This is a genomic window from Geoanaerobacter pelophilus (genome assembly GCF_018476885.1).
Lineage (GTDB): Bacteria > Desulfobacterota > Desulfuromonadia > Geobacterales > DSM-12255 > Geoanaerobacter > Geoanaerobacter pelophilus.
In genome coordinates this window covers 230,685-288,355 of the sequence record NZ_JAHCVJ010000006.1, presented here as the reverse complement: position 1 = coordinate 288,355, position 57,671 = coordinate 230,685, and the positions used below count along the sequence as shown (strand labels likewise).

Below are 57,671 nucleotides of genomic sequence, written 5' to 3'. Positions count from 1 at the left end.
TTCGGGTCGCCGATAAAGACCAGTGGTGAACCGCTCCCCGCGAAAATCCCGGAAAAGATCGCGTACTGTACCGGGTCGGTGTCCTGGAACTCATCGATCAGCCCCCCCCTGAAGCGGGTCCTGATCCGCTCCTTGAGCAGTTGCCCGGAGCTGCCGGTAAGCGCTTCATGAAGCGCTGCCAGCAGGTCGTCATAGGAACGGAGATTGCGCTGCGCCTTCTTCCGGCGAAGTTCTGCCCCAGCCACCCTGGCGAGATCGGCCCGGATGGCGAGCAGATTGTTCCGGTAGGCATCCTCAAGCTCCATGGCCAGCTCCAGGAAACGCTCGCAGACACCGAACAACGGATCTTGCGGAGTGGCCATCCCTTTGCGGGTTGCGGCAAGCAACGAGGCATCAGTGAACTTTGCCAGTTTTTCCGGAAAATTCAGCGGGTCACTGCCGGCCAGGAAGCTATCGATCTCATCGGCCCACCCCTGAATACTGGTTTTCTTGTAGGAGGTCTGATTCAGTACCCCGGAACCGTCGGTCAACAGCTGCACCACCCGTTCCCTGGCGCCGCCCCACGCCACTTGCAGAGCAGCAAAGGCAGTCAGGCATTGCACTTTGAGTAGGGCCGGATCCACAACCACCACGTCCGGAAGGATCTCCAGGTCGAAACGGGCAACCGTCTGCTTGAGCAGCGTGAAGAAACTATCTACAGAGCAGCCGTTTCTCTGGCTATAGCAGATGAACAGCTCGTCGGCCTCATAGAACCTGCGGCGCCAGGCGTCCTCGGCGATCTCCCGAAGCAGGTGCGATTGATCGGCCAGCAGCTCGGTGTCGAACAGGGCGGAGCATTCAAAGGCATGCTCCTGCAGTACCCTGCTGCAGAAGCCGTGGATGGTGTGGATGGCGGCGCCGTCAAAGGAGGCCAGCGCCAGAGCCAACAACTGCAGCGCCTGCAGCCGGTCATGGTTTCTCCGGACCAGCTCAGCCAGGAACTCATCGGCCGGCGGCTCCCCGGAAAAGGCCTCCACTGCCCGGCAGAGCCGCTCCCTGATCCGGTCGCGCAGCTCTTCGGTAGCGGCCTCGGTAAAGGTCACCACCAGGATACCATCAACCGGGACCTCGTTTTCCACCACCAGACGCAGGAACAGCGCGGCAATAGAGTAGGTCTTGCCGGTGCCGGCCGCTGCCTCGATCACCGTGGTCCCCCCGCTGAGGGGTATGAACAGATCCAGCTCTCTCAACGGTTTTCCTTTGCCAGGGAAGCGAATAACGGCTGGTAAACCGCCTGGGCAATCTCGCGGAACCCGGGCGAGGCAAACAGATCTTCCGGCGGCAGCGCGCCAAAGAACAGGTCAAAGGCTCGCTCCCGTTCGCGCTCCCCCTTGTGTCTGATTTTGCCGCTCTGGTAGCCGTTCCATATCGACAACAGTTTCTCGCTTTTTCCCGGGTTGGTGGCAACTTCGTACGAGGTCTCGGGGAAGAACGGCAGCGGCTCGCAGAGCCCTTTCAGGTAAAGCTCGACCAGCGTTGCCAGATGCTCCCCTGCATTGGCGCAGGGAGGAAACTCCCGGTGACCGTCACTGGCCACCAGCAGGCTCCGGCGCGGATACCCTTCCGGGGCGCAAAGGTTGAGGAACAGATGGTGAACCCAACAGCTAAGCTGGTCCTTGGCCTTCAGCCTGGCGCAGCGGTAGCGCAACAGCCCGTCCCGGTTGATGCCGGTCAGCCTGCCGGTCAGGCGGCACCCGGAAATGACGCACTCTATTTCAATGGGCTCCAGAGCCGGCAGGGCAGCAAACGGGGCAACAACCGCGGCGAAATGACCGGCCCTCTCCCTGAGCGCCGCCAATGCGGCCCGCCCCGGCCCGGCAGGTGGGAGCACCCCTCTGGCCAGGAAACTGGCTATTTTATCGACAGGATCTCTTCCGGCCAGATATTCGGTCACCAGCTCTGCAGAAAGCTTGTAGCTGTCCAGTCCGTTGGCAGCAAACGGCTCCCGGTCCTCCACCGGCGGCTCTACCCCTTCGATGCGGATTCCGGCCCTCTTGAGAAAAGCACCAGCCGGGTTACCCAGGAATGCCAGTAACTGGTCGATGGTCAATTGCCGCTGGTCACCATCCGGCAGCTTAAGCGGCAGACCGGCAAGGATGGCGGTCTCCCCTCCCCCAGACAGCCGGGAACCGGCAGCAGCACAGTTTTCAGCCGAGTAGCTGAACAGCCGTTTCGCAGTTGGGGTGAAGTAATCCTTATGGAACGGCTGCAACCGATGTTTGACGACAATCCGTTCCCGGACCGCATCCCGTTGCCTGTTCTCAGGTACCCCGGCAACCATGAAGGCCCGCTCGGCGTAATCCAGCAGCTCGCTGACCACAACGGACGGGGGCATGGCTGCGTTGTCCTTGCCGCTCTGGCCGATAAAGCTGATATACAGGGCATCCCTGGCGGAGAGGAGCGACTCGAGGAACAGGTAGCGGTCCTCGTTGCGGATCGAGCGATCGCAACGTTTCGGCGCTGCGGCCATCAGGTCGAATCCGGAGGGACGGTGCTGGCGGGGGAAGAGCCCGTCGTTCATCCCGAGCAGAGCAACCACCCGGAACGGAATGCTCCTCATCGGCAGCATGGCGCAGAAGGTAACCCTGCCGGTGAGAAAACCCTCGGCAACACCGGCTGTGGAGAGCCGCTCCATCAGCCAGGTGCGGACAACCGCCAGGGTGATAGTCCCGGTAAAACCGGCATCGCCGGACTTTTTGCGGAGCTCGTCGAATGATGAGACCAGGAACAGATGCTCGGCCTGCACCTCGTCATCTGGGAGAAAAAACGTTGCCAGCAGCTCTGAGAGATAACCGGCCCATTCAGTCGGCGTACAATCTGTTCGTTGGGAACGGTGCCGGGCGAATAACGCTTCGGCAAAGGTGATCACTCCGCCGAGATGGCGCGCTTCGCCCCCCTCGATGTCCGAAAATGGGAGGATTCCGCTAAAGAGCGACGTGCCGTCGCCGGGCATGGCATATCCGAGCAGCAACCGATCCAGCCCCTCGGTCCAGGAGTTCTCGGCAAACGGAGGCAGCCCTTCCTCCTGGCGGTCTGCGGCATCGATCCCCCAGCGGATGCCGCTCTCGGTTATCCAGCGCCGGGCAGCCGCCAAACCATCGTCGTCAAGTCCGAAACGAGCCGCAACAAAGCGGTTTTCCAGGAGGTCCATGATCCGGGAGGCCTCGAACCGGCTGTCAAGAATGTCGAACAGTTCGAGAAACGCCCGCACCAGGGAACCGCCACTGGCAAGGGTCCGGTCAGCAACGGCGTACGGGATTCTCCTGGCCGAATCCTTTACTCCACCGAAAACTGCGGCAATGAACGGCGCATAGTCGTCAATCTGCGGGGTCATGACGATAACGTCGCGGGGGACAAGCCCCGGCACGGTCTCGAAAAGATCGAGCAGCCGGTCGTGCAGCACCTCCACCTCCCGCAACGGCGAATGGCAAGAGTGCACCTGAAGCGAACGGTCTGCTGCAACGATCTCCAGAGATGGTTCCCTAGGTCCAGTGCCGTCCACCAACCCGAGGATATCGCTTTGCACCTTGTGCAGCATGCCGTCCCGGTCGGGCTGGGCAAAGCGCCCACCTCTCCCCTCATCAAGCCGGTATCCTTCGTAAAGCATCTCGAAGAAATCGCGCCCCTGCCCACCCAAAGAGGCCAGCAGCGGATTGCCGACCTCCAGCAGATCGAAGAGACCGGGCTGGTTCGGGTTCTTAAAGACCTTGCGTACCTTTTCCAATGGCGAAACAATCTGGAACCAATGCTTGCTGCTCGGATTAAGCAGGAACAGGTTGACCTCGCAGCGGCTGGCCAGCGCCGCCAGGATCTCCACATGGTACGGCGGCAGCGAGGGGATGCCGAATACCGAAATCCTGGCCGGCAGTTTACCCGGCAGGTGCGCATCGCTGCGCAGCAATTTGCGAAAATTCCCCAGCAGCGCGCCGCGATGCAGAGATTTCTTCCCCTTGGCCAACCTGCGCCACAGCTCGGCCTGCCAGGAGCAGCACTCGCAGGAAACACCCCACTCCCAAGCCCTGATCATCTCAGGCCGGAAAAGGGTGTACTGATCGAACAGGTCGGCTATAGCCCCGGCCAGCTGAAACAGCTTGACTCCCAGGGGGTCTTCGGTGAGATAGGAGCAGAGAGGCGCAAAATCCGGGGTTGCAAAGCAGCGCGGAATGATCTCCATCAGCTGCCAGGTCATAGCTTCGGTGGCATATGGGTTATCTTCGGGTATTGTCGGGAACGCCAGCCGGAACATCTCCCAGGCCAGGGTATTGGGAAAAGGGTAACGGCAGTTGGACCAGACGCCGAGCTTTCCTGCCAGCTGCATGGCAAGCCACCGCTCCATGCCCCGGCTCTGCACGGCAATCACCTCCTGCTCGAACGGGTCGGCAAGCGGCGCGGCAACCACGCCCGCCAGCTGTTCCGCAAGCAGTTCCAGCCTGTTGCTGGTATATAGTCGGATGGCCCCGGTCATAGATTGATAAGTTACACTGTTCCTGCGACAAAATATGTCATTCGTGAAGAAAAGACCTGGAGAAAAGTACGGGAGATGAAAAAGGGATGCAACAAAAAAAGCCGCACGGACTTCGCGCGGCTTGATCAATAAAAATGACTGTGTAGCTTATTTCAGTGCCAGATTGTCCCCCATGGCAGCCTTTATCCCTTTCTTGTGCTTGAGCATGCTGTTCAGCACCAGTCGCGCCTGCTCATTACCCCCCTCTGCAGAAAGGAGACTGAGTTTGAGCGCTTCTTCACGATCTTGCGGCACTCCCCAGCCATTATAGTAAAGCAGTCCCAGGCTGAGTTGGGCCTCGGCATTACCCTGGTCCGCACTCCGGGAAAACCACTTGACCGCCTCCTGATAATCGCGGGCCAGACCTTCTCCCCGTACATACATGGAGCCTAGAATATACTGGGCCTTTGCCTCCCCTTGCTCGGCAGCTTTCCGGCACCAGAATGCCGCTGATTCCTTATCGGATGTTCCTCCCCAGCCGTTGTAGAAAATGCTGCCCAGGCTGTACTGGGACAAAGGGTCACCGTTTTCCGCACCCATCCGGAACCAGGCTACCGCTTCGTTATAGTCCTGAGTAACGCCGTCGCCATTGGCATACATGAACCCAAGGGTTTTTTGCGCCTCAAGGTGCCCTCTGACTGCCGCCTTCTTGAACCAGACAGCGGCACGGGCCTTGTCTACCGGCACGCCGAACCCATTGTAATGCATATATCCCAGGTTGAACTGGGCCTGGACATCGCCATGCTTGGCGGCCTTGAAGCAGGAGTTGAACTTCCTGGCCTGCTGCTCACCGGCGACAGCACCGGATTGAAGAGGTGAAGTCTGAGTGTTGTCATCATCGCTGTAGGGGGAGGTTGTGTCGGCGCGCGCAACGTAGTATTGCTCAGCAAAGCCGGATTCATACAGGTCAACATCGGCATGAACCGGTAATGAGGAAGTCAGCAACAGAAACCCTGTTGCCATAACAGTTCTGATCCTTCTCCGCATAATTCCCCTCTAACCCCGTGTTACATTTCAAAACATAACAAAGTCAATCGAGCGATATTTACGTTTACGGATTAAGGATAACAAGATTCTCTCAAGATGCAACTAAGCGAATAGTCAAGCACAAAATGTGCCGGCACTAAAAGACGCTGATATTATGTATATTTTTATTATACAGATCCTCCTTCCTGCGGTTTTTGACTTTGCCATTTAAGGTCATCCGGCGGTTTTAGGCGTCGGTTTCTTAATAATCTTCTTAACATTGCTCCGTTTTTCAGCTCTGGGAACATTCTCTCCTGTCAGGAGCCCTTGCACCTCGATGTCGGTGAGCAGGCGATACTGCCCCGGGTTCAGGCCGTTGAGATCGAGATTGCCGTACCTGGCGCGCTTAAGCCGAACAACACTGAGCGATACCGCCTCGCACATCCGCCGCACCTGGCGATAGCGACCTTCATGGATGGCAATGGAGAGCCAGGTATTGTTATCGCTTGCCTTGATAATGCTTACTTTTGCCGGAGCGGTCATGCCGTCGTCCAACTCAACTCCGTTAGCCAGCATGGCAACCTGTCCTGAAGTCACCATCCCCCTGACCCGCACATGGTACTCTTTTTCCACCTCGTGGCGCGGGTGCATCAGGCGGTTGGCCCATTCGCCGTCATTGGTGAGCAACAGCAGACCTTCGGTGTTGTAATCGAGTCGCCCCACCGGGTACACCCGCTCAGTCACCCCCTTGAGGAGATCGGTAACCACCGGCCTCCCCTCCGGGTCTTTCAGAGTGGTCATATAACCCGACGGCTTAAACAGCAGGATATAGACCTTCGATCGTTGCTTGTGCACCGGATTACCGTCAACGGTGATGGCATCTTTATCCGGGTCGGCCTTGCTCCCCAGTTCGGTTACGACCTCGCCGTTGACCTTCACCCTGCCCGATGTGATGATCTGCTCGGCAGCCCTTCGCGACGCGATCCCGGCACTGGCAAGTATTTTCTGCAGACGCTCCTGCATGCTTCCTCCAAAAAAGGAGGGGCGGTCAAGCCGCCCCTTTATCTAATAAGCTAACTCAATACGTAAATGGTTACTGCTCGATAAAGCGCGACATCTTCCTGAATTTTTCATAACGCAGGTCAACCAGTTTGTCGGCATCAATCGCCTTCAGCTCCTTCATGTTCCGGGAAAGCGCTTCGTGCAGGGACTTTGCCATACCTTCATGGTCGCGATGCGCCCCGCCCATCGGCTCAGGAATGATCTCGTCGATAACTTCCAAATCCTTGATGTCTTTTGCCGTCAGCTTCAGGGCTTCTGCAGCCTGTGCGCCTTTGGTGCCGTCGGACCAGAGGATCGCCGCGCACCCTTCAGGCGAAATAACCGCATACACGGAATTCTCCAGCATCAGCACCCGATCGCCAACCGCAATGGCCAGCGCGCCACCAGAGCCACCTTCACCGGTCACCACGACTATGATCGGCACAGTGAGCGCCGCCATCTCCCGCAGGTTACGGGCGATTGCCTCTGCCTGGCCACGCTCCTCGGCGCCGATTCCCGGATAGGCACCTGGGGTGTCAACAAAAGTGATAATGGGGAGCCTTGATTGCTGGGCCAGATACATCAAGCGTAACGCCTTGCGATAACCTTCCGGATTCGGCATGCCGAAGTTGCGGTAGACCTTCTCCTTGGTGTCGCGCCCTTTCTGGTGGCCGATAACCATCACCGGTTCGCCATCAAGCTTTGCCAGTCCTGCCACTATGGCATGATCATCACCGTAAAGCCTGTCGCCGTGAAGCTCGACGAAATCGGTGAAGATCAGATTCAGGTAGTCGAGTGTGAACGGCCGGTTTGGATGCCTGGCAACCTGTGCTGTCTGCCAACGGGACAGGTTTGCAAAAATCTCGGAGCGCACCTTATCCGACTTCTTTTCCAGTTTCGCAATTTCTGCAGCCAGATCAAGCGAATCGCCGGACATCTCCCGCAGTTCTTCGATCTTCTTATCCAGCTCTACCAGCGGCTTCTCAAACTCCATATAAAAATTCTGCAATCCCATATCGATATCCTCCTTTGAGCTTATACATTCCCGAAAATCATTGGCACAGCAAAAAGCTCCAGCTGCAAGGCTTGCGAGGCGTTAGGAGTGAGCCGTAGCCGGAGGCTACGTCGCAGCGACGAACGACGAGCGTAACGCAGCAGATGGACTTTTGGCGAAGCCATTTATTCAAACACTATGGCACGATAACCGACTAGTTTCTCCACATCCAGCGCCAGATCGTCGCTGGCAGCAACCTTGAAACGGCTTGCCAACGGTATGGTGGCGCGGCACTGATCCTGGATCTCTATATGCAACATGGCGTCACAGCTGCCGTTATGACGAGCCATGATCTCCATCAAATCAACAAGATGGTCCCGGTCTACTCCGGGAGATTTCAGGGTAAAATGGACCCGCCTGGTCCCCTTGGCCGAGACTTCAAGCAACGGCGCAATATCGGTGGCCTTGATCTTGATGCTCTTCTCTCCCACATCCACGGTGCCTGACACCAACAGCGGTTCGTCGGTCTTGAGCATCTCCACGGACCTGGCATAGGTTTCCGGAAAAACCACCACTTCCACTGTGCCGATCAGGTCCTCGATGGTGGCAAAGCCCATCCGGTCGCCCTTTTTGGTGATCATCTCCTTCAAAGCCACGACAATGCCGCAGATCCTCACCTCTTTGCCGTCGGACATATCGGCAAGCCGGGCAGTGTCAGCCGTAGCAAAGCGCTTCATGTCATGGCTATAGCGGTCCAGCGGGTGGCCGGTAATGAAGAAGCCGAGGGCCTCTTTCTCAAAGGTCAGCTTGAGCTTGTCGTCCCACTCCGGCAGGTTGGGGAGCTTGGCGCGACCGTTGCCGTTGCTCTTGACGATCTCTGCCGTACCGAACAGCGATACCTGGGAACTCTCCTTCTCCTCCTGGATCTTCTGGCCGACCGAGACGGCTTCTTCAAAAATCGCCATCAGCGAGGCCCGGTTGCTGCCGGTGGAGTCAAAGGCACCGCTCTTGATGAGCGCCTCGAACACCCGCTTGTTGACCTTGCGCAGATCGACCCGCTCGCAGAAGTCAAAGATATCGAGAAACGGCCCGTCACTCCTGGCTTCGAGGATCGATTCGATTGCCCCTTCGCCGACGTTCTTGATGGCCCCCAGCCCGAAACGGATGGAGGTGCCGGAGACCTTGAACGACAGCTCGGACGAATTGATGTCCGGAGGAAGCACTTCGATCCCCATGTCGCGGCAATCGCCGATATTCTTGACGATCTTGTCGGTCTTCTCCCGGTCTTCGGTGAGCAGCGCCGCCAGGAACTCCACCGGATAATGGGCCTTGAGATAGGCGGTCTGGTAGGCGATCAGGGCGTAGGCTGCGGAGTGCGACTTGTTGAAGCCGTACTCGGCAAACTTGGCCATCAGGTCGAAGATCGCCTCGGCCTTTTTCAGGTCCACCCCCTGGCCTTTGGCCCCTTCCAGGAACTTGTCCTTCTCCTTGGCCATGGCCGCCGGGTCTTTCTTACCCATGGCCCGGCGCAGCAGGTCGGCGCCGCCGAGGGAATAGCCCCCCAGGGTCCGGGCGATCTGCATGACCTGCTCCTGGTAGACAATGACGCCGTAGGTGTCCTTGAGGATCGGCTCCAGTTGCGGCAGGTCGTAGACCACCTTTTTCCGGCCATGCTTGCGGTCGATGAAGTCATCGACCATCCCGGAACCGAGCGGACCGGGGCGGTACAGGGCGCAGGCAGCGATGACATCCTCGAAGCAGGACGGTTTCAGCTTGACCAGCATCTCCTTCATGCCGCTCGATTCGAGCTGGAAGATGCCGGTGGTATTGCCGGCAGAGATCAGTTCGTAACTCTCGCGGTCGTCATCGCGCAGCAGCGTGATGTCGAACTCCGGGTCCCGGCCGTGACGGATCAGCTTGACCGCATTGTCGATGACCGTCAGGTTCTTGAGACCGAGGAAGTCGAACTTCACCAGGCCGATCTTCTCGACATACTTCATCGAATACTGGGTGTTGATCAGACCGGTCTTCTGGTCCTTGTACACCGGGCAGAACTCTTCGAGCCGGTCCGGCGCCACCACGACACCGGCGGCATGGGTGGAGGCATGGCGGGCCAGCCCTTCCAGACAGAGGGCAACGTCAAGCAGCTCCTTGACCTTCGGGTCAGCGGCAGCCAGTTCGTTGATCTTGGGTTCCTGCTTCAGCGCATCAGCCAAGGAGATGTTCAGCACTTCGGGAATCAGCTTGGCGATCCGGTCCACGTCGCCGTACGGCATGTCCAGGGCACGCCCTACGTCGCGGATAACGCCACGTGCTGCCATGGTACCGAAGGTGATGATCTGGCAGACCTTGTCCCTGCCGTACTTCTCGGTAACGTACTGGATGACTTCTTCGCGCCGGTCGGTGCAGAAGTCAACGTCGATATCAGGCATCGAGATTCGTTCCGGGTTCAGGAACCTCTCGAACAACAGGTTGTACGGGATCGGGTCGAGATCGGTGATCCGGATGGAATACGCCACCAGGGAACCGGCCGCCGAACCCCTGCCAGGGCCGACCGGAATCCCCTGGTCCTTGGCCCAGTTGATGAAGTCCGCCACGATCAGGAAATAGCCGGGGAACCCCATCTGCTTGATACAGTCGAGCTCGATGCGCAGCCGGTCGCGGTACTGCTGCTCGTCACCATCGGCAAAGGCCGGGTTCTTGGCCCGGATGGTCACCAGCCGCGATTCCAGCCCTTTGATCGCCTCTTCCTCAAGGTCGTCGTCCAGGCTCTTTCCTTCGGGCAGTTCGTACTTGGGGAAATGGTAGGTCTTGAAATCGAGTTCCAGGTTGCAGCGCTCAGCAATGCGAACCGTATTGGTCACTGCCTCCGGCGCATAGTGGAAGGCCGCAGCCATCTCCTCCGGCGACTTGACATAGAACTCGTCTGCCGAAAAGCGCATCCGGTGCTCGTCATTCATGGTCTTGCCGGTCTGGATGCAGAGCAGAACCTCGTGGGCCTTGGCATCCTCGCGATTAAGGTAGTGGCAATCGTTGGTCGCCACCAGCGGCAGCGACAGTTCGCTGCTGACCTCAATCAACCGTTGATTGGCAATTGTCTGCTCCGGGAGGGTGTTCTCCTGGAGTTCGATATAGTAACGGTCCGGGAAAAGCTCATTGTACCAGCGGGCCGTGGCAACCGCATCTTCCATCCGGTTGCGACTGCACAGGGTCGCGACCTCACCCTTGAGACAGGCGGAGAGCGCAATCAGCCCCTCGCAATGCTCGGCGAGCAGCTCCTTGTCGATCCTGGGCTTGTAGTAGAACCCTTCCTTGAACCCGGCAGAAACGAGATAGGAGAGGTTTCTGTACCCCTTGAGGTTTTCACAGAGCAGGATCAGGTGGTAGCTGGAGTATTCGCCCTGGCTGCTCCCCTGCTCCTTGTTGAAGCGGGAACCTGGCGCTACATAGACCTCTGCGCCGAGCAGCGGCTTGACCCCCTTGTCCAGGCACTTCTGGTAAAACTCGATTGCCCCGAACATGGCGCCGTGGTCGGTAATGGCCACGGCCGGCATGCCGTACCCCTTCACCTTGGACACAAGGTCGCCCAGCCTGATGGCGCCGTCGAGCAGAGAGTACTGGGTATGCAGATGTAAATGTACGAATTCCGCTTGCTGCATGGCTACCTATACGCTATAAGTTTAAGGGAGCAGCTGACAGCCACCCCCTTTTTAGTATCGCTAAAATGAGTGGCAGATTATGCCATGATCAAACACCGGAGTCAATTCCATACTGCCGCAGCTGATGGTAGCGGCAAACGGGGCAGATACGAGAATGGAAAACCCTACTGAACAACCGACCGTTCTGGTTATGGACGACGATGAAGATGTCCGTTTTATCGCTGCCATCATGCTCAAGCGTATTGGCTTTAATGTTGATTTTGCCGAAAACGGCAAAGATGCGGTGGTGATGTACCAGAGCAAACTGCATAGCGGCTCGCGTTACCATGCGGTGATCCTTGACCTCAACGTGCCGGGCGGCATGGGGGGCGAGGAAGCAGTCAAGCTGTTAAAAGAGATCGATCCCGCTGTTGCCGCCTATGTCTCCTGCGGCAATCCGTTTGACCCGGCGATGGACGACCCGGCGTCACACGGCTTCAGAGGCGCGATTGCCAAGCCGTTTCTTCCTGAACACCTGCAAGTCCTGCTGGGGCAATAACCTCTCCGAAATTTATTTACCCGGAATAAAAAATGAACCAAGCTATTTTCATCGACAGTCACGCTCATATTTACGGCAGTGACTTTGAAGCTGATTTCTCTGAAATGCTGGCACGCGCCGCTGCAGCAGGCCTTGCCGAGATCGTCGTGGTCGGCGCCGACCTGGAATCGAGCAAAGCTGCGCTGGCGCTGGCTGCCCAGCATCCGCACCTTTACGCCGCGGTCGGGGTCCACCCCCATGACGCTGCCGGAGTCACGCCAGAGGCCTACGACGAGCTCCGTAAACTGGCAGCAGAAAACCCGAAGGTCGTGGCCATCGGCGAGATCGGCCTCGATTTCTACCGCGACCGTTCGCCGCGACCGTTGCAGGAAGAGGTCTTCCGCCGGCAGATCAGGCTGGCCCGCGAACTGGAGCTGCCGGTGATCGTCCATGACCGCGACGCCCACGACCGGGTCATGGCGATCCTGCGTGAAGAAGAGGCGACCGAGACCGGCGGCGTGCTGCACTGCTTCTCCGGAGACCTGGAGATGGCGCAGGAGTGCATCGCCATGGGGTTCTACATCTCGATCCCCGGCACCGTTACCTACCCGAGCAACGAACAGCTGCGCGAGGTAGTACGCGGCATCAAGACCGAAAACCTTCTGATCGAGACCGACTGCCCCTATCTCTCCCCTGTGCCGCACCGCGGCAAGCGCAACGAGCCGTCCTATGTGCGGATCACTGCCGAAAAGGTGGCGGAACTGAAAGGGCTCTCCCTGGAAGATGTGGGGAGGATCACCACCTTCAACAGCCGCAGGCTGTTCCGGATCGCCCAGCCGGACCAGCAGGCCAAGATCGCCTACAAAATCCGCAACTCCCTCTACCTGAACATCACCAACCGCTGCTCCAACCGCTGCACCTTCTGCCCCAAGTTCGACGACTTCCTGGTCAAGGGGCATTTTCTCAAGCTGGAGCATGAGCCGACCAGCGCCGAAATCCTGGCAGCCGTGGGCGACCCAACTGGCTACGACGAAGTGGTGTTCTGCGGCTACGGCGAGTCGCTCATCCGGCTCGACGTGGTGAAAAAGGTGGCTGCGGAGCTGAAACGGCAAGGGGTTAAGGTGCGGATCAACAGCGACGGCCAGGCCAACCTGGTCCATGGCAGGAATATCTTGCCGGAGCTGCAAGGGCTTGTGGATAGCATATCGGTCAGCCTCAACGCCAGCGATCCGGCCACCTACAAGCGGCTATGCAATACCCCGTTCGGCGATGCCGGTTTCAATGGGATCTGCGACTTCCTCCGCGAGGCGCCGCGCTATATCCCAGAAGTGGTGGCCACCGCCGTCACCGTGCCCGGCATCGACATCGCAGCGGTCGAACGGCTTGCCGTCTCCCTCGGCGTGACCTTCCGCGTCAGGGAGTACGCGGAGGTGGGGTAACCGGATACGAGGCCCTTCATGGCTGCTCCAAGGCGATCTGCTTATACTGTTTGATCAAGCCTTCTCGTTTCATCTCTTTCAGGACTGTCGCGATTTTAGGAACAAGCGCGGCGTGCCTTTTGTGCAGATACACGTGACTATTCCCAGTATACATGATGCCTGCCTGATACACTGAGGAGGGAGCTAATCTCCGGAGTGTTTCCGTAACGACAAACTCCTGATCCACATAAATATCGGTGCGGCCCAAGATAAGCTTTTTCAACCCCTGCTCCGGCGTCGCGATGTGGGATAACTTCTCAGGCTTGACAATTGCCGACAATCCGGTTTCGGCCACTTTGGCCCCGCGTCTGTATTCAACGGTATAGTCCGTATTTTTCAGGCTCCCCCAGCCATTCAGTACGATCCCCGGCTTGACGGCATATGCGGCATACGATAATGAAAAGCTGGGTTCATTCACTTTGAGAAGATTCTTGGCGATCTTATCATAATCACCACCGCGGTGAATCTCCCCATCCACCTCACCTTTTTCAGCCATCACAGGTGCGCGCCCTCCAGGGTAGCCCTTGTATTGAAATTCATAGCCAAGGCGCCGAAAGACTTCGGAATAAATCAAGTCCAGCCATCGGCCGTAAAATGAGTCTTTAGTGTCTTGCGAACTGATCAACACGATCTTTTCCACGGCCTCGCTTGGACGTGGCAACGCAGCCACAAGCAGCATCCAGATGACACACATTCTGACTATCTGTTGTACCGAGATCCGTTTCACAGTCTCTCCGGAACACTCAATCAGTGATCACAAAAAGTAGCTGTAATGATTTATTCTTCCAATTATACAACCTTTTACCGTTAAAACAGATTTATCATAGATATTATAAATTTCTTTTCATCACAGGTACTACATATTGCCGGAAGGGCCAAAGTGGCGGCCATTGCCGTCACCCTCGCTGTGATTTTACGCGTCAGGGAGTACACGGAGGTGCCCCACCCGGCATTATCCCGACATAGCGCGCCCTGGGGCGGATAGGGCGATTCTGGGCATACTGCTCCGTGATATGTGCGACAAGGCCTGCCAACCTCCCCAGATAAAAGAGATAGGCACTCGATTTCTCCGGCAAAGTCAATTCTTTTTCCATGACAACCAGTGCAAAATCCACGGTCGGATAAGAAGGTCCAAGGAGCTTGTCCGCCGCTTCCAGAGCCTGGCTGATATAGCCGTTGCGGTCAGGCAGCCGTGGCAACAGGAAGCGGGCCCGTGGGTCCGCGTCATACAGTTTGTGACCGAAACCGGGAACAGGGTCGCCCCGTTTAACCCGCGACGCAATAACCTTATACAGGCTCCCCTGACCACGGGCCTCGTCCAGAAGTCCGAGAATCCTTTCCGTGTTCCCGCCATGCCGACGACCGAAAAAGGCATGTGTTGCAGCAGCCACCGCAGCATACGGAGAACAGCCGGCAGAGGCGGCACAACGGGCGGTAAAGGATGAAATGTTCAGCTCGTGGTCCGCTACCAGAATCAGCGCACTGTCGAGGATTAATGCAAACTTGGGATCTACCTTCCATGCCACTGCCAGATGCTCGGCAATTCCCGCGGTTGGCCATGTCCCGCTCATAATCCGCACAAAACTTTCAAGCATCAACCTGCCGGCATTCATGGTAGCTTCCCTGGCAAAGCTATAGGCAGTGACATCCTCATGATTCAACATCGCCAGAATACTCTGAAAGAGATCCAGCGGATCTATTCCCTTCCGGTTTTCGAGCAATACCTCAACTCGTTCGCGCAACAGCGGATTGACCGATACCGTCTCGTATGCAGAGACTTCCCAGAGTATCGCCAGCGCCTGCTCAAAAGGCTGCCCGGCTGCCATTGTTGGCACGCAATTGCCGCGATAATAAAAGGTTTCATCGCCGATCAGGGTGATTGCCGATTCCAAAATGGGCGCCCCCCAATCGGTTGAGTCTTGCAGCGCAGTTGCCGGTGCTTTGTAAACCTTGCTGCGGGTGGCCATGCGCTCAATATCAAGGGCGTTATACTGGCTGGTCTTTGCCGAAGGACCGGTCGGTTCGGAGCGGATCAATCCCCTGCTGACGTAGGAATAGAGCGTGTTGCGCGAGACTCCGAGGCGCTCGCTGGCCTCTTGGGCTGAATAGAATCGAGGCATGGCTGACTCCAGTTATCTTGATTGCGCTATCAAGATTGACGGTATATCAACTATATCAGATCATACAATCAATTACATTCTTTCGGAGGTGACTCATGATCGAGCGAATTGACCACATAGTGTTTACCGTAGCGGACGTAGCGGCAACCTGCAGTTTTTATGAACGAGTTTTGGGAATGAGGGTGGAGACCTTTGGCGAGGGGCGTAAGGCACTAAGTTTTGGGTTGCAAAAGATCAACCTGCATCAGTATGGCAAAGAGTTTGAACCCAAGGCGAAGGCGCCAGCGCCGGGATGCCAGGACATCTGCCTGATCACCGGTGTGCCGATTGCCGAGGTAATGAAGCATCTGGCGGCGTGCAATGTTGAGATTGAGGAAGGCCCGATCAAGAGGACCGCCGCCATGGGACCAATCAATTCCGTCTACTTTCGCGATCCGGACGGCAACCTGATTGAGGTTTCAAACTATCTTTGAACTAGAACAGTCTCGCATGGTCGGCCCTTCTTTCACTGCAAAGGTCTGCGGTCTTTTCGAAACGCGACCTAAGATTTTTCACCCAAAACCTGTCCATGCGGCCTTCGAAACGTTAAGGGAGATCACCTGATGGTTTTTTGGTCAGGTGAATCTTCTTGGTTAGCGACTGTCGAATCCGAACTCGTAGCTCAATAAGACACCAAACATCCCCTGGTTGGGCGACCCGCGCTCACTTACCAACGGCGAACTGCCGGCATCACCTGTCAGATGGTCATAACCTGCCAGAAAAGTTGCAGAGAGTTGTTTACTGATCGGCACGACAATAAAGCTGCCGACACCGTACGACAAAACGCCGCCACTTGGACTATAGCGTGGCAAACCTGAATTCACAGCTTGATCGGCATCGACGCCGAAGAATGCTTTGCTGTAGGTCGCATCTACCACTGTCAGGCGTGGTCCGAAGGAGACGACAAGCGGTAAGCCAGCCATGGGGGAGAGAGACTGGTTGGTGTGCGTATACTTGACTGAAAGATCCCCGACAAGGCCATCATGACCGTTCACCCCCTTCCGCAATCCGATTTTTGTACTTATGTTGTTCCATCGATATTCGGCGAAACCGCCTACTTCTAACGTAGTGTCAATATTGCCCAGACCGTGCAACGCCGAAGTTTTGCCGCCAGCAATTCGGAAGGGATTGTCACCGTCTTCTTTGCGGCCAAACGCAATCTTGGCATTCGGGCCGGCACGCCAGCCGTTTTGATTGATGACAGCATAACCGACACCATCCTCGACTGATGCAAAGAATGTATTTAGATATGTAACTTTCAGTGCCGGAACTAACATCAATTGATAGTCGCGGGAACCGACAAACGCTGGCGATAATATTGCGCCAGCGCCAATGCGGATCGTCCAGTCCTTACTTGCTGGTGCCACTTTGGGGTAAGTATCCTCTACTGCAGTTTGAGCAGGCAGTGGGTTTGAGTCGGAATTATTCCCGCTGGCGGCGATCCGTCTGCTGGAAACGTTACCGGCAGATGCACCACCTGCGCCGCACAACAGTTTTGTAAGCATGACAAATATCGTCAGGAGCAGGGTCAATCGGGCAGTTTGTTTACGTTTAGACATCGATTTATCCGTTATCAGTTCAGAGTGTTAGAGGTATTTATCGGGTGCAGTATTCAGTCATGGGCAACATAGATCAACTTGCTCGTGTCAAAGCCTAGTGAAGCGGCTTTTGCAACAAGGCGATTTTTTACTGCAGCTTCAATTCGAGGGGTTCTGGACAGAATCCATAAATATGTCGTGTCCGGTCCGCAGACGAGAGAATATTGGTAATTCTCCTGATCAAGGTCAAATATCACATAGGAGCCATAAAACGGCCCGAAGAATGAAACCTTCAGGTACCCTTTATCCATTTCAGTGACAAAATAGGCCTTGCCGATGGCTTCCTTCCACCTGTTTTCCTTTGCTAAATAGCCACGATTTGTTACTCGCAGGCCACCATCCTCCCGTAAGCCATATTCTGCAGTGACGCGGGTCAAGCCTCTTTCAAAGGAATGATCCAGGCGCGCAATTTCATACCATTTCCCCAAGTAGTTCTGAACTTTGAAATTATCGATCGGTTTCACCTGTTCAGGCATGCCCGCACAGCCGGTAAAGAACAATGTCAGCCATAATGACAGTTTTTTCATATCCATGTTTCCTTGCGGTGACGAGTTTAATTGTTAATTCTTCTCGCTAACTTCTTTATTGGCCAGTTCAGGCGCGCGAACTGGTGATCTAACCAACTGGAACATTTAGCCTGTGATCATTAAAAGTAGCCGGGACGACCAAACATTGCAATAGCAAAGAATCACTCTCCATTAAAGCCGTTTTATACAAAAGCTCTAAGTTGCAATCAATTGCACAGCCACTCTATCGGTGATAGCATAATGTTCTCTTGCAAACAGGCACAACAGCAACAAACTTCTTACTAACCCACTTTGGAATAATTGATGATGCTTGGAGAAACCATTGCCATCGCCTGACGACACCCCGAAGAGGATGAGCGCCGACAGCCGCTGGCTGTTGCGGCTGTGCACCGCACAGGTGTTCATCATGCTGGTGTTCATCAACTATTCGGCGGTACTGCCGCTCTTGAAGACCGAGTGGGGGATGAACAACACCATGGCCGGGTCGATCTTCTCCGTCTACCAGTTCGGCTACATCCTCTCCGGCGTGCTGCTCAGCACCCTCACCGACCGGATCAACACCCGCTACATTTTTCTCATCGCCGCTCTCTGGTCGGGCATCGCCAACCTGCTGTTCGCCCTCTTTGCCGATGACTACCTCTCGGGCATGGTGCTGCGGGCGCTCACCGGCATTGGCATGGGGGGCACCTACATGCCGGGGCTGAAGCTGGTGGCGGAGCGATTCACCCCAGCAGAACGCGGCAAGGCAGTGGGGATCTATGTCGGCGCCTTGGTGCTCGGCGCTTCCCTTTCCCTGGCGCTGACCGGCGCTGTGGCCTCGTTCGCCGGCTGGCGCATCGCTTTCGTTGCCTGTTCCGCCGGGGTCTTTATCGGTCTGCTGATAGCAAAGAAGGTCTTTGACGGCTATGTCCCGCGGGTTTTCAAAGGGGAGTCCGGCGGTTTCCGCGCCGAGGTGGTGCAAAACCGCCCTGCCCTGCTGATGATCCTCGGCTACGGTTGCCACATGTGGGAGATGTACGGCATGCGCACCTGGGTGGCCCCGTTCTTCGCGGCATCGCTCATTGCTCACGGCACAACGCCGGACAGGGCCACCGGGCTCGGCGCTGCCGCGGCCTCAGTGATCGTGGGGGTCGGGACCTTTGCCACGGCGATCACCGGCACTCTTTCCGACCGATGGGGACGCACCAAGACCATCACCGTGGTCATGCTGGCAAGCAGCCTGCTCTCCTTCAGCTTTGGCTGGCTGTTCGATGCAAGTCCGCTGCTGATCCTGATCGTCGGCATCGCCTATGGCTACCTGGTGGTCGCCGAATCGCCGGTGTTTTCTACCGGCCTGACCGAGCTGGTGGCCCCGGCCTACCTGGGGGCAGCCATGGGGATACAGTCGCTGGTGGGGTATTCCATGGCAATGATTTCGCCCACGGTCTTTGGCTGGGCGTTGGACCTGTTCAAGGGATGGGAGCCGGTACCCGGCGTGAACGGTGAATGGGGGATCGGTTTTGCCACCTGCGGCCTGGTGGGGGTGTTGGGACCGCTGTTCATGTGGCTGCTGCGGCGGAGGCCGGAAAGTGCCAGGCTGGCCGGCGGGCGAAAATAGCAGATCAACATTTACAGAGAACGGCAGCTGAACGCTCTCCGAAAAGAACGACTTTGCGCAAAGCGTCGCTGCTCTTGGCGAAATGAAGCGATAAGCAGCCGGGCTGTCTGAGCCTGAAAGGCGAGTTTCCGGCTGCCGCGCAATGAGCCTTAGAGCAGCAGCAGAAGCGCAACCGGAGTGAATGAGGGGAGCTTTCAGCTGCCGCCGCCGAAGCCGGGTTATCTAGGGTATTGCCTGCTAACCTCAGGGATCAACCGCTTGATGTTCTCGATCCTGGTGGCGTCGGCCGGGTGGGTGCTGAAGAATTCCGGCTGCGCCTTGCCCCCCTTCTGAGAGGCCATCCGCTGCCAGAAGGAGGTTGCCTGGTTCGGGTCATAGCCGGCCATGGCCATGAACACCAGCCCCAGGTGGTCGGCCTCGTTTTCCTGCAGCCGGCTGAACGGCAGAATCGCGCCATATTGGGCGCCGGCGCCGAAGGCTGTCATCCAGAGCTGCTTGGTGGCCGCTGGCTTTGCTGCCAGCGCCTCGGCCAGGGCAACGCCGCCGAGCTGGGCCAGCATCCCCTGGCTCATCCGCTCGTTGCCGTGCTCGGCAATGGCATGGGCGATCTCGTGCCCCATCACCACAGCCAGGCCGTCCTCATTCTGGGACACCGGAAGCATGCCGGTATAGACCACCACCTTGCCGCCCGGCATGCACCAGGCATTGACCTGGCTGTCTTCCACCAGGTTGAACTCCCAGCGGTAATCGGCCAGCTTGGCGGCCATGCCGCGCTCGGCGAAATACCGCTCCACCGCCCCCTGGATTCGCGTCCCTACCCGCTTCACCAGCTGCGCCTGCTCCTTGTTGGCGCTGGGCTTGTTCCCCTTGATAAAGGTGCCGTATTCCTGGGCGCTCATCGACAGCATGGTCGACGCCGGGATCAGGTTCAGTTGCGATCGCCCGGTGATCGGCACCGTGCTGCACCCGGTCACCAGCAGCAACAGAGTCAGCAACAGCAGATTCCTCATAGCCATAAAAGCAAATCCCCTTGAATTAATTTAGGTCGGATGCCAAGTCACTCGTAGGCGGGCGGGGTCCGGTAACTGACCTCGGTAATGGTCAGCGTGGTAACCCCGGCCGGACGATGCACCGTAACGTCATCGTTGATCCGTTTGCCCATCAGCGCCTTGGCAACCGGCGAGTCGATGCTGATAAAGTTCCGGGCCGGGTCGAACTCGTCCGGGCCGACCACGCGGTAGGTCGCCTCTTCGCCGTCGCCGTTCTCCACGGTCACCCAGGCGCCGAAATAGACCCGCTCCTGGTCCGTCGGCACGGTATCGACCACCTTCAGCAGATCGAGACGCTTGGTGAGGAAGCGAATCCGGCTGTCGATCTCGCGCAGCCGCTTCTTGCCGTAGATGTACTCGGCGTTCTCGGAACGGTCACCCTCTGCCGCGGCATCGGACACCCGCTGCGTGGTTATTGGCCGTTCAACCTTCCACAGGTGGTCCAGTTCGTCGCGTAGCCTCTTCACCCCTTCCGGGGTTATGTAATTTGATTTGGATGGTGCTGATTCAGTCACTCGATGATTTTCTCCACTTCATTGAATAGGTTCTATTTAACTAGTCTCTGCAGGCAACAGCATTCTTCTGAATTATCTTGATCTCGCCGGTGTGCATGTCATAAACCCAGCCATGAATATTGACCTTCTGCTCGCGCATCGCCTTCCTGATGAACGGGTACTCCTGCAGATGTTCCAGCTGCAGCCTGACATTCTCCTCGACTATCAGCTGCAGCCTTTTTTCCGGCTCAATTTCGATATGCAACCCCCGGAGCTTTTCGTCCACCCGCTCCTTGGCCTTATAGGCATTGATCAGCCACACCGGTATGTACTTGTCGTCAAGGGCGTCTTCTTCAAGGGCATTGATGCCGCCGCAACCGTAGTGGCCACAGACGACGATATCGGGAATGCTGAGGTGGTTGATGGAAAACTCCAGCACTGCCGACAGGTTCCAGTCGTTGGTGGCGACGATGTTGCCGACGTTGCGGTGGACAAAGACCTCGCCGGCCCTGGTCTGGGTAATGGTATTGACCGGCACCCGGGAATCGGAGCAGCCGATCCAGAGCACCGTCGGCTTCTGCTCCTTGGCGAGCACGGTATAGTGCTCTTTCTCCTTCTCAAAGGTCTCGGTAACAAAGCGCTTATTGCCGTCCAGGAGTGTCTTGATCATGGCGCATCCCCCTTTTGCCTTGGGCTGTGGGGTTAAATTATACCATAGAGTGGGCCGTTTTTCGTTGCCAGGGCATCAACCCGTTTTTCGACCTCGGGGTCCCCGATCAGCGGCGGGGCGTGATGCGGCTTGCTCCGGGCATCAATAATCAGCGGACCGGTGCATCCCCAGTGTTTGCAGCGGGTAAAGGCTCCAACACCGTAGATGTCAGTGGCCGGATTGGAGCGGGTAAAGGTCACCCAGAGCATGTTGTTCAGCGTCCGGCAGACAAAGTCGCTGTCATCAACGACCAGCACCAGCTGCAGGCCGGCCAGTCCCTGATTGCGGCCGAATGACTCGCAGAAGCGCAGCAGCTCCGGATCTTCGCCGGGCCGGTACTCGCTGCAGGCCGGCCCCTGAACCGCCATGATCCCCGGCAGGCAGAGGCGCGGCTCGCTGAAACCGTCTGCCAGAGTCAGCTCGGTCGGCAGTTCCCTCTGTAGCTCCCTGCGTTTCGCCCCGGCTGCGGCAATAACCACCTTGGACCCCATGTTCAGCCCTTCCCCGGAATAATCCAGGGTATCGATGGTGGTCCTGGTCTGGAAATGCAGGTCGCGGCGCCAGTCAACCCGCTCCAGCATGAAGCCCAGGAACTCGCCAATATGGTGGATGTCCGGCGGATTGTCCTCATGGCTGGCGATGAACAGGTATTTGGCCAGCGACAGCTGCCCCTGCCCCAGAATGGCATTGGCAATGGTCAGCAGTTCCTGCGGCTCCCGCTCGGCGGCATAGGGGACGTAGCGCTCGGAGCCGATTGCCAGCAGCAGCGGATGCACCCCGGCGGCATCAACGGCATGAACGCCCTTGACGCCAGGGAGCACGGTTGGGATCAGCTCGCCGGTCAGTTCGTGAATGAAGGCGCCGAAGGTGGTATCTTCCTGCGGCGGCCGGCCAACCGTGGTAAACGGCCAGATGGCGCCGTCGCGGTGCCAGACCTGTTCGACCTTGAGCACCGGGAAGTCGTGGGCCAGCGAGTAGTAGCCGAGATGGTCGCCGAACGGCCCCTCGGGCAGGGTCTTTTCCAGGTCGAGCGTCCCGGAGATGCAGAAATCGGCCTCAGCCGGGATCGGCAGCTCCCCGGCCCGGCAGGCCAGCGGCAAGCGGTGGCCGCCGAGAAGACCGGCAAAGGCCAGCTCCGGCATCCCTTCCGGGAGCGGCATCACTGCCGCCACCGTCATCGACGGCGCTCCGCCGACAAAGATATTGACCTTGAGCGGCTTGCCCAGCTCCAACGCCTCAGCATGGTGTACCCCCAGGCCGCGGTGAATCTGGTAATGCAGCCCGACCTCTTTATTGAGCTGATAATTGTTGCCGGAGAGTTGCACCCGGTACATCCCCAGGTTGGAACTCCTGATACCGGGCCGTTTCGGGCTTTCGGAATAGACCTGCGGCAGGGTGACGAACGGCCCGCCGTCGTTGGGCCAGGAGACCACCTTGGGGAGCTGGTCGATGGTGGTCCGATTGGCAAGAACCGCCCCGTTCCCGACTGCGCACGGCAGCAGGTGCAACGCGCCAGGCACGGCCTTGATCAGGGAAGCCGGATTTTTCAAGGCCTCGGCCGGATTAATCTTCAGCGCCACCAGCGCTTCAATGGTTTTCAGGGAATCGCGAAAGATCCAGCGCGCCCGGTCCAGGGTGCCGAAGAGGTTGCCGAGCAGCGGGAAGCGGCTTCCGGTGACATTGGTAAAAAGCAGCGCCGGTCCCTGGGCCTCGTAGACCCGCCGCTGGATCACTCCTGCCTCAAGGTACGAATCGACCTCGCTATCGATCCTGATCAACCGGCCGGTTTTCTCCAGATCGGCAACACACTGCTGCAGATTGCGATATCCCATGTTGTCCCCCTCCGGAACCGATATACGTTGCTTGGGGCGGTCACGTCAACGGAAAAGAAGCAGAACGCTTGCTTTCCATCAATGCTGTTTTAATCTAAACTGTAGCTTATCGACAGAATTTCTCCGGCCCACTGAAGATTCCCCGACAACTCCGGTTCTGCTTGAGCTGATTTAGCCCATTATTCCATAAAAGGTCAGGGATGCGACCGTTATCGCTTTTCAAAAAACTGTTGATTGCCCTGTTTCTGCTATCGCTGCTGCCGTTAGGATTATCTTCGGGCATCCTCTTTCTCAAACTGAAAGATACCGGTAGCAGCCTGTCCGAGCAGATTTCCACCGCTGTTGACCGCCAGGCATCGGAAAATCTGGAGATGCGGGCGCGGCAGATTGCCGCCGACATTTCGGACTTTCTGATCGAATGCGAGGCCGATGTCAGGCTGGCGGCAGCCCTCTCCGGATCGCCGCAGGGGCTCAGGGCCTTCTACGACAACCGTCAGGGGGTGGTCTGGTACCGCACCGGTACCAGGGCCAACCCCAGAGAGGTCAGAGAAGAGATCCCGCGCTATCGGTCGATTGAGCTGATTGCCGACGACGGCAGGCAACAGCTGGTTATTAAAGAAGGCAAGCTGCTGCCGCAAGCACAGCTGGCAGACGTCTCCGATCCGGCACAGACCGAGTTCCGCTCGGAGACCTATTTTCGCGACTCGGCACAGCTCAAGCCGGGCGAAATCCATGTCAGCCATCTCACCGGCTTCCATGTCAGCAAGGAGGAGCAGCTTGCCGGTGCCAAAGAACCGGAAGAGGCGGTTGGCGGCAAGGAATACCGGGGGGTGATCCGCTTCTGCGCCCCGCTTTTCGCCGCAGACGGCAGGCGCACCGGTCTGATCGTGCTCTCCCTTGACCACCGGCACCTGATGGAGTTCACCCAGCACGTACTGCCGGGAAAGGTCGGCGAGACGGTTTTCCCGTCGTACCGCAGCGGCAACTACGCCTTCATGTTTGACGACGAGGGGTGGATGATCACCCACCCGAAATTCTGGGACATCCGGGGGGTGGATCGTAATGGCATCCTGGTGCCACCATATAGCGCCACTTCATCAAAAGCCGACATCGAGACGGGGAGAATCCCCTACAACCTCGACCATGCCGGGTTCATCCACCCCAATTATCCGGTGGTTGCCTCGCTTGCCCGGCAGCAAAAAAGCGGATTCGTTGATGTCACCAATGTCGGCGGGGCGCGCAAGGTTATGGCCTTTGCCCCCATTCCGTACCGCAGCGGAGTCTATCAAAAAAGCGGTATTTTCGGCGGCGTCACCATCGGCTTCCAGACCGACCTTTTTCACGAGCCGGCCCGGACAGCAATGGGGATCATCGCCAACCGGCTTCGAGAACACCTTACCGAAAGCGCCTTCATTCTCATCACCACCTGCCTGTTCGCCGTTGCCGCGGCCTGGCTGATATCCCGCGGGGTCACTCACCCCCTGTCACTACTGACGACACAGGCACGAAGCATTGCCGAAGGCAACAGCTCCAAGCGGGTTGAGGTCAAGACCCGCGACGAGTTGGGGGAACTGGCCGAAGACTTCAACCGGATGGCCGATGAGCTGGAAAGCCGAAACAGCAGCCTCATGGATACGCTGTCACAGTTACAACACTCACGCACCGAGATCATCGAGGAGCGCGACTTCAAGGAGAGCATCCTGGAAAGTATCTCCAGTGGCATCCTGGCTTTTTCCCCTTCGGGAATCCTGATCTCGATCAATCGGAACGGTAGCAAAATGATCGGCATGAACGATGGTCCGGGTGCTCATTTCCAGGACATTTTCCGCACCATGCCGGCAATCTCCGCAAGGATCGAACAAACTCTGCACAGCAAGAGCGGCTACGGTCGCTTGCCGGTCACCATCGACACCAATGGCAGCACCAGACACCTGGACGTCGGGATCTTCCCGATCGGGCCGGAAGCCAGCCGGGGTCTAACCGTCACCATGCGCGACGAAACCGAGAAAGAGCGGATGCGTGAGGAGATGACCCGCATGGACCGGCTGGCATCCCTGGGCAAGATCTCTGCAGGTATTGCCCATGAGATCAGAAACCCGCTCACCGGAATCACCCTGCTGCTCGATGACCTGCACGACCGGCCCGGCCTTGATCCAAACACACAGCTGATGATTGGCCACGCCCTGACAGAGACCGAACGGGTCGAACGGCTTATTTCGTCACTGCTCTCCTATTCCTCGCCACCCAGGGCCAGCTTTGTCCGGTCGGATCTCAATGCGGCGGTCCAGGAGGGGTTGGTGCTGTTCAGAAAGGCGTGTGAAAAGCAGGGGGTTGAGCTCACGGCATCATGTCAACCGATCCCCCTGTTTCCGTTCGATGCCGACCAGGTCAGGCAACTGCTGCTCAACCTCCTGGGCAATGCCTTAGAGGCTGTCGCCCCAGGAGGCAGGATAACGATCGGCACCTTCTGTACTGCTGACTGCGCAGGTATTACGGTTGCCGACACCGGGCCGGGCATCCCTGAAGAGGATATCCCTCGGCTCTTTGAGCCGTTCTTCACAAGGAAAAGCGCAGGAACCGGACTCGGACTGTCGATCGTGCAGAGGATTGTCGAAGAGCACCACGGCAATATCAGGATCGAGAGCAAAGTCGGTCAGGGTACGGTGTTCACAGTAGAGCTGGCCATGGGATGGCCTGATTGCTGAGGGCTATTCCCCAAGGCATCTACTTAAGGAGTTCTTGCAGCGGGTCGAATTTTGCTTTACGGTTCCCGATCCAACAAAGAGATCTGCTATCAACGGGAAATGGAGAGTAATGGGACATCTTCACCGCGATTACAAAAACCTCAGGCCGGAGAAACGAGTAGCGCTGATCTACCTGATCATCAGCATAGTGTGGATCCTTTTTTCAGACGCAGCCGTCTTTTTGCTCCCGGATCGTGGTTTTCGGCTAGCACTGCACACGCTCAAAGGCTGGTTATTTGTCTCCACTTCGGCAGTTGTCATCTATTATCTCATGCGTCACTACGTGGCACAGATGAAAAAGGCCTGGCAAGAAGCCTTGGCCAGCGAAGAGCGACTGAACCTCGTTCTGCAAAGCGTAAACGATGGTGTCTGGGACTGGGACTTGCGCACCGGACTGGCCTACCTGAGCCCGAAGTACTACGAAATTGTCGGGTATTCCCCAGGCCAGATCACTCCCGATCGGCAATTCTTTCTCTCCCTAATCCATCCCGATGACCGCCCCCAGGTCAATGAGGTCATTGACCGGCACCTTCAGAGAGAGACGGCGGATTATCGCGCCGAATTCCGCATGATTGCCGGAGACGGTCAGGACAAATGGGTTCTTACCCGCGGCAGAGTGGTCGAGCGCGATCCGGACGGCCAACCGTTGCGGATGCTCGGCACCATCTCCGACATTTCTGAGCGGAAACGAATCGAACTGACCCTTCAGGAGAGCGAAAATCGTTATCGAACCGTTGTGGAGGACCAGACAGAAGTTATCTGCCGGTTTCTTCCAGATGGCACCTTTATCTTCGCCAATGAGGTCTATTGCCGCTTGTTCGACAAAACCCCGGAAGAGCTGATCGGCAACCGCTGGCAACCTTCTGCCCACCCCGACGATATCCCGGCGATCGAGGCGCAATTGCGGGCCATGTCTCCTGCCAATCCGATTGTTGTTATTGAAAACCGGGCTTATGTCGCTTCGGGAGAACTCCGTTGGATGCAGTTCGCCAACCGGGGGTTTTACGACGACCAGGGACAGCTGCGGGAAATTCAGTCAGTCGGGCGTGACATTACTGACCGGAAAAAAATCGAGGAAACAATCCGCCGCTACATACAGCGCCTTCTTGAACAGGAAGAGGAGATTCGGAAAAAGCTCGCATCTGAACTGCATGACCAGATCTGCCAGGACCTGACTGCCCTCGGCCTCGATATCGCCATGATCACCCGCCTGCTGCCGGATGAGGCACGCAACGGTCTGGCAGACAGGATCAAAGATACCCAGGCCTTTCTTGAAGAGATCATCCGGTCGGTCAGGGATATCATGGCCGAGCTGCGGCCGCCGGTGCTGGACTATTTCGGTCTTGCCGCGGCGCTCAACTGGCACGCGGAAATCTTTACCAAGCGCACCGGACTCGCTGTTGAACTGGATCTGGCAGACAACCTGGAAAGAATGGCCCCGGAAAAAGAGCTGGCGCTCTTGCGCATTGCTCAGGAGGCGATGAACAATGCGTCGAAATACGCCGCTGCCACCACCCTCAGACTGTCGTTGGCCAGGAAAGACGGTACGATCCGGATGTCTGTGAGCGACAACGGCATCGGTTTCGATGTCGGTCAAGAATTACAACGCCTGGGAAACTCCGGCTGGGGCCTGACCATCATGCAGGAGCGGGCGCAATCGATTAACGGCCACTTTGCAATGGACTCGGCACCGGGCAGAGGAACGACCGTCCGGGTCATGCTGAAGGAGGAGGCATAGATGGCCATCAGAATCTTGATTGCCGATGACCATGCCATCGTGCGCGATGGGCTCAAGATGATCCTTGAGACCGATATGGATATGGCTGTCGTCGGCAATGCCGCCGATGGCAATGCCGCAATCAGCCAAGCAGAGGCGCTGCAGCCGGATGTCATCCTGATGGATATCTCCATGCCGGCGCTGAACGGCATCGAGGCCTGCCGGACCATTACCCAGAAGCTGCCGGGGACGCGGGTCATCATGCTCTCGATGCACAATACCCATGAACACGTGTTCCGGTCGATCCGCGCCGGTGCCAAAGGATACCTCCTGAAAGAATCGCTCGGCAGCGAGGTGATTACCGCGATCCAGACGGTCATGAACGGCAAGAGTTTTCTCGGAGCCGGGATTGAACTCCCTTCGAGAGTCTCGATCCGTGATATCCTCACCATACCCAAAGGTCCGCTCGACAGCCTTAGCGACCGCGAACGACAGATCCTGCAACACGTGGTCGAGGGCCGGACCAGCGCGGAAATCGCCACGATTCTGGATCTGTCGGCCAAAAGCGTTGAAACCTACCGCAGCAGGCTCATGAAGAAACTCAACATTACCAATATCCCCACCCTGGTAAAATTCGCCCTGCAGCAAGGGATCACCCCCACAAGCTAACAAATTAATAAAAAAACATTCACGTCATCAAGGTTTCCCGACAGAAACCATTCCTATTGCAGTGTACAATCCCCTGGCGTAAGCAGTAAGCACAGCTAAACCGGGCCTGTCTATGAAATCAGAACCATATACGACCAGGTACATTGTGCCGGCCCTGGTACTTCCCTTCGTCACCTGCTGCCTGCAGTGGCTTTTGTGGGATACCTTCAAGCCGTTTGTCTGGTTTCTTTTCTACCCTACGGTCTATTTCAGTTCGCGCATCGGCGGAAAACAGGTCGGCATCGTCTCGACCGTGGTATCGGCCTTGCTGGTGGTTTATTTCTTCATCCCCCCACAACTCTCTTTTGCCGGCAAACCGCTCAACAATCTCTTTTCAGTCGTTGTCTTCCTGATCATGGGGTTGCTTTTCAGCTACACCCATGACCGTCTTGATCAGGCCCGGCAACGCGAGGCTCAAGCATCGGCAGCAGCACTTATTGCCGAAGAACGGCTTCAAGAAACGAAGGCACTGCTGGCGGCCGAAGCAGACCTCAGGCGGAGCGAGAGCCGTTTCCGGAGTATCTTCGACAATTCGCCGATCGCCATCGGTATCTGGGAAATTGCCAACGACCGCCTGCTGGAAGTCAACAATGCCTGGCTACAGCTCTTCGGCTTCGACCAGAACGAAGGCATCGGCAGATACCTGTCCGACCTGGACCTGTATACCCGGCATGACGTGTTTGGGGATATCCTCAAGGTAATCAGGGATCATGGTCTGGTCATCAATCGGGCCATCCAACTGCGAAAGAAGACCGGCGAACCAATGGATATTCTCTACTCCTCCGATGTGGTGAACCTGGGGACCATCCCCTGTCTCCAGGTAATGATGACCGATGTTACCGAAGAGCTTCAGGCAAAAAGGGCCTTGAAGGCTTCGGTAGAAACCCTGCACAATCTGGAGGAGCAGTTCCGCCAGGCACAGAAGATGGAGGCAATCGGCCAGCTCGCCGGCGGGGTGGCCCACGATTTCAACAATATCATGCAGGTGGTGCTGGGTAACGTCCAGTTACACCTCCTCGACAATAAGGAGCTCGGGATAACGACCTGCCATCTTGAGGAGATAGAGAAGGCCGTTGGTCGGGGAACTTCGTTGACCAGGAGTCTCCTGGTATTCAGCCGCAAGCAGCAGATCGAGTTGACCGGTTTTGATCTCAACTCCCTGACCCATGAATCATACAAGCTTGCCAACCGCCTGGTTACCGAAGATATTTCACTAAAACTGGTCCAGGGCGATCACCCCCTGCAGATCACCGGAGATGCCGGCCTGGTGCAGCAGATGATCTTCAATCTCGTCACCAATGCCCGTGACGCCATCTCTGGCCCGGGCAGCATCACCATCAGCACGGCACAGGTTACCATCGATAAAAAGGATATAGACGCCCACGGGCTTACCGCGCCAGAAGGGGAGTATGCGCTTCTTTCCATGAGCGACACAGGATGCGGCATTGCTCCCGAGATACAGGACCGCATCTTTGAGCCGTTTTTTACGACCAAAGAGGTAGGCACCGGCACCGGGCTTGGCCTGGCAATGATCTACGGCACGGTGAAACAGATGAATGGTTTCATCATGCTGGAATCAGTGCCAGGAGAAGGGACGAAGATCGGCATTTACCTGCCTCTGCAGGATAAACTTCAGGCGTCGGAAACCGAAACCGGAGCAGGCCGGGACAGTCTCGGCAACGGCGAATTGCTGCTGCTCGTCGAAGATGATGAAGCGGTTCGCCATTCCATTGCCAAGTACCTGACCCTGTGCAACTATCGGGTCATCACCGCTGCGGACACCGGCGAAGCGCTGCGACTAGCCAGGGAAAACCGGTCCACATTACGGCTTGTCATCATGGATGCTATTCTGCCCGGGATGAACGGTGTGGAAGGAAGCAGGCAACTGCGGCAAATGTGCCCCGCAACTCCGCTGCTGTTCCTTTCCGGATATAGCGACGAATTCCTCAAAAACAAAGGAATTGAAGAAGCTCATGTCAATAAGCCGATCCAACCGATCAAACTGCTCTCCAAAATCGGCCAACTTCTGGACGAAAGCCGGCAAGGATGAAAAACTACTGACCGGTTTTTTTCATCCCGACTCCGCCTTGACTTGCCGCTAAACCTCACCTAATCTCCTGTCGCTGCCTCGCATCTCCCCCAAATAGCGGTACACTCATTGCAGACACTGGCAGCAGCAGGCCTTTCCTGCCCAAAATCTCAACTCTGCACGACCTGATAAGCCGGAGATGTTATGGAAAAAATTCTCATAATCGACGACGAACCGTTCATCCGCGAAAACGTGGAGCGAATTCTGGGCGAGGACGGCTACCAGGTGCTGTCCGCCGCTGATGGGACAACCGCTCGTGAGCTGGTTTCCGCCGAAGAAATCGATCTGGTACTGCTCGACCTCAACCTTGGCAAAGAAAACGGTCTGGATGTGCTCAAGGATCTGCGTGAGATAGAGCCGGAGCTGCTGGTCATCGTCATCACCGGCTACGGCTCGGTCGAAAGCGCGGTGGCCTCGCTGAAAATGGGCGCTTTTCACTATATGAAGAAGCCGTTCAAGGCCGATGCCTTGCGGGTCATCGTCAAGCTGGCGCTGCAGACCACCAGCCTCAAGCGGGAGGTGCGCGCTATCAGGCAGGGGGCGCTGGAGCTGTTTGAAAAGGTGCCGCTGGTCGGGGTCAACTCATCGCTCAAGGAGATTATCCGCCAAGCACGGGAGGTTGCCCGCTTTGCCGAAGCTTCGGTGTTGATCACCGGCGAATCCGGCACCGGCAAGGAACTGATCGCCAAATCGATCCATCATCTCTCGGACCGTCGCGAGGCACCGTTCATCGAGATCAACTGCGCCTCGATCCCGATCAATCTGCTGGAAAGCGAGCTGTTCGGCCATGAAAAGGGGGCATTCACCGATGCTTCCGCCAGGAAAACCGGGCTGTTCGAGGCGGCCAACAAAGGGACCATCTTCCTGGACGAGATCGGCGAGATGGACCCGGTGATGCAAGCCAAGCTGCTGCGGGTCCTGGAGAGCCGCCAGATCAGGCGGGTCGGCGGCACCAGGAACATTGACGTCGATGTCAGGGTCATCTCCGCGACCAACCGCAACCTGAGCGATGCCATCAAAAGCGGGCTGTTCCGGGAGGACCTGTTCTACCGGCTTAACGTCTTTCCGATCCATATTCCGCCGCTGCGTGAGCGGCGGGAGGACATCCCGGGGCTTGCCGCTTTTTATCTCGACAAGTACAGCCGGGCATTCTCGCGCGGCTTCCAGGAGATCTCGGAAGAGGCCAAGACTCTGCTGGCAGGCTACAACTGGCCGGGCAATATCCGGGAGCTGAAAAACGTCATCGAAAAGATCTGCATCATCAACCAGGGGCCGACGCTGACAGCGCCTCACCTGCCACCCGAAATCTCCGGCGCGGCCACCAGGGCACTCCAGGCAGAACTGCCAGAGATCGGCTCGATCGGTCTTGAAGAAGCAGTTGAGGCCTTTGAACGGAAGATGATTCAAGCAGCCCTTGCCAAAAGCAGTGGTAATGTCTTAAAAACCGCTGATCTGCTGAAAATTCCCCGCGGGACCCTGCGCTACAAAATGGGAAGACTCGGCCTCTGACCCCATTAATTTCAAACGTCAGTTTAGCATTTCAATTGGCCAATTTCAGCCACTGAAATTGGCCAATTTCAGCCACACCCCCTCCCCTCCATCGCCCACTAATTCACCTGCTTTTTTGTTAAAACACACCCTTACGCGACGATTAATCAATGGCACCATGATTGCTAGAACGCTATTTAAATTCAGGTTCCAGCTTGGCGTAGACACTATTAATTATCTTTACGACAACAAAGTTAACAGCCAACCCAAAAAGGAGTCACGTATGAAACTGAAAGCTTTACTCACCTTCGCTCTGCTGATTGCATTCTCCAGCACGGCATTGGCCGCCGCCCCGATCGTCATCAAGTTCAGTCATGTGGTAGCCCAAAACACCCCCAAGGGCCAGGCCGCCGACTACTTCAAGAAGATCGCCGAGGAGCGCACCAAAGGCCGGGTCAAGATCGAAGTCTATCCGAACAGCCAGCTCTACAAGGACAAGGAAGAGATGGAGGCGCTCCAGCTCGGCGCCGTGCAGATGCTGGCCCCGTCCCTGGCCAAGTTCGCCCCGCTCGGTGTGAAAGAGTTTGAGGTGTTCGACCTCCCCTTCATCTTCGACGACTATGCTGATCTCCACAAGGTCACTCAGGGGCCGGTGGGAGCCAAGCTGCTCAAAAAGCTGGAGCCGAAAGGTATCCTTGGCCTGGCTTACTGGGACAACGGCTTCAAGGTGATGAGCGCCAACAAACCGCTCAAGACCCTGGCCGATTTCAAGGGGCAGAAGATGCGGATCCAGTCCTCCAAGGTGCTCGATTCCCAGATGCGCTCCGTGAACGCCATTCCCCAGGTCATGGCCTTCTCCGAAGTCTATCAGGCTCTACAGACCGGCGTCGTCAACGGCACCGAGAACCCACCGTCAAATCTCTATACTCAGAAGATGCATGAAGTGCAGAAATACGTGACCGTCTCCAACCACGGCTACCTTGGTTACGCTGTCATCGTCAACAAGAAGTTCTGGCAGGGGCTGCCCGCAGATATCCGTACCATTCTCGAAGGGGCCATGAAGGACGCCACCAAATTTGCCAACGACGTGGCCAAGAAGGACAACGACGAAGCCCTGGCAGGCGTGAAGAAATCTGGAAGGTCGCAGATCGTCACCCTGACCCCCCAGGAGCGCGACGCCTGGAAAAAAGCGATGGACAAGACCCATAAAGACAACATCGGCCGGATCGGCGCCGATATCGTCAAGGAAGTGTACGCGGCCACCGGCTACAAGCCGTAACTGCTGATATCCAGAGTGGGCAACCAGGGCCGCTGTGCTGGCCACAGCGGCCTTTTTAGCGACTAATTAGTAAGTCAGCAGTTGTTAAAACAACTTCGTTGACGCATTTATCCCGTTTTCGGGGCCAGGAGTAGCATCATGAAATACCTTGATCATCTGGAGGAATGGATCATCACCTTCCTCATGGGCGCGGCAACCCTCATTATCTTTGTGTCGATCATCCATCGTTATGGCGCCGGGTTGCCCATCCCGGGCGTACAGGAGTGGCTGATCCAGGTCAACCTCAGCTGGGCCCAGGAACTGTGCATCTATATGTTCGTATGGATGGCCAAGTTCGGCGCGGCCTACGGAGTTCGCTCCGGCATCCACGTCGGCGTGGATGTGTTGGTCAACCGCCTCCCCCATGAATGGCGTCCCAAAGGGGTGATGGTGGCCATCATCTGCGGCACCATTTTCACCGGCATCATCGGCACCCTGGGCGCCACCTTTGTCTGGGAGAACGGCATGCACTACGCCGTGTTCAACAAGCTGGGAATGAATGTGGCCGATCTGACTGAAGGCCCGATCACCCCGGACCTGGAATGGCCGACCTGGATCATCTACTCGGCCGTGCCCCTCGGTTCGTACCTGATGTGTTTCCGTTTCATCCAAGTCGGCTGGCGGTTCCTAAAGACCGGCCACCTTCCGCGCCACAACGAAGGTCATGTGGAGGGGATTGAAGAAGTAACGGAAGACGTGCCGGGTGCGTTGCATGATCCCATAACCCATGAAGATGCAGTTACCGAAGGAGGTACGACGAAATGAGCACAGCAGAAGCGGCATTGAATGCCATACCTCCAATGAGCAAACCCCGCGCAGCCGCCTGGCTGTTTGGGCTTTCAGCGGTCCTGATCGGTGTCAGTCTCTACTACGGCAATGTCGGCATCGTGTTCGCACTACTCCTGGCGCTGATGCTGACCGGGGTGCCGGTTTCCATCGCCCTCGGCCTGACCGTTCTCACCTTTCTCTTTCTCCTGACCAACGTGCCGATCGAAGCGGTGGCGCTCAAGCTGTTCACCGGGATCGAGAAGTTCGAGATCATGGCCATTCCGTTCTTCATCCTGGCCGGTAACTTCCTGACCCACGGCGGCGTGGCCAAGCGGATGATCGCTTTTGCCACCAGCATGATCGGCCATTTCCACGGCGGACTGGGACTGGCCGGCATCCTTGCCTGCGCCATGTTTGCCCTGGTCTGCGGTTCCAGCGTGGCAACGGTTGTGGCGATCGGTTCGATCATCCTGCCGGCCATGGTCCGACAAGGTTACCCAATGCGCTTTGGCGCCGGCATCATCGTCTGCGCCGGTTCTCTCGGCATCCTAATGCTACCCTCGATCCCCAAAGTGGTCTACGCCATCGCGACCAACACCTCGATCGGCGCCCTCTTCGTTGCTGGCCTGATACCTGGGATACTGCTTACCATAATGCTCTGCGCCGTTACCTGGTATGTCTCCAAAAAACGGGGCTATGCCCGTCTGCCCAAAGCCAGCTGGGGTGAGCGCATCTCGGCCTTCCGTCAGAGCGTCTGGGGCCTGATGCTGGTGGTAATCATCGTCGGCGGCATCTATTCCGGCGTCTTCACCGCCACTGAGGCGGCGGCCATGTCGGCGGTGTATGCCTTCTTCATCTCGGTCTTTGTCTACAAGGACATGGGGATGAAGGATGTGCCGCGGGTACTGCTCAACTCGGCCAACCTGAGCGCCATGCTGCTCTATATCATCACCAATGCGGTGCTGTTCTCGTTCCTGATGTCCCACGAAAATATCCCACAGGCCATGGCCGACTGGATTCTCGGCAAAGACCTGGGTGTCGTGACCTTCCTGATCTTTGTCAATGTGGTGCTGCTCCTGGCGGGCAACGTAATGGAACCATCCTCCATCATCCTGATCTTTGCCCCGATCCTGTTCCCGGCTGCCATGCGCCTCGGTATCGATCCGGTCCACTTCGGCATCCTGATTGACGCCAACATGGAGGTGGGCCTGTGTCATCCGCCGGTCGGCCTCAACCTGTACGTGGCCAGCGGTATTTCCAAGCTCAGTATTACCGAGCTTACGATGGCGGTCATGCCATGGCTATGTACGATGATAGTATTTCTCGTCATCGTCACCTATTGGCCGGCACTCTCCATCTGGCTGCCGAAGGCAATGGGCATGATGTAGTGTTGCCGAAAGGCACTAAACCATTTTTCGAGAGAATCTATGCCTGACCAAATACTTATTTATCTGATTGTCGCACTCAACGCGATTTGCCAGCTCATGCTTATCTGGCGGCAGAAGTTTGCCCCAGGCGTTAAATGGAGGTATTGCTGCCTGGCCATCGCAATTCCAGTCGTGATCATGGTGTCGATGCGCCTCTTTATCGCCGGCGGGCTGATCCATGGTCGCGTTGCCGATCAGACGACGTTTGAACGCTACCTTACGACCATTGCCAGCATCCTGCTTCTTGCCGGACCTTGGTTGGTGACGATCACCACTCTCTTCACCAGAAAGCGACAGAGCATGGTGACAATAGCAACTACAGAATGACACCCGCCGGGAGGCGGGAAGCAAAGACAAACATCCGGCATTTCAGATGAATGCAACGAAAGGGACGGCGATGAAATGGATCGATGCGAATGAGAAATTACCGGCAGAGTCTGAGCGGGTCCTTCTGTTTACTCCGTATCCGATATTCGGGGATGATCACGCCTGTATAGGAAATAAAGAGAGCATCACGACCTGCACTGCCAGGATAAACAGGAAAAAGGTTACTGTTTTTACTCACTGGATGCCGCTCCCGCCGCTACCAACGAAGCTGACGCAATAATTTCGTGTACATTCTCAGCAAAATGCAGTAAGAGCACACTCTGCCATGTGTGCTCCTTTCGGGCCGGAGGAGCTTTCCTCCGGCCTTTTTTGTCATGAAAACACTCAGGTCTCTTTTTGCTACGATAGGCCTTATGAAAGCACTTTGATTTAAATGCTCCGCTGATGAAGTTTTCAGGAAATCCAGGTCATGAAGCACCGTCTCAATCTTCTTCGCGAATTTTCCATCCCATTACTGGCTGGTGTCGTGGTGGCCATTGTCTGGGCCAATCTCGACCCTGCCGGTTATCGAGATTTCAACACCACCCCGTTTCTGGGCAAGCTCTCTTTTCATTTCGTTGCCAACGAGCTGTTCATGGTGCTGTTCTTTGGCATTGCCGCAGTTGAAATCACCCAAAGTTTTCTGCCGGGCGGCGACCTGAGCCCGATATCAAAGGCAGTCAATCCACTGATGGGGACCTTGGGCGGTGTGATCGGCCCGGTTGTCGTCTATTTGAGTTTGAATACAGCAATCGGCGCTCCGGAATTGCGGAACGGCTGGGGGATTCCGACCGCCACCGACATTGCCCTTGCCTGGCTGGCCGCCAGGGCGGTGTTCGGCGCTGCCAATCCTGCCGTATCCTATCTGCTCCTGCTTGCTGTGGCTGATGATGCCATCGGCTTGGGGATTATCGCTATTTTCTACCCTAACCCCAACCTGCCGACCGAACCGTTGTGGCTGCTGTTGACAGGAGCAGCAATGGCAGTTGCCTACCTGATGCGCCGCGGTAATCTGCGCAGCTACTGGCCCTACCTTCTCGTCGGCGGGACCATGAGCTGGACCGGACTGCACAATGCCCATCTGCATCCGGCACTGGCACTGGTCTTCATCATCCCTTTTCTCCCCCATGCCAAGGCCGAACATAAACACCTCTTTGAAGCAGACCCTGGCGACCACTCAACACTTGCCAGGTTCGAGCATGAATGGAAAGTGTTCGTTGATTTCGGCCTGTTCATGTTCAGCCTGTCCAATGCCGGGGTGCAGTTTTCCAGCATGGGAACCGTCACCTTTCTGGTGCTGGCATCACTGCTGGCAGGAAAAACCTGTGGCATCTTCTGTTTCGGCTGGCTTGCCGCCAGATTAGGTTTTGGCCTGCCGCGCGGTATGAAGCAACTGGACTTGCTGATCGCCGGGGTCATTGCCGGGACCGGCTTCACTGTTGCCTTGTTTGTAGCCGGAGAGGCCTTCCGTGATCCGATGATCGCCGGTGCCGCCAAAATGGGGGCCATGCTGAGTATCATCGCAGCATTGGCAGCTCTTGTGCTGGGCAAGCTTGCCGGGGTAGAAAAGAAATTTTAAATCTGCAGTGCGACCACTACAGCATGGCTTTAACCAGAGAATTACCCAATCCGTCTGCGGTGGCATTCCTGAAACATATTTTGCTTGTCAGCCATTTTTTGCTGGCTCCGATGCAGCGGCTGGTTGTCGCTTGACAGCCTGCAACCAAGCAATCTATCGCCATTGCGTTGCATGTTGCCTCGCCCCGCCTCCCGGCTAACACTCGTAACCGGCTAATTTCATTAACCATAACAACCGATTCCAGCGGCATGGAAAGTGCTCGGTAACTCTGATTAAAGACGTCAGCATACTTAATGAAAGAAACGAGCAGAACCGATTTGACTTAGTAATTTCCTCTTGTAGACTTATCCAAATATCATTTCACTCATGGAGCAACTCTATGAAGCGTCTGGCAGGTATCGCCGCCCTTCTCGCCCTTCAGTTGCCGGTTTTAGCCGTAGCTGCCGACATCGGCGCCGATGGGACAACGATCATCAGGATAGAGGAGCGGAGCGTCCCCGGCTTTTCCAAGCAGACAGTCGTCCCGGCAACCCAGTATCTTGGTTTCGATGCCGAGGATATCCGGGTCAAAGGTCTCTCCTTGCACTTTTATGGCTGGGGACGCGTCGATCTGGCCGATGACAGCAGCGAAAGCACCAAACCCCGCTCGACCGACGGCAACTTCAGCTACGGCTACCTGCAGTACCGTTTCGACAAGGCCAATGCCGGGCTCAAGGCCGGGCGGTTCTTTGTCTATGAAGGGGTAGCTGCCGAACAGGTTGACGGCGTCTATGCTAGGACCGACCTGAACAAGGGGTTCACGGTGTCCGCATTCGGCGGTATCCCGGTCAAGCTGGACCGTGCCAGTTCGTCCAAGGGCAAGTACATCGGCGGCGGCCGGCTCGGCTACCGCTACGGGGGCATCCTTGACTTGGGCCTTTCAGGGCTCCTTGAAGGGGATTCCCCAACACCGTACGGTAAAGACAAGCGTCAGCTCGCAGGAGTGGATCTCTGGCTGTCGCCGCACCGGATGGTTGAACTCTCGGGCAGGAGCAGCTACAACGGCACTACCGAAGAGGTTGCCGAGCACAGCTACCTGCTGGCGCTCCGACCGCTCTCAGGGCTGACCGCTGCCGTCAGCTACACCGATATCCGCCTGAAAGACTATTTCACCTTTACCAATACCCCATCGTCACTGTTCAACCCGAACAACGATGAAAAATACCGCTCCCACGGGCTGACCGCCACCTACCGCATCACCCAGCTACCCTTCCCTGCGGAAGTTTCGCTCGACTACAAGCATTATAAACGGGACAGCAAAGGAAACTCCGACCGCTACGGCGGCGAACTCCGCCTGACTCCGGTCGAGAAACTCAGCACCGGTCTCGCCGTCGCCCGCATCGCTGCCGCCAACGGCATCATGTCCTACAGCGAGGTCCGCGCCTACGGCCTGTACTATACCGGCCGCTATAGCGTTAATCTCGATGCCATCGCCAACATCTATGACGAGAAAGTGTACGGCAAAAAGAACGCCTACGAGGTCACCGGCGGTTGTGGTTATCAGGTAACACCGGCTTTGCGGGTTTCGGGAGAGGCGACCTACGCCGACAACCCCTGGTATGATGGTGATGTCCGCGGGTTGCTCAGAGTTACCTATTCTTACAACAACAAAAAAGGAGCCGCACAATGAACCGTGTCACCTGGATTATCCCGGCGGCGCTCGGCTTCGGGATGCTGCTCATAACTGCTTGCAGCCAAATGCTTCCCGCATCGGGCAACCTCCCGTCGAGCCACCCCGAGGCGCTGCCGCAGGGACGGCCGATCTGCAGCGAATGCCATGAAACCACGCTGAAGGATTCGCAGAAGCCGTACACCGTCTTCGACCACACCCCGTCTTTTGTCAAGGACCACCGGTTTGCGGCCCAGGCCGAGGAACGGACCTGCGCCATCTGCCACAAGCAGTCGTTCTGCACCGACTGCCACGCAAATCACAACGAGATCAAGCCGTCGTTGAAGATGGGCGACCGGCCTGACCGTGACCTGGTCCACCGCGGGGATTACATGACCCGGCACAAATTCGAAGGCAAGCTCGATCCGGCAAGCTGCTACCGTTGCCATGGCCGGGCGAACAACGAGAAATGCGTGACCTGCCACAAGTAAAACGGTTTATTCAGGAGATATCGATGAGTATCCGCCAGATATACTTCATACTCACTGCAACCCTGTTGGCCTTAAGCCTCCAGGGTTGCGGCAGCTCAAACGACAAGGCCCCGAGCATCAGCGCTGCCGGAGCACACCCTGCAGACTGGTTCACCGGCCATCGGCAGGCCTACTTTGATGCCTATGCGCTGGATAAGGCGGCACAGTGCCGCGACTGTCACGGATCAGACCTTATGGGTGGCATTACCAAGGTCGGCTGCTCCACAACCAGCTGCCATGCCGGAGGCCACGCCCCAAGAGTCGTGCATTCCCTGCCGTTCAAGGCCGCCAGCCTCCACGGACCGGCAGCACTGGCGGATATTGCCGGTTGCGGGGCCTGCCACGCCACCAGCACCGCGCCAGTCAGCAACCCACGCTTCAACATCGCTATCGGCTCACTCACCAATGGCTGCGAAGAATGCCACAAGACCGGCACGGCCCACCCGCCGGTTGATCCGGCCAAGGTTTCCGGCTATCCAAGCAGTTGGAACAACCACGCGACAGCCGGCAATATCGCAAATTCCTGCACCCTCTGCCATGGCCTTGACTATAACGGCGGTAGCGGTCCATCCTGCCGGAATTGCCACAACGTATTGGGTGCTGCCATGCCTCCGGTAGCCGGCCAATGTATTTCTTGCCACGCCAAGCCGCCGGCAACCGGCGGCCATGCTGCCCATAATGCTGTTGCCAGCCTGCTGAATCTCTGTACTGCCTGTCATTTCGGTGCTGCAAATGGGACAGTTCGCCACGGTTCGCGCGGCTTCGCCAATGTCTCCACTGCGATTCCGGTAGGATTCAATGCCAAAACCGGTAGCGCAAGAGTAACGCCAACGCTTACCTGCCAGAATGTCAGCTGTCATGGCGGCGTCACCACACCGCCGTGGGCCACCGGCAGTATTAATGTGGCAACCCAGTGCGAACAGTGCCATATTAGCGGAACAGCCAGCCAGACTCCGCAGTACAACAGCTTCTGGTCAGGTGAACATGCCAAGCATGTGACTGAAATGCACCTGCCATGCACCGACTGTCACGACATGAGCGTTACCAACGGCAGTAACAGCCACTTCAGCAATATGGCAACCCCGGCCTTTGAACTCACCCCGGCGCTCACCATCAGAGGCCCGGTAAATTACAGTGGCGGCAGCTGCTCGCCAGGGAATAACCCGGCTCAATTCAGCATCGGAGTCTGTCATGGTTCCAAGAACTGGTAATAACGGAGGGATCGACCTATGATCGCCCGCTTCACCCTTAATATTATCCGGAGTATCGCACTCCTCGCTGCCTTTGCCGGGTCGTGCCTTGCGGCAGCCTCGCCCGCCGTGACCAATCTGCCGTTGGTGACCAGCCACATCAGCTCTCCGGTCAAGCTTGCCACCGACCAGTTCATGAACATCTACCTCACCGACCCGCGCGGCGGCGGCATCAACAAGTACGACCGGACCGGCAAATGGGTTGCCTCGATAGCGATCCCGACCCCACAGGGTATGGCGGTCACAGCAGGCGAGGACCTGGTCGTCAGCCAGAAGAACAAGGTCACGGTGTTTTCCAGTGCCGGCACGGCGCGGTTCACCCTGAAAGACAGCCAAGGTGCAACCTTTGTCTTCAAATATGCCAACGGCGTGGCGATTGATCCGGTAAACGGCACTATTTTCGTAACCGACAGCCTCGATGACTGCGTCCTGGTTTTTAACGCCCAAGGGCAGCCGGTGAATACCGGTGTTGCCGTCTCCGGCAAGCCGGCCAACAGTTTCGGCAGCAGCGGCAATGGTAGCGGCCAGTTTGCTACGCCTACCGGCATTGCCTTTGAAAAGAAATCCCGGCAGCTGGCAGTTGCTGATACCTTCAACGGCCGAGTCCAGTTTTTCGACCTTAGCTACGCCTACCAGAAAAGTATCGGCAGCCTCGGCTCCGGTCAACTGGCCTTCACCTCGCCTGAGGGGATCGCCTTTGAATACACCAAAGACGCCACCCAAAGCCTGTCCAGGATGTACCTGCTCGACTCGTTCCAGAGCCGGGTCCAGGTGATTGACCCGACAGGCAATGGCACCTTTCTCAAAGAGATCGGCGGCTACGGCAGGAACCCCGGCCAACTGAAGAACCCGTCCGACGTAATTTTCGATAACACCAATAACCGGCTTATTGTCGCCAACGGTCTCGGTTCGTTGACCGCCTATGCAGTTGACGGCGGCGCCACCCCCGGCAATGTCGATGTCACCCCGCCCAACCCGTTCACCATCACCCCGACCGCCGACTTTACCACCAACCAGAGCAGCTTCACCTTCTCCGGCACCGTGGAAAAAGGTGCTGTGGTGGCGGTATCTGCCAACACCGCGGCGGTCATCGGACCGGTTACCTATTCCTCCGCCAGCCCCACGGTCAACGTCTGGAGCGTCACTGTAAGCAGCATCGCCGCAGGCGCCAACATCTTTACCTTTAATGCCTACGACAGTGCCAACAACCCGGCCACCCTGACCCGGACCGTTACCTTCAGCGCGGCCAACGCCGTTGCCCTGACGCTCAATGCGGTAACATCACCGACCAACAACACGGCCCAGACACTGACAGGCACCATGGACAGCGGTGCAACAGTTGCAGTAACCGCCAATACCGCCGCGGTTATCGGTGCCACGAGCTATCCCACTGCCACCACTTGGAGCGTGCCGGTCACAGGCCTGGTAGCCGGTGCCAACAGCTTTACCATTGTCGGCTCGCTTGGGGGCAAAACCAGCTCAACCATTGCCGCCACCATCAATGCTGTGCTTACGCCACCTGACATGGATGTCTCGACGCTGGCCTCCGGCAGCACTACGGCCACCAAGCTGGTGACGGTCCGCGGCGCCGTGGTTATCGACGAAAACTTCGACAGAGTGACGGTAGCGGTAAATACTGTCAACAACGGTGCACCAGTGACTCTGACTCTGTCGGGTGGCACCTTTGCCCACCCGGTCATCCTTACTGCCGGAGCCAACACCATAGTTACCACGGTTTATGACAAGGCAGGTAACAGCGCCAGCGACAGCCGTACTATTAACTATGACCCGACAATCGCGCAAACGACCATAACGTCAACAGCTGCAACCAACGGCAGCGTTACCACAGCCGCGACCCTTGACTTTGCAGGCACTGCCCCGGCAGGCACTACCTCTGTGCAGATCAGCTACCTTGCCAGTGGCACCCCGACCACAGTGCCAGCAACGCTCGGCACAGGAACTTGGACCGCTACCGGCATCAACCTTGACAACGGTCTCAACACTATCCAGGCAACGGCCATGAACGGCGCAAGCCAGCTCAACAGCGCAGTCATGACCGTGACCAGGGTAGCAGCCGACAAACCTACGCTTACTGTCAGCAGTCCGGTAAATGATCTGACTACAGGAAGTACAGCTGTTACCGTAAGTGGCAGCGCCGGTGCGGCAGCCGTCTCCGCAGCTCTTGACGGCGCAGCCATCCCGGCAACCTTTGCTCCGGGCGCCCCAGGCACCTTCACCCTCAGCCAGAGCGGCCTGGGCGACGGAACCCATCTGGTTGCCATTACCGCGACCGACGCCTTTGGCAACAGCGTAACTTCTTATCGGAGCATCTGGATCAAAACCTCTCCTCCGGCAGACTTCACCCTCAATTCATTCACCGGCCAGACCACCACCCTGAGCGGCCAGTTTGCACCAGGCTCAACGGTCTACATCAGAGATGCCAACGCTAACAACCTGGTACCGCCGCAGATCGTTGGCGCGACCGGCACCTGGGCGATTACCCTTTCGACCCCTTATGACCCGGCGACCATGAACCTGTTCGGCCTCGATCCGGCCGGGAACAGCACCCGCAACGGTCGCCTGGCGAACGACAACAGTCCGCCAGACATTACTGACGTTATTAGAGCTATGAGAATGTCTGTAGGGATAAATCAAGCTACGCCAACAGATCTCCTGCGAGGCGATGTAGCTCCGCCATCCAGACCGGATGGAAAGATCAACATTTTCGATGTTGTCGTAATATTGGAAACAATCTTAGGGTTGTAAAAGGATCATTGAATACTACTTTAAAGGACCAAAAATGATAAACCGACCAATCTATTTATTTTTATCCCTTCTGGCTTTTGCAATAGCAGGTTGTGGTGGCAGTGCGTCATCTTCCACACCGATAACTTCCCACACGGCCGTTACCTACTCGATAACGCCGCTGTTCAACAACACGACAACCGTCAGGGGCATTACCGTTACTGCAACCTTGCCGTCTGGCGTATTTCCGATTCTCTCGTCCAACACCACCCTGAAAACCGGTGCCACTTCACTTACCGGCCTAAATGGGACCTCAATTTTTACAGGCAGCTATAATTCATTAACTAACCAAGTGGTGTTCGACGCAGTAAACATCAACGGTATCTCCGGCAATTTCGCCAGGCTGACCTATACGGCCAATCCTGGGATTTCCCCAGTCAAAAACGATTTCTCCAGCTTCAGTTATCTGGTAAGCGGTCCTGGCGGAAGCGACTTGACAACCCGGGTCACCAAAGACGTGAACTTGACACCTTATTGAAAATCAGTCTGCAGCATCTCTCGGCCACAGCTTTGAGGAGCCTCACATGAAACAATATTTGCAAATCTACATAGCCACTGCCGTTCTGACACTGGTCGTTTCAGGCAGCAGCGGGACATCCACGGCAGCAGTCGTACCGGATGCCCCCCACAGCACAGCCAGCGGCTTTTCCTGTATTGCCTGCCATGCGAGTCATCCTGCGCTCGGCGGGACCGGCTACAACAATATCTGCCTCAACTGCCACCGGCCCGGCTTCCCCAAGGGGGGGGGCAAGCCGTTTACCGAAGCGGATATGGCGAACCCTTTCGGGTCCTACACAGCTACCCGCAACGGCACGGTCTACCAGACATCCCATATGTGGCAAGGCCCGGAGAATGTCCCTGCAGCCGGAGCCCAGGCCCCGCTGAACAGCGAGTTGAACAAGGCGACCATTGCCGGCTCAATCTCTTGTGTCAGGTGCCATAACCAGCACAGCAACAGCAACGGCAAATTCCTGAGAATAGCCAACGACCAGGACCAGCTCTGCCTCGACTGCCACCGTTCGAGGAACACTGCTGACCACAAGCTGGGCACCCACCCGGTCGGAATTGACTATGCAGCCCGTACTACAGGCAATCCGAAGTTCAAGGGCTTTTCCAGCAGCAGCGGCCTCAAGTTGATTAACGGCAAGATCCTCTGCAGTTCCTGCCACGGCGTTCACTATTCCGACTCCCGGGCCGGGACTACCAAAACAGCAGCAGCCTACAACAACCTGTCAACCGGAGACGGCAACCTGCTGCGTACAACGCTTCGCGGGGTGCAACCCAACGATCCCAATCTCTGCACCACTTGCCATATCGGCAAATTCAGCCATAACAAACGGGGCCAGAACGTCCAGTGCGGCGACTGCCACGGTGGCCATGTCGATCTCGGCGACGGTACAACCCCGAACGTCCGGCTGGTAAACCGGCAGATGCGCTTCTCTTCAACGCTCCGGTCAGCCAAAAACAAACCGGTATTTTTCCAGTCAACCGCGGTCAGAAACTACAAGGATGCTAATGGCAACGGCGTTTGCCAGTCATGCCACGACATCCCGCTCGGTGCCGGCTTCCAGTCCTTCCACAATGTGGCCGACACCACCGGCTGCACCAACTGCCATACTCACGACAACCCGCTCGGCACTTATTCGGTAGACCCTAATAAGGCGTGCAACGCCTGTCATGGCTATCCACCCCGGGCCAACACTGCCGGTGGACCTGACGGCTATGCCGCAGGGTCGCCATTCACCACCGAAGCGGTCAGCGGCCACGCCACCCACGCCTTTACCCCTTACCAGAAGGCGTGCTCGGAGTGCCACAACGGCAATGACCATGCTACCGGCACCTATCAGGATGTCTTCAAGGTCACTGCCGGCTCGGTTGCCGCCACCGGCGGCCTGACCCCGATCTACACAGCGGGCACCTTCACCTGCGCCAATGTATATTGTCACAGTAACGGCGCACCACGTACCGGCATTACCGTCAATGCCCCAACACCGGCGACCATTCCGGCCTGGAACAACGGCAATGGCGTCATCACCGGCCAGGCCAACGCCACCCGCTGCAACTTCTGCCATAGCGTGCCGGTTGCCAGCAACAGCCACACCAAACATATCGATGCGGCCGGTTACGCCATCGCCTGCGCCGTCTGCCATTCGGCAACCGTCACCGGCGCCACTTTCGCCGCCACCACGATCAGCAACCAGAGCAACCATGCCAACGGGATCAAGAACGTTGCTTTCGGAGCACCGGCAACCGGCGGTAGCTGGACAGCCGGCACCGCGGCCTGCACCAATGTCTACTGCCATAGCACGGTCCAGGGTGCCGGCGGCATAGGTGCCCCGACATTCAGCTCTCCTCATTGGGGACTCGACAATGGCGCAGTCGGTTGCGGGTCGTGCCATGTCAATATGGCAACTGACACCACAGGCACCGGCAGTCACAAGACCCATGCCCAGGCGCCATACAGCTACGCCTGCGGCGTTTGCCATTCCGGCTATACTAATGCGGCAGTGGTTACTGCGACCCATGTGAACAACGCCATCAATCTCTCATTCGCGGCACCGGCAAGCAACGGCGGCACCACGCCTTCCTACTACGGCGGCAATACCAAGGCGCCCGGCAGCGGCTACCAGCAGTGCCAGAACGTTTACTGCCACAGCACGGTGCAAAACGCGACGACCGGCGCCGCAACCGGCATTACCTATAAGAACCCGGTTTGGGGCAATGCTGCTTCCGTGGGCACTTGCGGCGGCTGCCATGTGAACATGGCCACCGACACCACCGGTACCGGCAGCCACTCTAAACATGCCAGGGTTTACGCCATTGCCTGCAGCACCTGCCACTTCGGGGCCGGCAAAGACCCCAATACCGGGGTTGCCAGCGCCCTGCACGCCGACGGCACCATTGAAATTGCGTTCAACGGCGCCATAACAACCGGCACCGTCTATTCGCAGGGGAGCAACTCCCCAGGCAGCGGTTACGGCACCTGCAGCACATCTTACTGCCACAGTGACTCCCGTGGCACAACCCAGACAATTACCTGGGGCACAACCCTCAGTTGCGGCAGCTGCCACCTGGATATGTCATCCAACGCCGGTGCGACCGGCAAGCATGTGAAGCATGCCCAAGCTACTGCCGGTAACGCCGGCTACAGCTGCGCCATCTGTCACGGCAGCGGCTATGCGGCAACAGCCACCCCCACCGGCAGCGGTTCCTCGCACGTCAACCAGCTGGTCAATATCGCTTTCACCACCCCTGCAGCTACCGGCGCCTATTCCGGCGGGGCGGCAGTCACCCCCAACAGCGCCTACGGCACCTGCTCCAATGTCTACTGCCACAGCGACGTGCAAGGAGCAGGCGGTACCGGTGCGGTAACTTACAAACCGGCAATTTCCTGGACAACAGCAACCGCAGCGCTGAACTGCGCCGGTTGCCATAAAGATATGGACCTTGATGCAACAGCAACCGGGAGCCATGCCATGCATACCCAGACATCGTTAAATGCCTCCTGCGATGTCTGTCATGGCGCAGGATTCGGTAATGCAGCGGTCATCTACCCGACCCATGCCAACGGCCAGATCAACCTCGCCTTTACCGGGACCCACGCCACTGGCACCACATTCAGCAAAGGAAGCGCCTTCAATCCAGGCGCAGCTTACGGCACCTGCTCCACCAGCAAGTGCCACGGACGCAATGCGCCGGTCTGGGGAGCCAATACCGTTACCGGTGAATGCGACAAATGCCACAGCAATAGTTCATTCAATCCATTTACCGATACGGGGCGGTCAACGACCAGCGCCATCGCCACAGTCCACACCGCTCACCTCAATGCTGTCAGCGGCTACACCGATGCGGTCCCTTGTGCCCGGTGCCATGGCGCCACGACGCTCAACGATGCCACGCACATGAACGGCACCGCCGATATCACCTTCAGTGGCCTGGCCGTGGCCAAGGCCTCGCCGGCAGCATTCGTTGCTGGTTCCCACAGCTGTACCAATACTTACTGCCATGGTTTTACCGAGGTTGGCGGCACCGGCACCAACCCGGTCTGGACCGATACTACCTACCTGACCGGCACGCCGAGCAACACCGGCGACTGCGCCAAGTGTCACGGCTTCCCACCCAACACTTCTGGGCACACCGCTATTACTAGGCCTACCGCCTTAAACGTCTGCAACGGCTGCCATGACCATGTGAATCTTGACGGGACTTTTACTGTAGGTGCGAACCGGACGAAGCATATCAATGGCCAGCTCGATGGTGGCGAATCAGCAGGTAAAATAGCTTGCGTCGGCTGCCACGCCTTCGCCAATACCATGAAAACCGACACAACCACCTATCACCACCTTATCGACACAGCCAACACTACTTATACCAATTCGGACTACACCCAGACCAACAGCTGCCTCCAGTGCCATGTCGATCACGATATTTTCAGCCCTATCTATAACAAGGCCAACCCCAGTGTTGCCCTTGGCCGTGGCGGTAACCTCAGAAAAACATTCAATATCCTTACCCCCGGAATTGACCAGACTGCCGGAGCTGATAATTCCGACTACAACGCCACCGGCGGTGTCTGTCTCGGCTGCCACAGTAACGCCTCGGGAATTGTAAAGAGTATCACTCAAAAGACCGACGGCTCAACGATAACCGCTGTTGTCACCAAAGCCAATTATGATCTGACTGCCCACAACTATGAGACAACGTCGACGTTCTCCGACAGTTCGCAGTTCCGGGCCAACTGCTCGAAGTGCCATAATGCTTCGAGTGGAGAGACGTCGCTGTTCCAGTCTAGCAGCAACAAGTTCGCCATCCATGCCAGCGCCGACGGCCGCCTGTCGGCAGCTATGGGGGCAACACTCACTGATTTCATGGAAGAAAAGTTCTGTTACCGCTGCCACAGCACGTCAACAGACGTCATCGGTGGCACGGCCAAGACGGTCGCCAACAATGCCAAGGACTGGTATGGTGCCAAGGCAATGTCGGCAGCGGCTATCGATACCTTTGACTCCTTCTATACCACCCCGACCACTACTCCTGTTGCCAAGAGTTTCGGCCACAGGGTAGACAGTTACAGCGGCAAGCACCGACCATCACCCAAAGACGAAACGCCGACTTACATCAATGCCAACAAGCACATTGAATGCGCCGATTGCCACAACACCCATGCGGCTAAAACCGGCAATCACACTGCCGGCTCAGCAACACTGGCCGGGGTAGTGACCGGTGCAACCGGGGTAGCCACCCCGGCGTGGCCCGCCAAATGGACCGCCGCCGCCAGCACCGCCTATTACACCGGCGCAAATGCCGCCAATGCTTATCCGGTAGCAACCACCGAATGGCAGATCTGCTTCAAGTGCCACTCCAACGCCAACAGCAATGTGACAACAACTTGGGGCGGTACCGGAGCCTTAGCATGGACCGATCTCGGCTTGGAGTTCAACCCTAATAATGAGTCATACCACCCGGTCATTCAAGCCCTCCCTGCGGCGAGACAGCTTGTCGCAGGATCACTTACCGGTGGATGGGCATCTGGTTCAATTATGACTTGCTCTGACTGCCACGGGACTGATTCAGCCACATCCAAAGGCCCTCATGGATCTTCGGTCAGATGGATGCTCAACCCCAACACCACTGGCACCAAATACTATAACTGGCCCTATACAACCGCTGATGGGAATGGTACATCAACAGGCGGGACAGGAACTTTGTTAACCGGCACAGGAAGTGCTACTGTGCCAACCAACAACTTCTGCTTCAGCTGCCATCTCTGGGCTGGTGGAGGCGCTGCCCACACCCAAAGGGGCAACTCTCACGCCAAAGCATGCGTAGGCTGCCATATCCGTGTGCCTCACGGAGGTAGGGCACTCAGGCTCCTTACTGGTCCAGCAGCTCCCGGCCGTTACAAGCCTGATGGCAATAATGGCGGAACCATCTACATGAATGGTGGAAGCAGGCCCGCTGCCGGAAATAATATGGGGCAGAGCAACTGCCAGTCGTCTACTGGCTGTACTGAACATAGTGCATCAGGTACTCTTTTAGGCTGGTAGGTATTACCCCCCGCCGGAGCCTTTCCGGCGGGGGTTTTCTTTTCTGCTTAAATTGAATCCCATCTTCCAATGTGGTAAAGTCCGTCACATGAACAATAGATTTCTCAGGCTGCTCCTGACATTATTCATTTGCGGTATAACGGCCTGCGCCCCAACTGGCAGCAAGGACAAACCGATCAAAGCTGCAATCATGCGCTACAACCAGCTGCTGGCCGACGGCTACCGCTCCATGAACATGAACCCTTTGCAAGAGGTAGCAACCGTTGATCAGGCGACCAAGCTCTATCACCACATGGCGGCGCTTGGCGAGGGCAAGCTCAGGATGGACTCGTCACTCAAAGGGATAGCCTTTGTCAAGATCGACCAACCGAAACCCGCTGAGGCAACGGTGCAGACCAAGGAGACATGGAACTTCACGCATATAAACATCACCACGGGCAAGAAATTCGCCGAGGAACATGGGTTCATCTACGAGATGAAGTACAGTATGAAGCAGGATGGCAACCGCTGGCTCATCACCAACGTCGACACCATTTCCGGCACCAGTACCAATACGGTAATCCCCTGGCCCAAGGCAGACAGATCGCCTCTCCAGCATGCTGGCGGCAACAGATAGCATGATGACCCGCGGCAAAAGGTTTTTCCTCTCGCGCACGACTATCCTGACCCTTATTGTGCTGGTGCTAGCAGCCGTTACTGTCGGGGCTCTAGTTCCGCAGGCATTCATCACCGAAAAACCACAGCTCGACACATGGCACTCCAGCCACCCTGCCCTGGCTCCGCTTGCCGAGCTGCTGGGACTGTTCCATATCTATACGACTCCGGGGTTTGCCCTGCTGTTGCTCCTGGTCAGCATCTCTCTCGGACTCTCCACCTTTGAGCAGGGTAAGTCTGCCTGGAGAAGGACATTTACCGCTCCATCCCCTACTGATGCGGTCGGCACATATCAACTCTCCCTGACAACTGCTGCCGGAATCCTCAGAAAGAACGGTTATCGGCAACTATCAGCAACATCACACCGGTTTGTAAAACACCCCTGGGGCTACTGGGGCGCCTTTTCCCTGCATCTGGGGATGCTGGTCTGCATTGCCGCATCGCTGCTCATTACAGTTACCCAGCAACGTGGCAGTATCGACCTGTTGCAGGATGAAACCCACCTCCCCGGCGCACCCTGGCTGAGCGAGGAAATGGGGCTGCTGGCAGGCACGCTGATCCTCCCGGAGTCAATACGGTTCGACCGGCTGAGGCTCAGCTACAGCAGGGACAGCGTCAGCAGTGTGGAGTCGGATATCTTCTTCGGTAACGATCCGGCGACCGGCGCCGCCGCTAAGACGGCAATCAATGCCCCCCTTTACCGCAACGGCCTGACCATCTACCAGGGGAACGAGTACGGACAGTCGTTCCTTGTTGCCATAGACCCGCAGAGCAGCACTCAGCCTCCGGTAGCGTATTCGATACGCTTTCCTGCGCGGCTTGTCGAAGCAGGCTATAACGAGTTCAAGATGCCGGGAGATACCCGGTTGTTACAGGTGAAATATTTCCCGTTCGCCAAAGGGAAACCACTCAAGCACGAGGAAATGCCGTTGACGCTGCGTCTGGTGGAGAACGGCAGGGAAAGCGCCCGCTTGACCCTGCGCCAGGGCGAAAGTGGCATGCTTGGTGGCAAGGAGGTGAGACTCCTTGAGGTCCGTGACTGGACGCGGCTGATCTTCGTCAGGCTGTACGGTATCGAGGGGGTCTTTGCCGGTTTCCTGCTGATCGTCCTTGGGGCGGCCCTTATTTATTGCCTGCCGCCGCGTGAGGCCTGGCTGGAAGAGAACGAGGGGAAAATTCGCTTTTCCTGGCGTTCTGCGCGTTTTGCAAAACTGTACCGGGAGGAACTGGAAATTTTGACCGATAGTATGGAAAAAGAGAGGTAACCGCTTAATGGACAAGCAGACGGCAATATATGTAACACTAAACTGGATAGCGGTCTTTCTCTATGTTGTTGCAACAACTGCCAATGTTGCGGGGATTATCTTCAGCAAGCGGACGCTGGAGCAGAGAAGCTACTGGCCGGCTGCTGCTGCCCTTGTCGTGCACGGCGCCGCAATCGGTCATTGGTGGCGCATCGTCGGTCATGGCCCGTACATGGCTCCCAGCGAGGTGCTCTCATCGGATGCCTGGGTCACCATGGCGGCATTCATGGTTTTCATCCGGATCTACCCTAGAATCAGGCCTGCCAGCATCCTGGTGTTCCCGGCAACCTTCCTGATGCTGGCTCTGGCCAACATGTACAACCCCGGCATCAGATCGCTGCCCACCACTTTCGGCTCTGTTTGGCTGATCTTTCACATCGCCTTTTACAAGATCGCGCTGGCGACCCTGGTTATAGCTTTTGCCTTTTCCGTTTTTGTGCTGCTGAAGCAGCGGCAGTGCCAGGCGGAATGGCTCAACAAGCTGCCGGACACCAACACCGTGGACCTGTATGCTTACCGCTTTGCCGGGTTCGGCTTCATCTTCTGGGCAATAGCCATGCTGGCAGGTTCAATCTGGGCCTATCGTTCCTGGGGGAGATACTGGGGATGGGACCCGGTGGAGACCTGGTCATTGCTAACCTGGCTCCTCTTCGGGGTATATCTGCATCTGCGGCATTTCTTCAGATGGGATGGGCAACGGGCCGCATGGTTCTATATCGCCTGCTTCCTCATCTCGCTCGTATCGATCTTCATTACCTCGCACATGGGCAGCTCCATCCATGCGGAGTACTTCAAGTAGCTCAAGGAATAGGCGCCAGGACGTCCGAGTGAGCTCCGCCTGAAGCCTTGACCGACCGGATAAGATTCCTGACCTCTTCAGGCATCTGTTTCCCCTCTTTCATGGCAGCCTTCATCTGATCGGCAAGGTACGAGTGATTGATCAGCAGATCCAGAACTGACAGCATGAACTCCTGCTTCCAGGACGACAGAGTATGGAGGTTCTGGAACTTGTGCATGAAAAATTTCTGTGACGCCCGCCCCAGCTCCTTCTCCAACTGTTCCAGAGTCATATTCCGCGGCTTCAGCACCGGCTCCACCAGATTGTATTTCCGGTAGTCCTTGGTGGCGACATGCGGCTCCAGTTCCGGGTACAACTCGGAATATGGCCAGGGGGCGATCGCCAGGAAGAACCCCATGTCAGGGTTGTAATGCTTTGCCAGTTCCACGGTCTCGGCGATCGACTCCGGGGTGTCGTCCGGCATTCCAAGGACAAAGGAGGTCTCGGAGACTATGTCCGCCTGGTTTATCAGGTCTATGGCCTGTTTGGACTGCTCAACCTTGGTGTCTTTCTTGAACAAGTCCAGCGTCTCCTGGCTCCCGGCCTCTACCCCGACATAGATATGCTCGACTCCGGCGATACGGTATTTATCCATGATGTCGGCATCGCGCAGGATATCGTCAACCCTGGTCTCAAGCAGCAGTTTTACCGGCACCCGCCGTTCGATCATCAGATCCAGGATCTTTAACCAGCGGACACGATCAAAGGTGGGAATCTCATCGGACAGCATGGCCACTTCCACCCCATATTGGCCATGAAGCAGCTCCAGTTCGGCAATGAAATTCTCCGGGGAACGGGCACGCCAGGAACGTGACCAAAAGAGCTGCTGGGAACAGAATGAGCACTGCTGCTGGCAGCCGCGGGATGACGACACAATTGCCAACCGGGCATCTTTCTTGGCCCGGTAGCGATAAATGGGCCATTCCACAAGATCCCACGCGGTGGGGAGTGCATCAAGATCATGGATATATGGCCGTTGCGGGGCAATGCAAACCTCGCCGGCACGTTGAAAGACAACACCGGCAACCTTTGCCGGATCATCGCCGGCATTCAGGCAGTGCAACAGTTCGGGCAGGGTCTCCTCTCCTTCGCCCCTCACGATGTAGTCAACCTTGGTGCCATGCTGTTTCAGCACCTCTTCATACATGAACGTTGCGTGGACATTACCGAGGACGGTGACAATACGGGGATCGATCTCTTTGGCAAAACCGCAGAGTTTGATGGCGTCCATGACCGAAGCGGTATAAGCGGTAGTTGCCACAACGTCCGGCCGGAACGCCTCGATCCTCCGACGGATATCGGGCCATTCATGCCAGAGTGACATGGCGTCGTAATAGTCCACCTCATAGCCTGCAGCCCTCAGGGAGCCGGCAATGTAGACAAAACCGACATTGAGCCAGGTGCCGGCCGATTCGACCACCCCGGAGTGGTAAGGAGGAGTGATAAGTGCAATTTTCCTGATCTTCATGGATTGCCCGATCAATATGTATTTACAAAAGTATAGCGGGTTAACGGCCAGCTTCAAGGGCAACAGGCCTTAATAAAAAAGCCCCGCTCTCGATCAGGCGGGGCTTTCAGCACTATAACCGTCACTGTCACTGTTTCTTCAACAGCTCCCGGCCAAACGGTGAAATCTCCCTGAGCCGCTGAATGATCGGCGGCAGTTCCTTGATCACCGCATTGATCTCTTCGTCGGTTGTGAAACGTGACAGCGAAAAGCGGATGGAGCCGTGGGCGCAGGTGAACGGTACCCCCATTGCCCGGAGGACATGGGACGGCTCAAGCGAACCGGAGGTGCAGGCGCTGCCGGAAGATGCGCAAATCCCTTTTTCCGAGAGCAGCAGCAGGATCGCCTCGCCTTCAACAAATTCAAAGGCTATGGATAGCGTGTTGGGGAGCCGCTCCGCGCCGCCACCATTGATCCGGGATGCCGGAATGATGGCCATCAGTTCGCGTTCCAGGCGGTCACGCATTCCCTTGACCCTGGTGTTTTCGTCATCGAGATGCTGACCGGCAAGCTCGCACGCCTTGCCAAGGGCAATGACCGATGAGGTCGCTTCGGTACCGGCCCTGCGGCTCTTCTCCTGGTGACCGCCGACCATGAACGGCCGGAACGGGACCCCTTTACGAAGATAGAGGGCGCCGATCCCCTTTGGGGCATGGAGCTTGTGGCCAGACAGGGCTAACATGTCGATGGTGGAGGATGCCATGTTCAGAGGGATTTTGCCTACCGCCTGAACCGCATCGGTATGAAACAGCGCCCCCTTCTCTTTCACAATCTGCCCGATCTCTTCTATCGGGAACACCACGCCGGTCTCGTTGTTGGCATACATGATCGACACTATGGCAGTATCTTCATCGACGACCTTGCGCAGTTCATCAAGGTCCAGCCTCCCCGCGCCATCGACATTCAGCTCGGTGACCCGATAGCCATGCTTGGTCAGGTTGCGGCAGAGAGTGAGCACTGCCGGGTGCTCGACCCGGGTGGTGATGATATGCCGGCGATTGGGAAAGACCTCAATGGCAGAGCGGATTGCGGTATTGTCGCTCTCAGTGCCGCAGGCAGTAAAGATGATTTCAGAAGGATCGGCGCCCAACAGGGCAGCGACCCGTGACCGGGCCTCATCGACTTTTTTCTGGACCTGGCCGCCGAAGAAATGCATGGAACTCGGGTTGCCGTACAGTTCGCAGAAGTAGGGACGCATCTCCTCGAAGACTGCCTCGTCTACCTTGGTTGTCGCATTGTTGTCGAGGTAAATCTCCTTCATTGCTGGACCTCCTCGACAACGATGTCGTCACTGACGAGGTCGCGCAGTTTCTGTTCGACAAATTTGGCAGTATAACCGGATGACGCGCAACCGGCGCATGCCTTGCGAAAGGCAATCTGCACCGTTGCGCCGGCGATATCGATCAGTTCAAGATCGCCGCCGTCCGACCAGAGTTGCGGTCTGATCTCATTTTCCAGGACCTCCTGGATCAGCTGCATCTTACGCAGGTTGGTCAGTTTCTCCGGCCTTTTGGGTGCATCCTGCTTCTGTTCGCCAAGGACTTCGGCGATAAGCTCCTTGATCTTGGGGATGCAGCCGCCGCATGCTCCGCCGGCCTTGGTGAAATGGGTCACCTGTTCTGCGGTGTGGAGCCGGTTCTGGGCTATGACTTTTTTGAGAAAGCCGTCGGTAAGGCCAAAACACTTGCAGACGATTTCGCCTTCCTGCTCCTGGTCATGGCCATGGTCGTGATGGACCGGGAGAGGCCCTCCGCGGTACTTGGCGATGGCGACTTCCAGTGCCTCCTGGCCCATAACCGAGCAGTGCATTTTTTCTTCGGGAAGTCCGCCGAGAAAATCGGCGATCTCCTGGTTGGTCACTCCCAGCGCCTCATCCAGCGTCTTACCCTTGATCATCTCGGTCAGGGCCGATGACGAGGCGATGGCGCTGCCGCAGCCGAATGTCTGGAATTTGGCGTCAACAATGCGTTCCTTATTATCATCAAGCTTTATGAAGAGCTTCAGGGCATCACCGCAGGCAAGGCTGCCTACTTCGCCCACAGCATCAGCGTCAGCTATATCCCCGACATTGCGGGGATTGAGAAAATGCTCTTTTACTTTATCGGTGTAATCCCACATGAACCGGCCTCCAGTTTTTTATTTCAGTATAACCATTCAACAGGACAAATCAAGTCCTATTTACCAAGTATAAACTCACGACCAGCTGACATGACAGTATTCAGGCGGTCATCAGAAGATGCCTCGCCATAAAGGCGCACCACAGGCTCGGTACCTGACTTGCGGAACAGCAGCCAACTGCCGTCTTCCAGGATCAGTTTCACGCCGTCAATGGTGACCACATCTTTGACTTTGGCCCCGGCGATCTCGGCAGGAACGCTGGCCACTTTCCCCTTGTAGGCTGCCTCAAGCTGCGGAGAGAGTTTGATGTTGTCGCGTCTGGTCAGGTAGCAGCCAACCTTTGCATAAAGCTCTTGCAACAGTTGTGAGACGCTTTTCCCTTCCCGGGCAACCATCTCGGCAACCAGGAAACAGGCGAGAATGCCGTCTTTTTCCGGGACATGCCCCTTGATCGAGAGGCCGGCGCTCTCCTCGCCACCAATGATGATCTTGTCCTGGCTGATCAGTTCGCCGATATATTTGAAGCCAACCGGTGTCTCATAAAGTTGAATGCCGTGATGCCGAGCCACTGCATCGATAAGGTGGGAGGTGGCAACGCTTCTGGCTACGCCGCCGGTCATTTTTTTCACCCTGACCAGATAATCGAGCAGCAGGGCAATGATGTAGTTCGGCTCTATGTATGTGCCATCCTCGTCAATAATGCCGAAGCGGTCGGCATCACCATCAGTGGCTAGGCCAAGGCGAATTGAAGGGTCTTTCCTGACCAGGGAGATGAAATCCTGAATGTTCTTCTCGGCAGGCTCAGGCGCAAAGCCACCGAAATACGGGTCGCGATGGGCATTGATCTGGTGAAACTTCATGCCCCGCTTCATCAGCGGCTCATCAAGATAGCCGCGAGCCGTGCCATATAGTGGATTCAGCGCCACCCCACCCAAACTGGCGACAGCATCGAAGTCGATCTTAGTGGAGAGATCATCCAGATAAGCGGGACGACAATCAATCTCCTCGCACAGCCCGTCTTTTTTGGCATTGTCCAGAAACCGTTCCTTGTAACAGAATTCGCCCAGCATCTCGTTGGCACGGCGCTCGATATCCCCGGTGGTTTCAGGAAGAGCGGGCCCACCCCAGGCAGGAGAGAATTTGATGCCGTTGTACTCTGGTGGATTATGGCTGGCAGTGAAGTTGATCGCTCCCGCTGTTTTGCGGCGGAGAATCTCAAAAGAGATGACTGGAGTCGGGGTGTCGCGATTGCACAAATAAACCTTTATCCCGGCGCCGGCAAGTACCTGTGCCGATTCACGGACAAACCGTTCACCCATGAACCGGGAATCGCAGCCGACTATAAGCCCTTTGCCGCTCTCCCCTGATGCGATCAGGTGATCGGCTATCGCCTGCGTAACCACCCTGACGTTCTCAAAAATAAAGTCCTCACAGAGTATGCCGCGCCATCCAGAGGTGCCGAACGTGATCCGATTCATATTCCCTCCCGTAAAAGCTGTTTCACAGCCAAATAACAGATGCTCAAAGGTTAATACACACCCCTAGGTGAGTCAAGGGAAACCATGGAAACTAAAGATAGAGTTGGGGGATTTTTCCGGTTGAC

42 protein-coding genes (1 of these 42 only partly in view) are annotated in these 57,671 nt (G+C 57.0%); 24 read left to right on the top strand and 18 right to left on the bottom strand.

Features of this window, described 5'->3' with window-relative positions:
- The 6 genes from recB to dnaE all read right to left on the bottom strand — a co-directional run.
- Positions 1-1,229: the beginning of an exodeoxyribonuclease V subunit beta gene (gene recB / locus KI809_RS15345; RefSeq protein WP_214172461.1), read on the bottom strand. It extends 2,335 nt beyond the left edge of the window; 1,229 of the gene's 3,564 nt are visible here — the first part of the coding sequence; it begins with the start codon at positions 1,227-1,229; its stop codon lies off the left edge, out of view.
- Positions 1,226-4,504, bottom strand: coding sequence for an exodeoxyribonuclease V subunit gamma (gene recC, locus KI809_RS15340; protein WP_214172460.1), 3,279 nt, complete (start codon positions 4,502-4,504; stop codon positions 1,226-1,228). The genes recB and recC overlap by 4 nt, the downstream gene beginning before the upstream one ends.
- A 147-nt stretch (positions 4,505-4,651) precedes the next feature.
- Positions 4,652-5,506 carry a tetratricopeptide repeat protein gene (locus tag KI809_RS15335; protein ID WP_214172459.1) on the bottom strand — a complete coding sequence of 285 codons (855 nt, stop codon included), beginning with the start codon at positions 5,504-5,506 and terminating at the stop codon, positions 4,652-4,654.
- 237 nt (positions 5,507-5,743) lie between these two features.
- Complete coding sequence (locus KI809_RS15330; protein ID WP_214172458.1) at positions 5,744-6,532, bottom strand: pseudouridine synthase; 789 nt, start codon at positions 6,530-6,532, stop codon at positions 5,744-5,746.
- Positions 6,533-6,602: 70 nt separating this feature from the next.
- Positions 6,603-7,565: an acetyl-CoA carboxylase carboxyltransferase subunit alpha gene (locus KI809_RS15325; RefSeq protein ID WP_214172457.1), complete on the bottom strand. Its 963-nt coding sequence runs from the start codon at positions 7,563-7,565 to the stop codon at positions 6,603-6,605.
- Positions 7,566-7,729: 164 nt separating this feature from the next.
- Entirely contained in the window at positions 7,730-11,203 is a 3,474-nt protein-coding gene (gene dnaE / locus KI809_RS15320; RefSeq protein WP_214172456.1) for a DNA polymerase III subunit alpha, read from the bottom strand.
- 154 nt (positions 11,204-11,357) lie between these two features.
- On the opposite strand from dnaE, the gene KI809_RS15315 reads away from it, so the two are divergent.
- On the top strand, positions 11,358-11,741 hold the full coding sequence (locus KI809_RS15315; protein WP_214172455.1) for a response regulator: 384 nt from the start codon (positions 11,358-11,360) through the stop codon (positions 11,739-11,741).
- Between the two features lie 32 nt (positions 11,742-11,773).
- Positions 11,774-13,159 carry a TatD family hydrolase gene (locus tag KI809_RS15310; RefSeq protein WP_214172454.1) on the top strand — a complete coding sequence of 462 codons (1,386 nt, stop codon included), beginning with the start codon at positions 11,774-11,776 and terminating at the stop codon, positions 13,157-13,159.
- 16 nt (positions 13,160-13,175) lie between these two features.
- Here the strand turns inward: KI809_RS15310 and KI809_RS15305 are convergent, their stop codons facing one another.
- Positions 13,176-13,925: a hypothetical protein gene (locus KI809_RS15305; protein WP_214172453.1), complete on the bottom strand. Its 750-nt coding sequence runs from the start codon at positions 13,923-13,925 to the stop codon at positions 13,176-13,178.
- 193 nt (positions 13,926-14,118) lie between these two features.
- Positions 14,119-15,318, bottom strand: coding sequence for a citrate synthase family protein (locus KI809_RS15300; protein ID WP_214172452.1), 1,200 nt, complete (start codon positions 15,316-15,318; stop codon positions 14,119-14,121).
- Positions 15,319-15,413: 95 nt separating this feature from the next.
- Between KI809_RS15300 and KI809_RS15295 the strand changes: the two genes are divergently transcribed.
- Positions 15,414-15,791 (top strand): VOC family protein, encoded by a 378-nt coding sequence (locus KI809_RS15295; RefSeq protein ID WP_214172451.1) that lies wholly within the window; start codon positions 15,414-15,416, stop codon positions 15,789-15,791.
- A 159-nt stretch (positions 15,792-15,950) separates the two neighbouring features.
- Here the strand turns inward: KI809_RS15295 and KI809_RS15290 are convergent, their stop codons facing one another.
- Together KI809_RS15290 and KI809_RS15285 are read right to left on the bottom strand one after the other, a co-directional pair.
- Complete coding sequence (locus KI809_RS15290) at positions 15,951-16,916, bottom strand: MipA/OmpV family protein (protein WP_214172450.1); 966 nt, start codon at positions 16,914-16,916, stop codon at positions 15,951-15,953.
- Positions 16,917-16,969: 53 nt separating this feature from the next.
- Positions 16,970-17,482, bottom strand: coding sequence for a lipocalin family protein (locus KI809_RS15285; RefSeq protein WP_214172449.1), 513 nt, complete (start codon positions 17,480-17,482; stop codon positions 16,970-16,972).
- A 310-nt stretch (positions 17,483-17,792) separates the two neighbouring features.
- Here KI809_RS15285 and KI809_RS15280 point away from each other — a divergent pair, with 310 nt between their 5' ends.
- Positions 17,793-19,079, top strand: coding sequence for an MFS transporter (locus KI809_RS15280; protein WP_246559436.1), 1,287 nt, complete (start codon positions 17,793-17,795; stop codon positions 19,077-19,079).
- 218 nt (positions 19,080-19,297) lie between these two features.
- On the opposite strand, the gene KI809_RS15275 is transcribed toward KI809_RS15280, so the two are convergent.
- From KI809_RS15275 to KI809_RS15260, 4 genes are read right to left on the bottom strand one after another with little or no spacing between them, the layout of a single operon-like run.
- Positions 19,298-20,095, bottom strand: a complete 798-nt coding sequence (locus KI809_RS15275) for a M48 family metallopeptidase (protein WP_214172448.1) — start codon at positions 20,093-20,095, stop codon at positions 19,298-19,300.
- A gap of 41 nt (positions 20,096-20,136) precedes the next feature.
- Positions 20,137-20,643 carry a transcription elongation factor GreB gene (gene greB / locus KI809_RS15270; protein ID WP_214172447.1) on the bottom strand — a complete coding sequence of 169 codons (507 nt, stop codon included), beginning with the start codon at positions 20,641-20,643 and terminating at the stop codon, positions 20,137-20,139.
- Between the two features lie 40 nt (positions 20,644-20,683).
- The gene (locus tag KI809_RS15265; RefSeq protein ID WP_214172446.1) at positions 20,684-21,292 is read right to left on the bottom strand and encodes a carbonic anhydrase; all 609 of its coding nucleotides are present in this window, start codon (positions 21,290-21,292) and stop codon (positions 20,684-20,686) included.
- 32 nt (positions 21,293-21,324) lie between these two features.
- The gene (locus KI809_RS15260) at positions 21,325-23,163 is read right to left on the bottom strand and encodes a UbiD family decarboxylase (RefSeq protein ID WP_214172445.1); all 1,839 of its coding nucleotides are present in this window, start codon (positions 23,161-23,163) and stop codon (positions 21,325-21,327) included.
- Between the two features lie 200 nt (positions 23,164-23,363).
- Here KI809_RS15260 and KI809_RS15255 point away from each other — a divergent pair, with 200 nt between their 5' ends.
- The 20 genes from KI809_RS15255 (at position 23,364) to KI809_RS15160 (ending at position 52,404) form a co-directional block, all read left to right on the top strand.
- On the top strand, positions 23,364-25,868 hold the full coding sequence (locus KI809_RS15255; protein ID WP_214172444.1) for a PAS domain-containing sensor histidine kinase: 2,505 nt from the start codon (positions 23,364-23,366) through the stop codon (positions 25,866-25,868).
- Positions 25,869-25,977: 109 nt separating this feature from the next.
- Positions 25,978-27,645, top strand: coding sequence for a PAS domain-containing sensor histidine kinase (locus tag KI809_RS15250; protein WP_214172443.1), 1,668 nt, complete (start codon positions 25,978-25,980; stop codon positions 27,643-27,645).
- Positions 27,646-28,293 (top strand): response regulator transcription factor, encoded by a 648-nt coding sequence (locus KI809_RS15245; protein WP_214172442.1) that lies wholly within the window; start codon positions 27,646-27,648, stop codon positions 28,291-28,293. It abuts the gene before it with no gap.
- Positions 28,294-28,405: 112 nt separating this feature from the next.
- A complete protein-coding gene (locus KI809_RS15240; RefSeq protein WP_214172441.1) occupies positions 28,406-30,382 on the top strand; it encodes an ATP-binding protein in 1,977 nt (658 codons plus the stop codon).
- 183 nt (positions 30,383-30,565) lie between these two features.
- Entirely contained in the window at positions 30,566-31,930 is a 1,365-nt protein-coding gene (locus KI809_RS15235) for a sigma-54-dependent transcriptional regulator (protein ID WP_214172440.1), read from the top strand.
- A 262-nt stretch (positions 31,931-32,192) separates the two neighbouring features.
- Positions 32,193-33,188, top strand: a complete 996-nt coding sequence (locus KI809_RS15230; RefSeq protein ID WP_214172439.1) for a TRAP transporter substrate-binding protein — start codon at positions 32,193-32,195, stop codon at positions 33,186-33,188.
- A 138-nt stretch (positions 33,189-33,326) separates the two neighbouring features.
- Complete coding sequence (locus KI809_RS15225; RefSeq protein WP_246559435.1) at positions 33,327-33,992, top strand: TRAP transporter small permease; 666 nt, start codon at positions 33,327-33,329, stop codon at positions 33,990-33,992.
- Positions 33,989-35,383, top strand: a complete 1,395-nt coding sequence (locus tag KI809_RS15220) for a TRAP transporter large permease (RefSeq protein WP_281416919.1) — start codon at positions 33,989-33,991, stop codon at positions 35,381-35,383. The genes KI809_RS15225 and KI809_RS15220 overlap by 4 nt, the downstream gene beginning before the upstream one ends.
- 39 nt (positions 35,384-35,422) lie before the next feature.
- On the top strand, positions 35,423-35,749 hold the full coding sequence (locus KI809_RS15215) for a hypothetical protein (RefSeq protein WP_214172438.1): 327 nt from the start codon (positions 35,423-35,425) through the stop codon (positions 35,747-35,749).
- Positions 35,750-35,795: 46 nt separating this feature from the next.
- Positions 35,796-36,029 (top strand): DUF551 domain-containing protein, encoded by a 234-nt coding sequence (locus KI809_RS20975; RefSeq protein WP_353743150.1) that lies wholly within the window; start codon positions 35,796-35,798, stop codon positions 36,027-36,029.
- Positions 36,030-36,218: 189 nt separating this feature from the next.
- Entirely contained in the window at positions 36,219-37,367 is a 1,149-nt protein-coding gene (locus KI809_RS15205; protein ID WP_214172436.1) for a Na+/H+ antiporter NhaA, read from the top strand.
- A gap of 379 nt (positions 37,368-37,746) precedes the next feature.
- Positions 37,747-39,036 (top strand): hypothetical protein, encoded by a 1,290-nt coding sequence (locus KI809_RS15200; protein ID WP_214172435.1) that lies wholly within the window; start codon positions 37,747-37,749, stop codon positions 39,034-39,036.
- Positions 39,033-39,506 (top strand): cytochrome C, encoded by a 474-nt coding sequence (locus tag KI809_RS15195; RefSeq protein ID WP_214172434.1) that lies wholly within the window; start codon positions 39,033-39,035, stop codon positions 39,504-39,506. The genes KI809_RS15200 and KI809_RS15195 overlap by 4 nt, the downstream gene beginning before the upstream one ends.
- 23 nt (positions 39,507-39,529) lie before the next feature.
- The gene (locus KI809_RS15190) at positions 39,530-40,756 is read left to right on the top strand and encodes a CxxxxCH/CxxCH domain-containing protein (protein ID WP_214172433.1); all 1,227 of its coding nucleotides are present in this window, start codon (positions 39,530-39,532) and stop codon (positions 40,754-40,756) included.
- Between the two features lie 18 nt (positions 40,757-40,774).
- A complete protein-coding gene (locus KI809_RS15185; RefSeq protein ID WP_214172432.1) occupies positions 40,775-43,561 on the top strand; it encodes a 6-bladed beta-propeller in 2,787 nt (928 codons plus the stop codon).
- Between the two features lie 34 nt (positions 43,562-43,595).
- Positions 43,596-44,078 carry a hypothetical protein gene (locus KI809_RS15180; protein ID WP_214172431.1) on the top strand — a complete coding sequence of 161 codons (483 nt, stop codon included), beginning with the start codon at positions 43,596-43,598 and terminating at the stop codon, positions 44,076-44,078.
- A gap of 46 nt (positions 44,079-44,124) precedes the next feature.
- On the top strand, positions 44,125-49,647 hold the full coding sequence (locus KI809_RS15175; protein WP_214172430.1) for a CxxxxCH/CxxCH domain c-type cytochrome: 5,523 nt from the start codon (positions 44,125-44,127) through the stop codon (positions 49,645-49,647).
- An 88-nt stretch (positions 49,648-49,735) separates the two neighbouring features.
- The gene (locus tag KI809_RS15170; RefSeq protein ID WP_214172429.1) at positions 49,736-50,263 is read left to right on the top strand and encodes a hypothetical protein; all 528 of its coding nucleotides are present in this window, start codon (positions 49,736-49,738) and stop codon (positions 50,261-50,263) included.
- A gap of 1 nt (position 50,264) precedes the next feature.
- Complete coding sequence (locus KI809_RS15165) at positions 50,265-51,566, top strand: cytochrome c biogenesis ResB family protein (RefSeq protein WP_214172428.1); 1,302 nt, start codon at positions 50,265-50,267, stop codon at positions 51,564-51,566.
- 7 nt (positions 51,567-51,573) lie between these two features.
- The gene (locus KI809_RS15160; protein ID WP_214172427.1) at positions 51,574-52,404 is read left to right on the top strand and encodes a cytochrome c biogenesis protein; all 831 of its coding nucleotides are present in this window, start codon (positions 51,574-51,576) and stop codon (positions 52,402-52,404) included.
- A 1-nt stretch (position 52,405) separates the two neighbouring features.
- Here the strand turns inward: KI809_RS15160 and KI809_RS15155 are convergent, their stop codons facing one another.
- The 4 genes from KI809_RS15155 to KI809_RS15140 form a co-directional block, all read right to left on the bottom strand.
- Complete coding sequence (locus tag KI809_RS15155; protein ID WP_214172426.1) at positions 52,406-53,911, bottom strand: B12-binding domain-containing radical SAM protein; 1,506 nt, start codon at positions 53,909-53,911, stop codon at positions 52,406-52,408.
- A 127-nt stretch (positions 53,912-54,038) separates the two neighbouring features.
- A complete protein-coding gene (nifS, locus tag KI809_RS15150; protein WP_214172425.1) occupies positions 54,039-55,211 on the bottom strand; it encodes a cysteine desulfurase NifS in 1,173 nt (390 codons plus the stop codon).
- Complete coding sequence (gene nifU / locus KI809_RS15145) at positions 55,208-56,068, bottom strand: Fe-S cluster assembly protein NifU (RefSeq protein WP_214172424.1); 861 nt, start codon at positions 56,066-56,068, stop codon at positions 55,208-55,210. Before nifU ends, nifS begins: the two co-directional genes overlap by 4 nt.
- Positions 56,069-56,124: 56 nt before the next feature.
- Positions 56,125-57,546 (bottom strand): phosphoglucomutase/phosphomannomutase family protein, encoded by a 1,422-nt coding sequence (locus KI809_RS15140; protein WP_214172423.1) that lies wholly within the window; start codon positions 57,544-57,546, stop codon positions 56,125-56,127.
- Positions 57,547-57,671 lie beyond the last annotated feature (125 nt).

Excerpts from the sequence above, each read along its gene's own strand:
- KI809_RS15240 (WP_214172441.1), top strand. The coding sequence starts at position 28,406 with ATGAAATCAGAACCATATACGACCAGGTACATTGTGCCGGCCCTGGTA.
- KI809_RS20975 (WP_353743150.1), top strand. The coding sequence starts at position 35,796 with ATGAATGCAACGAAAGGGACGGCGATGAAATGGATCGATGCGAATGAG.
- KI809_RS15330 (WP_214172458.1), bottom strand. The coding sequence starts at position 6,532 with ATGCAGGAGCGTCTGCAGAAAATACTTGCCAGTGCCGGGATCGCGTCG.
- KI809_RS15190 (WP_214172433.1), top strand. The coding sequence starts at position 39,530 with ATGAGTATCCGCCAGATATACTTCATACTCACTGCAACCCTGTTGGCC.
- KI809_RS15225 (WP_246559435.1), top strand. The coding sequence starts at position 33,327 with ATGAAATACCTTGATCATCTGGAGGAATGGATCATCACCTTCCTCATG.
- KI809_RS15325 (WP_214172457.1), bottom strand. The coding sequence starts at position 7,565 with ATGGGATTGCAGAATTTTTATATGGAGTTTGAGAAGCCGCTGGTAGAG.
- KI809_RS15285 (WP_214172449.1), bottom strand. The coding sequence starts at position 17,482 with ATGAAAAAACTGTCATTATGGCTGACATTGTTCTTTACCGGCTGTGCG.
- KI809_RS15245 (WP_214172442.1), top strand. The coding sequence starts at position 27,646 with ATGGCCATCAGAATCTTGATTGCCGATGACCATGCCATCGTGCGCGAT.
- KI809_RS15205 (WP_214172436.1), top strand. The coding sequence starts at position 36,219 with ATGAAGCACCGTCTCAATCTTCTTCGCGAATTTTCCATCCCATTACTG.
- nifU (WP_214172424.1), bottom strand. The coding sequence starts at position 56,068 with ATGTGGGATTACACCGATAAAGTAAAAGAGCATTTTCTCAATCCCCGC.
- dnaE (WP_214172456.1), bottom strand. The coding sequence starts at position 11,203 with ATGCAGCAAGCGGAATTCGTACATTTACATCTGCATACCCAGTACTCT.
- KI809_RS15180 (WP_214172431.1), top strand. The coding sequence starts at position 43,596 with ATGATAAACCGACCAATCTATTTATTTTTATCCCTTCTGGCTTTTGCA.
- KI809_RS15140 (WP_214172423.1), bottom strand. The coding sequence starts at position 57,546 with ATGAATCGGATCACGTTCGGCACCTCTGGATGGCGCGGCATACTCTGT.
- KI809_RS15275 (WP_214172448.1), bottom strand. The coding sequence starts at position 20,095 with ATGGCTATGAGGAATCTGCTGTTGCTGACTCTGTTGCTGCTGGTGACC.
- KI809_RS15265 (WP_214172446.1), bottom strand. The coding sequence starts at position 21,292 with ATGATCAAGACACTCCTGGACGGCAATAAGCGCTTTGTTACCGAGACC.
- recC (WP_214172460.1), bottom strand. The coding sequence starts at position 4,504 with ATGACCGGGGCCATCCGACTATATACCAGCAACAGGCTGGAACTGCTT.
- KI809_RS15315 (WP_214172455.1), top strand. The coding sequence starts at position 11,358 with ATGGAAAACCCTACTGAACAACCGACCGTTCTGGTTATGGACGACGAT.
- KI809_RS15220 (WP_281416919.1), top strand. The coding sequence starts at position 33,989 with ATGAGCACAGCAGAAGCGGCATTGAATGCCATACCTCCAATGAGCAAA.
- KI809_RS15160 (WP_214172427.1), top strand. The coding sequence starts at position 51,574 with ATGGACAAGCAGACGGCAATATATGTAACACTAAACTGGATAGCGGTC.
- KI809_RS15300 (WP_214172452.1), bottom strand. The coding sequence starts at position 15,318 with ATGCCTCGATTCTATTCAGCCCAAGAGGCCAGCGAGCGCCTCGGAGTC.
- KI809_RS15260 (WP_214172445.1), bottom strand. The coding sequence starts at position 23,163 with ATGGGATATCGCAATCTGCAGCAGTGTGTTGCCGATCTGGAGAAAACC.
- KI809_RS15335 (WP_214172459.1), bottom strand. The coding sequence starts at position 5,506 with ATGGCAACAGGGTTTCTGTTGCTGACTTCCTCATTACCGGTTCATGCC.
- nifS (WP_214172425.1), bottom strand. The coding sequence starts at position 55,211 with ATGAAGGAGATTTACCTCGACAACAATGCGACAACCAAGGTAGACGAG.
- KI809_RS15235 (WP_214172440.1), top strand. The coding sequence starts at position 30,566 with ATGGAAAAAATTCTCATAATCGACGACGAACCGTTCATCCGCGAAAAC.
- KI809_RS15230 (WP_214172439.1), top strand. The coding sequence starts at position 32,193 with ATGAAACTGAAAGCTTTACTCACCTTCGCTCTGCTGATTGCATTCTCC.
- KI809_RS15250 (WP_214172443.1), top strand. The coding sequence starts at position 25,978 with ATGGGACATCTTCACCGCGATTACAAAAACCTCAGGCCGGAGAAACGA.
- KI809_RS15200 (WP_214172435.1), top strand. The coding sequence starts at position 37,747 with ATGAAGCGTCTGGCAGGTATCGCCGCCCTTCTCGCCCTTCAGTTGCCG.
- KI809_RS15170 (WP_214172429.1), top strand. The coding sequence starts at position 49,736 with ATGAACAATAGATTTCTCAGGCTGCTCCTGACATTATTCATTTGCGGT.
- KI809_RS15185 (WP_214172432.1), top strand. The coding sequence starts at position 40,775 with ATGATCGCCCGCTTCACCCTTAATATTATCCGGAGTATCGCACTCCTC.
- KI809_RS15255 (WP_214172444.1), top strand. The coding sequence starts at position 23,364 with ATGCGACCGTTATCGCTTTTCAAAAAACTGTTGATTGCCCTGTTTCTG.
- KI809_RS15155 (WP_214172426.1), bottom strand. The coding sequence starts at position 53,911 with ATGAAGATCAGGAAAATTGCACTTATCACTCCTCCTTACCACTCCGGG.
- KI809_RS15290 (WP_214172450.1), bottom strand. The coding sequence starts at position 16,916 with ATGTCTAAACGTAAACAAACTGCCCGATTGACCCTGCTCCTGACGATA.
- KI809_RS15195 (WP_214172434.1), top strand. The coding sequence starts at position 39,033 with ATGAACCGTGTCACCTGGATTATCCCGGCGGCGCTCGGCTTCGGGATG.
- KI809_RS15165 (WP_214172428.1), top strand. The coding sequence starts at position 50,265 with ATGATGACCCGCGGCAAAAGGTTTTTCCTCTCGCGCACGACTATCCTG.
- KI809_RS15215 (WP_214172438.1), top strand. The coding sequence starts at position 35,423 with ATGCCTGACCAAATACTTATTTATCTGATTGTCGCACTCAACGCGATT.
- KI809_RS15175 (WP_214172430.1), top strand. The coding sequence starts at position 44,125 with ATGAAACAATATTTGCAAATCTACATAGCCACTGCCGTTCTGACACTG.
- KI809_RS15295 (WP_214172451.1), top strand. The coding sequence starts at position 15,414 with ATGATCGAGCGAATTGACCACATAGTGTTTACCGTAGCGGACGTAGCG.
- KI809_RS15310 (WP_214172454.1), top strand. The coding sequence starts at position 11,774 with ATGAACCAAGCTATTTTCATCGACAGTCACGCTCATATTTACGGCAGT.